Source organism: Cellulomonas sp. HD19AZ1 (assembly GCF_004535805.1).
GTDB classification, from domain to species: Bacteria; Actinomycetota; Actinomycetes; order Actinomycetales; family Cellulomonadaceae; genus Cellulomonas; species Cellulomonas iranensis.
Map to the genome: position 1 here is coordinate 172,167 of NZ_SPHX01000004.1, position 56,914 is coordinate 229,080.

55 protein-coding genes and 1 pseudogene (2 of these 56 only partly in view) are annotated in these 56,914 nt (G+C 74.5%); 19 read left to right on the forward strand and 37 right to left on the reverse strand.

The genetic code is table 11. The features are described from left to right. From E4A51_RS09470 to E4A51_RS09480, 3 genes are all read right to left on the reverse strand, one after another. On the reverse strand, window positions 1–403 hold the 5' portion of the coding sequence (locus E4A51_RS09470) for a carbohydrate ABC transporter permease (RefSeq protein ID WP_070320052.1). The gene continues 497 nt to the left of window position 1, outside the view; 403 of the gene's 900 nt are visible here — the first part of the coding sequence; its start codon is at window positions 401–403; the stop codon falls past the left edge of the window. A 13-nt stretch (window positions 404–416) separates the two neighbouring features. After that, a complete protein-coding gene (locus E4A51_RS09475; RefSeq protein WP_046529625.1) occupies window positions 417–1,361 on the reverse strand; it encodes a carbohydrate ABC transporter permease in 945 nt (314 codons plus the stop codon). Window positions 1,362–1,425: 64 nt separating this feature from the next. After that, complete coding sequence (locus E4A51_RS09480; RefSeq protein ID WP_134851589.1) at window positions 1,426–2,739, reverse strand: ABC transporter substrate-binding protein; 1,314 nt, start codon at window positions 2,737–2,739, stop codon at window positions 1,426–1,428. Between the two features lie 188 nt (window positions 2,740–2,927). On the opposite strand from E4A51_RS09480, the gene E4A51_RS09485 reads away from it, so the two are divergent. Continuing rightward, a complete protein-coding gene (locus E4A51_RS09485) occupies window positions 2,928–3,968 on the forward strand; it encodes a LacI family DNA-binding transcriptional regulator (protein ID WP_070320048.1) in 1,041 nt (346 codons plus the stop codon). An 18-nt stretch (window positions 3,969–3,986) separates the two neighbouring features. Here the strand turns inward: E4A51_RS09485 and E4A51_RS09490 are convergent, their stop codons facing one another. Then, window positions 3,987–4,784 (reverse strand): hypothetical protein, encoded by a 798-nt coding sequence (locus E4A51_RS09490; RefSeq protein WP_134851590.1) that lies wholly within the window; start codon window positions 4,782–4,784, stop codon window positions 3,987–3,989. Between the two features lie 208 nt (window positions 4,785–4,992). Here E4A51_RS09490 and E4A51_RS09495 point away from each other — a divergent pair, with 208 nt between their 5' ends. Further along, entirely contained in the window at window positions 4,993–5,592 is a 600-nt protein-coding gene (locus tag E4A51_RS09495; protein WP_167748885.1) for a VanZ family protein, read from the forward strand. 51 nt (window positions 5,593–5,643) lie between these two features. Next, a complete protein-coding gene (locus E4A51_RS09500; RefSeq protein WP_046529629.1) occupies window positions 5,644–5,829 on the forward strand; it encodes a hypothetical protein in 186 nt (61 codons plus the stop codon). Between the two features lie 63 nt (window positions 5,830–5,892). Here E4A51_RS09500 and E4A51_RS09505 read toward each other — a convergent pair whose 3' ends face one another. Beyond that, on the reverse strand, window positions 5,893–6,735 hold the full coding sequence (locus E4A51_RS09505) for an SMP-30/gluconolactonase/LRE family protein (protein WP_240696435.1): 843 nt from the start codon (window positions 6,733–6,735) through the stop codon (window positions 5,893–5,895). Between the two features lie 447 nt (window positions 6,736–7,182). On the opposite strand from E4A51_RS09505, the gene E4A51_RS09510 reads away from it, so the two are divergent. Together E4A51_RS09510 and E4A51_RS09515 are read left to right on the forward strand one after the other, a co-directional pair. Next, complete coding sequence (locus E4A51_RS09510) at window positions 7,183–8,586, forward strand: endo-1,4-beta-xylanase (protein ID WP_046529630.1); 1,404 nt, start codon at window positions 7,183–7,185, stop codon at window positions 8,584–8,586. Window positions 8,587–8,725: 139 nt separating this feature from the next. Then, complete coding sequence (locus E4A51_RS09515; RefSeq protein ID WP_134851592.1) at window positions 8,726–9,673, forward strand: pseudouridine synthase; 948 nt, start codon at window positions 8,726–8,728, stop codon at window positions 9,671–9,673. Between the two features lie 12 nt (window positions 9,674–9,685). On the opposite strand, the gene E4A51_RS09520 is transcribed toward E4A51_RS09515, so the two are convergent. Continuing rightward, window positions 9,686–10,234 carry a hypothetical protein gene (locus E4A51_RS09520; RefSeq protein WP_134851593.1) on the reverse strand — a complete coding sequence of 183 codons (549 nt, stop codon included), beginning with the start codon at window positions 10,232–10,234 and terminating at the stop codon, window positions 9,686–9,688. A 170-nt stretch (window positions 10,235–10,404) separates the two neighbouring features. On the opposite strand from E4A51_RS09520, the gene E4A51_RS09525 reads away from it, so the two are divergent. Then, window positions 10,405–10,614, forward strand: a complete 210-nt coding sequence (locus E4A51_RS09525; protein WP_134851594.1) for a hypothetical protein — start codon at window positions 10,405–10,407, stop codon at window positions 10,612–10,614. Between the two features lie 33 nt (window positions 10,615–10,647). Here the strand turns inward: E4A51_RS09525 and E4A51_RS09530 are convergent, their stop codons facing one another. The 18 genes from E4A51_RS09530 to E4A51_RS09615 all read right to left on the reverse strand — a co-directional run bounded on the left by E4A51_RS09530 (window position 10,648) and on the right by E4A51_RS09615 (window position 32,126). Beyond that, entirely contained in the window at window positions 10,648–11,622 is a 975-nt protein-coding gene (locus tag E4A51_RS09530; protein WP_167748886.1) for a DMT family transporter, read from the reverse strand. Window positions 11,623–11,703: 81 nt separating this feature from the next. Then, window positions 11,704–12,960 carry a diaminobutyrate--2-oxoglutarate transaminase gene (gene ectB / locus E4A51_RS09535; protein WP_134851596.1) on the reverse strand — a complete coding sequence of 419 codons (1,257 nt, stop codon included), beginning with the start codon at window positions 12,958–12,960 and terminating at the stop codon, window positions 11,704–11,706. Between the two features lie 58 nt (window positions 12,961–13,018). Then, window positions 13,019–14,209: a hypothetical protein gene (locus E4A51_RS18335; RefSeq protein ID WP_070319008.1), complete on the reverse strand. Its 1,191-nt coding sequence runs from the start codon at window positions 14,207–14,209 to the stop codon at window positions 13,019–13,021. Then, complete coding sequence (locus E4A51_RS09545; protein WP_046529636.1) at window positions 14,209–15,510, reverse strand: lysine N(6)-hydroxylase/L-ornithine N(5)-oxygenase family protein; 1,302 nt, start codon at window positions 15,508–15,510, stop codon at window positions 14,209–14,211. Before E4A51_RS09545 ends, E4A51_RS18335 begins: the two co-directional genes overlap by 1 nt. Next, on the reverse strand, window positions 15,489–16,664 hold the full coding sequence (locus tag E4A51_RS09550; protein ID WP_134851597.1) for an FAD-dependent oxidoreductase: 1,176 nt from the start codon (window positions 16,662–16,664) through the stop codon (window positions 15,489–15,491). The genes E4A51_RS09545 and E4A51_RS09550 overlap by 22 nt, the downstream gene beginning before the upstream one ends. Next, entirely contained in the window at window positions 16,661–18,628 is a 1,968-nt protein-coding gene (locus E4A51_RS09555; RefSeq protein WP_206120016.1) for a class I tRNA ligase family protein, read from the reverse strand. Before E4A51_RS09555 ends, E4A51_RS09550 begins: the two co-directional genes overlap by 4 nt. A gap of 69 nt (window positions 18,629–18,697) precedes the next feature. Beyond that, complete coding sequence (locus E4A51_RS09560; RefSeq protein WP_046529638.1) at window positions 18,698–19,252, reverse strand: DUF3291 domain-containing protein; 555 nt, start codon at window positions 19,250–19,252, stop codon at window positions 18,698–18,700. An 82-nt stretch (window positions 19,253–19,334) separates the two neighbouring features. Further along, entirely contained in the window at window positions 19,335–20,588 is a 1,254-nt protein-coding gene (locus E4A51_RS09565) for an NAD(P)/FAD-dependent oxidoreductase (protein WP_134851599.1), read from the reverse strand. A gap of 73 nt (window positions 20,589–20,661) precedes the next feature. Beyond that, the gene (locus tag E4A51_RS09570; protein ID WP_087507757.1) at window positions 20,662–21,375 is read right to left on the reverse strand and encodes a rhodanese-like domain-containing protein; all 714 of its coding nucleotides are present in this window, start codon (window positions 21,373–21,375) and stop codon (window positions 20,662–20,664) included. Then, entirely contained in the window at window positions 21,372–22,328 is a 957-nt protein-coding gene (locus E4A51_RS09575) for an alpha/beta hydrolase fold domain-containing protein (protein WP_206120018.1), read from the reverse strand. Before E4A51_RS09575 ends, E4A51_RS09570 begins: the two co-directional genes overlap by 4 nt. Continuing rightward, window positions 22,321–23,961 carry an amino acid adenylation domain-containing protein gene (locus E4A51_RS09580; RefSeq protein WP_134851600.1) on the reverse strand — a complete coding sequence of 547 codons (1,641 nt, stop codon included), beginning with the start codon at window positions 23,959–23,961 and terminating at the stop codon, window positions 22,321–22,323. Before E4A51_RS09580 ends, E4A51_RS09575 begins: the two co-directional genes overlap by 8 nt. Further along, window positions 23,958–24,431, reverse strand: a complete 474-nt coding sequence (locus E4A51_RS09585) for a GNAT family N-acetyltransferase (protein ID WP_046529641.1) — start codon at window positions 24,429–24,431, stop codon at window positions 23,958–23,960. Before E4A51_RS09585 ends, E4A51_RS09580 begins: the two co-directional genes overlap by 4 nt. After that, window positions 24,428–24,904 (reverse strand): hypothetical protein, encoded by a 477-nt coding sequence (locus E4A51_RS09590; RefSeq protein WP_134851602.1) that lies wholly within the window; start codon window positions 24,902–24,904, stop codon window positions 24,428–24,430. The genes E4A51_RS09585 and E4A51_RS09590 overlap by 4 nt, the downstream gene beginning before the upstream one ends. 46 nt (window positions 24,905–24,950) lie before the next feature. Then, window positions 24,951–26,312 (reverse strand): condensation domain-containing protein, encoded by a 1,362-nt coding sequence (locus E4A51_RS09595; protein ID WP_070319012.1) that lies wholly within the window; start codon window positions 26,310–26,312, stop codon window positions 24,951–24,953. 309 nt (window positions 26,313–26,621) lie between these two features. Continuing rightward, window positions 26,622–28,403 carry an ABC transporter ATP-binding protein gene (locus E4A51_RS09600; RefSeq protein ID WP_134851603.1) on the reverse strand — a complete coding sequence of 594 codons (1,782 nt, stop codon included), beginning with the start codon at window positions 28,401–28,403 and terminating at the stop codon, window positions 26,622–26,624. Next, on the reverse strand, window positions 28,400–30,274 hold the full coding sequence (locus E4A51_RS09605; RefSeq protein WP_134851604.1) for an ABC transporter ATP-binding protein: 1,875 nt from the start codon (window positions 30,272–30,274) through the stop codon (window positions 28,400–28,402). The genes E4A51_RS09600 and E4A51_RS09605 overlap by 4 nt, the downstream gene beginning before the upstream one ends. 401 nt (window positions 30,275–30,675) lie before the next feature. Further along, window positions 30,676–31,041, reverse strand: coding sequence for a hypothetical protein (locus E4A51_RS09610; protein WP_070319013.1), 366 nt, complete (start codon window positions 31,039–31,041; stop codon window positions 30,676–30,678). Further along, window positions 31,038–32,126 carry a serine hydrolase gene (locus E4A51_RS09615; protein WP_134851605.1) on the reverse strand — a complete coding sequence of 363 codons (1,089 nt, stop codon included), beginning with the start codon at window positions 32,124–32,126 and terminating at the stop codon, window positions 31,038–31,040. Before E4A51_RS09615 ends, E4A51_RS09610 begins: the two co-directional genes overlap by 4 nt. A 91-nt stretch (window positions 32,127–32,217) precedes the next feature. On the opposite strand from E4A51_RS09615, the gene E4A51_RS09620 reads away from it, so the two are divergent. From E4A51_RS09620 to E4A51_RS09630, 3 genes are all read left to right on the forward strand, one after another. Further along, window positions 32,218–33,447 (forward strand): sensor histidine kinase, encoded by a 1,230-nt coding sequence (locus E4A51_RS09620; RefSeq protein WP_167748887.1) that lies wholly within the window; start codon window positions 32,218–32,220, stop codon window positions 33,445–33,447. Beyond that, complete coding sequence (locus E4A51_RS09625; protein WP_134851607.1) at window positions 33,444–34,046, forward strand: response regulator transcription factor; 603 nt, start codon at window positions 33,444–33,446, stop codon at window positions 34,044–34,046. The genes E4A51_RS09620 and E4A51_RS09625 overlap by 4 nt, the downstream gene beginning before the upstream one ends. 67 nt (window positions 34,047–34,113) lie before the next feature. Next, window positions 34,114–34,869, forward strand: coding sequence for a phosphotransferase (locus E4A51_RS09630; protein WP_134851608.1), 756 nt, complete (start codon window positions 34,114–34,116; stop codon window positions 34,867–34,869). 72 nt (window positions 34,870–34,941) lie between these two features. Here E4A51_RS09630 and E4A51_RS09635 read toward each other — a convergent pair whose 3' ends face one another. Next, window positions 34,942–35,679 carry a hypothetical protein gene (locus E4A51_RS09635; protein ID WP_134851609.1) on the reverse strand — a complete coding sequence of 246 codons (738 nt, stop codon included), beginning with the start codon at window positions 35,677–35,679 and terminating at the stop codon, window positions 34,942–34,944. A gap of 235 nt (window positions 35,680–35,914) precedes the next feature. Further along, a complete protein-coding gene (locus tag E4A51_RS09640; RefSeq protein ID WP_070319018.1) occupies window positions 35,915–36,748 on the reverse strand; it encodes a hypothetical protein in 834 nt (277 codons plus the stop codon). 550 nt (window positions 36,749–37,298) lie between these two features. Here E4A51_RS09640 and E4A51_RS18340 point away from each other — a divergent pair. Beyond that, window positions 37,299–37,448: a hypothetical protein gene (locus E4A51_RS18340; RefSeq protein ID WP_167748888.1), complete on the forward strand. Its 150-nt coding sequence runs from the start codon at window positions 37,299–37,301 to the stop codon at window positions 37,446–37,448. Window positions 37,449–37,559: 111 nt separating this feature from the next. On the opposite strand, the gene dnaB is transcribed toward E4A51_RS18340, so the two are convergent. Then, window positions 37,560–38,933: a replicative DNA helicase gene (dnaB, locus tag E4A51_RS09645; RefSeq protein ID WP_226239506.1), complete on the reverse strand. Its 1,374-nt coding sequence runs from the start codon at window positions 38,931–38,933 to the stop codon at window positions 37,560–37,562. A gap of 353 nt (window positions 38,934–39,286) precedes the next feature. On the opposite strand from dnaB, the gene E4A51_RS09650 reads away from it, so the two are divergent. Continuing rightward, window positions 39,287–40,639 (forward strand): MATE family efflux transporter, encoded by a 1,353-nt coding sequence (locus E4A51_RS09650; RefSeq protein ID WP_070319021.1) that lies wholly within the window; start codon window positions 39,287–39,289, stop codon window positions 40,637–40,639. A gap of 20 nt (window positions 40,640–40,659) precedes the next feature. On the opposite strand, the gene E4A51_RS09655 is transcribed toward E4A51_RS09650, so the two are convergent. The 7 genes from E4A51_RS09655 to E4A51_RS09685 all read right to left on the reverse strand — a co-directional run bounded on the left by E4A51_RS09655 (window position 40,660) and on the right by E4A51_RS09685 (window position 45,882). Then, window positions 40,660–41,004, reverse strand: coding sequence for a hypothetical protein (locus E4A51_RS09655; protein ID WP_134851610.1), 345 nt, complete (start codon window positions 41,002–41,004; stop codon window positions 40,660–40,662). After that, window positions 41,001–41,276: a hypothetical protein gene (locus E4A51_RS09660; RefSeq protein WP_134851611.1), complete on the reverse strand. Its 276-nt coding sequence runs from the start codon at window positions 41,274–41,276 to the stop codon at window positions 41,001–41,003. The genes E4A51_RS09655 and E4A51_RS09660 overlap by 4 nt, the downstream gene beginning before the upstream one ends. Window positions 41,277–41,522: 246 nt before the next feature. Next, window positions 41,523–41,972, reverse strand: a complete 450-nt coding sequence (rplI, locus tag E4A51_RS09665; RefSeq protein ID WP_046529657.1) for a 50S ribosomal protein L9 — start codon at window positions 41,970–41,972, stop codon at window positions 41,523–41,525. Window positions 41,973–41,986: 14 nt separating this feature from the next. Further along, window positions 41,987–42,223, reverse strand: coding sequence for a 30S ribosomal protein S18 (gene rpsR / locus E4A51_RS09670; RefSeq protein WP_013118893.1), 237 nt, complete (start codon window positions 42,221–42,223; stop codon window positions 41,987–41,989). 74 nt (window positions 42,224–42,297) lie between these two features. After that, the gene (locus E4A51_RS09675; RefSeq protein WP_087507740.1) at window positions 42,298–42,828 is read right to left on the reverse strand and encodes a single-stranded DNA-binding protein; all 531 of its coding nucleotides are present in this window, start codon (window positions 42,826–42,828) and stop codon (window positions 42,298–42,300) included. A gap of 94 nt (window positions 42,829–42,922) precedes the next feature. Beyond that, window positions 42,923–43,216, reverse strand: a complete 294-nt coding sequence (gene rpsF / locus E4A51_RS09680; RefSeq protein WP_046529659.1) for a 30S ribosomal protein S6 — start codon at window positions 43,214–43,216, stop codon at window positions 42,923–42,925. 215 nt (window positions 43,217–43,431) lie between these two features. Then, complete coding sequence (locus tag E4A51_RS09685; RefSeq protein WP_070319023.1) at window positions 43,432–45,882, reverse strand: transglycosylase domain-containing protein; 2,451 nt, start codon at window positions 45,880–45,882, stop codon at window positions 43,432–43,434. A 328-nt stretch (window positions 45,883–46,210) separates the two neighbouring features. Here E4A51_RS09685 and E4A51_RS09690 point away from each other — a divergent pair, with 328 nt between their 5' ends. The 4 genes and pseudogenes from E4A51_RS09690 to E4A51_RS18705 all read left to right on the forward strand — a co-directional run bounded on the left by E4A51_RS09690 (window position 46,211) and on the right by E4A51_RS18705 (window position 49,197). Then, window positions 46,211–46,849, forward strand: coding sequence for a PadR family transcriptional regulator (locus E4A51_RS09690; protein ID WP_046529661.1), 639 nt, complete (start codon window positions 46,211–46,213; stop codon window positions 46,847–46,849). Further along, window positions 46,846–47,940 carry an inositol-3-phosphate synthase gene (locus E4A51_RS09695; RefSeq protein ID WP_070319024.1) on the forward strand — a complete coding sequence of 365 codons (1,095 nt, stop codon included), beginning with the start codon at window positions 46,846–46,848 and terminating at the stop codon, window positions 47,938–47,940. Before E4A51_RS09690 ends, E4A51_RS09695 begins: the two co-directional genes overlap by 4 nt. 327 nt (window positions 47,941–48,267) lie before the next feature. Beyond that, window positions 48,268–48,408 (forward strand): annotated as a pseudogene (locus E4A51_RS18975) (type IV toxin-antitoxin system AbiEi family antitoxin domain-containing protein); the annotation flags it as partial. Window positions 48,409–48,654: 246 nt separating this feature from the next. Then, entirely contained in the window at window positions 48,655–49,197 is a 543-nt protein-coding gene (locus E4A51_RS18705; protein WP_240696436.1) for a hypothetical protein, read from the forward strand. 154 nt (window positions 49,198–49,351) lie between these two features. Here E4A51_RS18705 and E4A51_RS09705 read toward each other — a convergent pair whose 3' ends face one another. Then, window positions 49,352–50,803: a hypothetical protein gene (locus tag E4A51_RS09705; protein ID WP_070319026.1), complete on the reverse strand. Its 1,452-nt coding sequence runs from the start codon at window positions 50,801–50,803 to the stop codon at window positions 49,352–49,354. Then, entirely contained in the window at window positions 50,793–51,359 is a 567-nt protein-coding gene (locus E4A51_RS09710) for a sigma-70 family RNA polymerase sigma factor (RefSeq protein WP_070319027.1), read from the reverse strand. Before E4A51_RS09710 ends, E4A51_RS09705 begins: the two co-directional genes overlap by 11 nt. 153 nt (window positions 51,360–51,512) lie before the next feature. Here E4A51_RS09710 and E4A51_RS09715 point away from each other — a divergent pair, with 153 nt between their 5' ends. Together E4A51_RS09715 and E4A51_RS09720 are read left to right on the forward strand one after the other, a co-directional pair. After that, window positions 51,513–52,823, forward strand: a complete 1,311-nt coding sequence (locus E4A51_RS09715; protein WP_070319028.1) for an MFS transporter — start codon at window positions 51,513–51,515, stop codon at window positions 52,821–52,823. Beyond that, entirely contained in the window at window positions 52,820–54,580 is a 1,761-nt protein-coding gene (locus E4A51_RS09720; protein WP_233421062.1) for a SpoIIE family protein phosphatase, read from the forward strand. The genes E4A51_RS09715 and E4A51_RS09720 overlap by 4 nt, the downstream gene beginning before the upstream one ends. A gap of 46 nt (window positions 54,581–54,626) precedes the next feature. Here E4A51_RS09720 and E4A51_RS09725 read toward each other — a convergent pair whose 3' ends face one another. Further along, entirely contained in the window at window positions 54,627–56,120 is a 1,494-nt protein-coding gene (locus tag E4A51_RS09725) for a CCA tRNA nucleotidyltransferase (RefSeq protein WP_134851613.1), read from the reverse strand. 142 nt (window positions 56,121–56,262) lie between these two features. Between E4A51_RS09725 and E4A51_RS09730 the strand changes: the two genes are divergently transcribed. Both E4A51_RS09730 and E4A51_RS09735 read left to right on the forward strand, forming a co-directional pair. Beyond that, entirely contained in the window at window positions 56,263–56,814 is a 552-nt protein-coding gene (locus E4A51_RS09730) for an NUDIX hydrolase (protein WP_082131543.1), read from the forward strand. Then, window positions 56,811–56,914, forward strand: the 5' end (the start) of a protein-coding gene (locus tag E4A51_RS09735; protein WP_134851614.1) for a DUF6049 family protein. It continues 2,035 nt past the right edge of the window; only the first 104 of its 2,139 coding nucleotides appear in the window; its start codon is at window positions 56,811–56,813; its stop codon lies off the right edge, out of view. Before E4A51_RS09730 ends, E4A51_RS09735 begins: the two co-directional genes overlap by 4 nt.

Below are 56,914 nucleotides of genomic sequence, written 5' to 3' on the forward strand. Positions count from 1 at the left end.
GCACCGAGATCGACCCGAGCACGACGAACAGGAACGCGCGCTTGCCGGTGAACCGCAGCTTGGCCAGGGAGTACCCGCCGAGCGCGGCGAGCGCGGTCGACACCGACGCCCCGACCACCACGTAGAGCAGCGTGTTCAGCAGCCAGCGGACGAAGATCCCGCCGTTGTACGTGAACACCTGCCCGATGTTGTCGAGCAGCGCGAACGAGTGGCCGGGCGCCAGGCCCGGGGTCGTGACGAAGTCCGGCTGGGTCTTGGTCGCGTTGATGACGAGCCAGACGAGCGGGAGCAGGCAGTAGAGCGCGAACAGCGCGGTGACGAGCGTGAGCGTGAGGCTCTTGCGCGGGTTCGCGATGGTGTGCAGCGGCCGGTTGCGGGGCCGCGGCGGTGCGGTCGTGGTCATGGTCATCCCCGGGTCACTGGTCGAGGGCACGCTTCATGCCCCGGATCTGGACGGCGTACGCGATGGCGATCGTGAAGGCCGCCATGACGAGCGCGAGCGCCGCGGCGTAGCCCTGCTGCGAGCCCGTGAACGCGAGGTGGTACGCGTAGAGGTTCGGCGTGTAGTGCGTCGTGATGCCGCTGTTCGCGACGAGCGACGGCAGGATCTGCGGCTCGTTGAAGATCTGGAACGTGCCGATGATCGAGAAGATCACCGTGACGACCAGGGCGCCGCGCATCGCGGGGAGCTTGATCGCCTGGATCACGCGCCACTGGCCGGCGCCGTCGATCGCGGCGGCCTCGTACAGCTCGTGCGGCACGGCGCGCAGCACGCTGTAGAAGATCAGCATGTTGTAGCCCGTGAACGCCCACGTCACCATGACGCCGATCGAGATGAGCGTCGTGCCGGGCTGGAACGGGTTGAGCGACCAGCCGAGCCAGTCGTTGAGGTCCCGCACGAGGCCGTAGCGGATGCCGAGCATGAAGCCCCACATGAGCGTCGCGACGATCGCCGGCACCGCGTACGGCAGGAAGATCGACACGCGCAGCGTGCGCTCGCCGCGCAGCCGCCGGGAGTCCAGCGCGAGGGCGAGCGCCATCGCGAGCGTGAGCATGACCGGCACCTGCACGGCCGTGAACAGCACGACGCGCCCGGCGCCGTCCCAGAACAGCTCGTCGCCCATGAGCTTGGCGTAGTTGCCGAGCCCGGCGAACGTGCGGCCGCCGACCAGGCGGTCCTGGAACAGGCTCAGGTACGCGGCGTACCCGATGGGGACGAGGAAGACGACCGCGAACAGCGCGCCGAACGGCGCGACGAACGCCCAGCCGACCTGCCGTCCGCGGCGGCGCCGGCGTCGCGGGGCGGGCAGGTCCTCCGCCGCGGCGGGCGGGACCTGCGGTGCGCGCACGGTGGCGCTCATGTGCTGCTCCTCCCGGGTGGGCCGGGCGTCGCGGGGACGGGACCCCGCGACGCCCGGCGGCGGCTCAGTCGACCTCGAAGCCCTGCTCGTTGCCGTACTCGACCATCCGCTTCTTCCACGTCTCGAGGACGTCGGCGAGCGTGCCCTGGCCCGAGCTGTACAGCGGCGAGGCGATGTCCTCGTAGATGGACCGCGCCCACTCGAAGAACGGCGGGTACTGCCACCCGGTCGCGGTGGTGGCGGCGACGTCGGCGAGCACCTCGCCGGTGCGCTGCCCGCCGAAGTACGGGTTCTCGGTCGCGCGGAACTCGTCGCTCTCGAGCACGCGCGTGCTGGGCACGAACGCGCCGGCCTCGACGCGCGGGTCGAGCCCGTCGCCGTGGGTCACGTACTCGAGGAACGCGTAGGCCGTCGCCTTGTTGCCGGCGGCGTCGGGGATGCCGAACGCGGACCCGCCGTTCTCGGCGCCGACCTGCTGGCCGGCCTCCCACTGCGGCATGGGCGCGACGCGGTAGGCGCCGGCGGCGTCGGGCGCGCGCTCGGGCAGCGTGGAGGTGAGCCAGCCGCCCATGTTCTGCGACGCGAGCGAACCGTCGTTGAGCGCGCGGTTCCAGTCGTCGGACCACGCGGCGATCTCGGTGTTGACGAGGTCCTCGTCGATCATCTTCTGCCAGAACGCGACGGCCTTGGCGGTGCCCTCGTCGGTGAAGTCGATCGAGACCTTCGTGCCGTCGACCTGGAACGGCCGGCCGCCGGCCTGCCAGATGAGCGACAGCAGGAAGAACAGGTCGTTCGAGTCCTGCGCGATGTAGTGGTCGGGGCCGAGCGCGCGGATCGCCTTGGCGGCCTCGTAGTACTCGTCCCACGTGGTGGGCGCCTGCGTGATGCCGGCCTGCGCGAAGACGTCCTGGTTCCAGAACATCACGGCGGGGCCGAAGTCGGACGGCAGCGCGTAGACGCCGTCGTCAACGCTCACGTGGTTCCACGCGGAGGCGACGAAGTCGTCCTCGAGCTCGTCGGCGCCGAACGGCGTGAGGTCGGCGAGCTTGCCGGGGATCGCGAAGTACGGGATCGCGAAGTACTCCATCATCACGAGGTCGGGCACGCCGGAGCCCGCCTGGATCGCGTTGTCGAGGGCCTGGTACTGGTCGAACGACGAGCCCGCGTTGACCACGTCGACCTCGACGCCGGGGTGCGCGTCCTCGAAGCCGTCGACCGCGCGCTCGATCGTGCCGTCCCAGCTCCAGACGGTGATCTTGCCGCCGACCTCGCCGTCGGCCGCGTCGTCGGGCGTGCCGCCGCCGGTCGAGCAGGCCGCGAGCGCCGCGGCGGCCACGAGGGCGACGGGCGCGAGCCTCGCCTTGGTGCGGAGCCGCATGGGGTCCTCCTCCACTCTCGTCGTCGAGAGACGTTCGATCGAAACAATTTCGCAAACGTTTTGGTGCGCGGCGACCGTACAGCGGCGTCACGACGCGGGTCAAGGGGAACCCTCGACACGTGATGGGCCAGGATTGCGGCGCAGCGGCCACGACCGATAGGGTCGAAACAATTTCGCAGGAGGCAGGCATGGCGGGCAGAGCACCCCGGGGACGCATCACCCTCGACGACGTCGCGGCACGCGCCGGCGTCTCCAAGGGCACGGTCTCCAAGACCCTCAACGGCCGCAGCGACGTCGCCGAGGACACCCGACGACGCGTCCAGGAGGCCGTCGCCGCGCTCGGCTACCGGCCCAGCACCGAACCGCCCGCCCCCACCCGGTCGGGCTCGCTCGCCGCCGTGCTCGACAACCTCGAGTCGCCCTACATCTCGCACGTCCTGCAGGGCGTGCTCGCCGCCGCCGACGCCGCGGGCACCGACCTGCTCGTGCGCGTCGCGCCCGAGCGCCCGGCCCGCGAGACCCCCGACGTCGCCCGGGCCTGGGTGCGCGACCAGGTCGCCGCGGGCGTCGTCGGCGTCGTCGGCCTCACGCTCGGCGGCGCGCACGCGCTGCTGGCCGCCGCCGCCGAGGCCGACCTGCCGTTCGTCATGGTCGACCCCGTCGGCGTCCGCGACGACTCGGTCGTGAGCATCGGCGCCACCAACTGGGAGGGCGGCCGCACCGCCACCGCGCACCTGCTGGGCCTCGGGCACCGCCGCATCGCGTGGGTCGGCGGCCCCGCCGCGTCGGCCGCGTCGCGCGAGCGGTTCCACGGCTACGCCGCCGCGCTCGACCAGGCGGGTGTCGAGGTGGACCGCAGCCTCGTGCACGAGGTCCCGTTCACGGTCGACGCCGGGTACCGCTGCGGGCTCGAGCTGCTCGCCGCCGCGCAGCCACCGACGGGGGTCGTGTGCGGCGACGACGAGATCGCGGTCGGCGTGCTCGCCGCCGCCCGCGAGCGCGGCGTGCCCGTGCCCGCGCGGCTCAGCGTCGTCGGGTTCGACGACACCCCGCAGGCCACCTGGACCACCCCGCAGCTCACGACCGTGCACCAGCCGCTCACCGGCATGGGCCGCATGGCCGTCGAGACCGTGCTCGCGCTGGCCGCGGGCACGCAGCCCGCGTCACGTCAGGTGCAGCTCGTCACGACGCTCGTCGAGCGCGGGTCCACCGGCCCCGCGAGCGGGTGAGCGCGGCCCGGCCCCGCGTCAGCGGTGGACGATCGGCTCGTCCGCGGCGAGGTCGACCAGCAGGTTCTCGTCGTCGCCGACCCACAGCCCGCCCAGGCGGTGCACCTCGAGGTACCAGGGCGACGCGGTGCGGTTGCCCATGCCGAACGGGTCCATGAACGTGCCGCCCAGGTGCGTGGACGCGAACCGCTCGTAGCAGTCGTCGACCTTGACGTACCCGTCGTCGCCGTCCTCCGGCCAGTCCACGGGCACGCGCCCGGCGTTGGGGTCGTCGCGCTCGACGAGGAACAGGTCGCCGAACAGCCCGAACCGCTCGCGCGCGGGCGGGTCGACGTGCTCGGTCGCGTCCACCACGGGGTTGAGGCGCGGCCGCGCCGTGCGCGGGCCCGTGAGCTCGTCGCGCGTGAGCAGCACGACCGCGTAGAAGCAGCCCGTGTCCTGGTCGCACAGCACGTGCGCGTGCTCGTGCGGCCGCGACGCCGCGACGTCCTGCCAGAACGGGTCGGTGGGCGCCGGGTCCGCGAGCGCCGCGGTGACGAACGCGGGCGGCGGGAGGAACCCCGTCTCGTCGACCCACTCGAACACCGACACGGCCACCAGGTCGGGGCTGCGGCGGCGGTACTCGGGGGGCAGCTCGAGCGTCGCGCAGTGGATCATCGGCTGGCGGGTGCGCGGCGACCGGGGCCACGTGGCGGGGTCGATCGCGGGCCCCTCGGGCCCTGCCCAGCCGGCCGGCACGGGCGCGGGCCCGTCGGGGCGGTGGGCGTGGGCGCGGTCCGCGCCCACGACGACGTCGTACGCACGGGCTCCCTGCACGTCCGCCATGCTGACACGCGCGTCACCTCCCCGCGCGCCGCCGTCACCCGTCGTCGCACGGAACCACCCGCGACTTCACTCGAACGCACGCGTCTCATCCCTGCGACGTACCCCGCGCGTGCATGTCCCGACCAGGGGCGGATCCGGCGGCGTCACGGCCGCACCTAGCCTCGACGAGGCGGCGCGGTGCCGTCGTCGACGAGAGGGGGTGGGCGCGGCCGTGTGGTTCGACACGCTGTTCCAGCAGACGCCGAACGCGCCCGCCGGCCTCGCCGTCACGGTGCTGGTCGTCGCGGCGGCGACCCTGCCCCTCGCGCGCCGGCTGCGCGTGCCGCCGCTCGACGTGGCGGCCTGGCTCACGGCGCTCGGCGTCGTGCTGTCGCTCACGCTCAGCCCGCGCCCGGCCACGGCCGGCACGTCACCCGTGTGCGCGCTCGACTCGTGGTCGCCGCTCGGCGTGGGCGACCTGCTGGCGTTCGACCAGCGCGCCGCGAACGTGGTCCTGCTCGTGCCGCTCGCGCTGCTGTCGGGCCTCGTGCGGGACCGCCGGCTCGCGCGTACAGCCCTCCTGACGACCGCGGCGCTGCCGCTCCTGATCGAGGCCGTGCAGTACGCCGCCCCCGCGCTCGGCCGCGTGTGCGACTCCGCCGACCTGGTCGACAACCTCACGGGCGTCGCCGTCGGTGCCGCCGTCGGCCTGCTGGTGCGGGCGGGGCGCGCGTCGGGCCGGTGGGCGACCGCCGCCGCACCCGGGGTCGACGCGTGGCCGGTGGAGCCCGCCGCGCAGCCGTCGCCCGCCGGGCGCTGAGCACCCGCCGCCCGACGTGCCGCACCGCCGCAGCCGTGCGACGGTGGGCGCGTGAAGCGCATCCTCACCGTCGTCGTCCTGCTCGCCCTCGTCTGGCTCCTGCTGTCGGTCCTCGGGGCCGTCGTCAAGGGCCTGCTCTGGCTCTCGGGCGTCGGGCTCGTGCTGCTCGCGCTCACGGTCGCGTACGGGTGGTGGAAGCTGCGCGGACCGTCGTCACGCGGCGGGTCGACCGTCTGAGCCCGTCGACCGACCGGCCCCGTCGACCGTCTGGGGTCGTCCCGGTCGGCGGCAGTGAGACGGTCAGCCCGCGTACGGCAGCACGGGACGCCCCGGCACGTCGACGCGCACGCGGAACAGCGCGCCGGCCGCGGGCTCGGGGTCGTCCAGGTTCTCGCGCGACGTCGTCACGTAGAGGTCGCGCAGGTCGGGGCCGCCGAGCGTGCACGCGGTCGTGAGGCGCACGGGCACCTCGACCTCGGCGAGCACGTCGCCGCGCGGCGAGAAGCACCGGACCAGGCCGTCGCCGTTGAGCGCGACCCAGACGTTGCCGGCGGCGTCGACCGTGAGGCCGTCGGGGCTCGCGTCGCCGTGGTCGACGAACGTGCGCCGGCGCGTCAGGCGCCCGTCGACGACGTCGAACACGTCGGTGCGGCCCGTGGGGGTGTCGTCGTAGTAGGCGAGCGTGCCGTCGGGCGAGACGTCGACGCCGTTGGAGATCGTCACGTCGTCGAGCACGACCTCGACGTCGCCGTCGGGTGCGATCCGGTAGAGGGTCGCACCGCCGGGGGCCGCGTCGTAGGGCATCGAGCCCGCGTACAGCACACCCGCGGCGTCGCAGCCGCCCTCGTTCATGCGCACGCCCGGGTCGGACCACAGCTCCGGCAGCGGCGTCGGCAGCGCGTCGGAGGCGTCGGCCAGGCCGATCCCGCGCGCGAGCCCCACGACGTACCCGCCGCGCGTGCGCGGCCGCACGAACGCGGCGATCTCGCCGACGTGCAGCCGGTCCACCGTGCCGTCGTCGCGCAGCGTCAGCAGGTCGCCCGCGAGCAGGTCGACGAACCGCAGGCCGCCCCAGGTCGGCGACCAGCACGGGCCCTCGCCGTGGTAGGCGACGGCGTCGGTGACCTGCTCGGCTCGCAGCACGGTGCTCCTGGGGTGGGTCGGGCGGGGTGCGGGGTCGGGCGGTCGTGCGTCCCGAGCCTGGTGCCGGCGCGGGCGGCACGCACGCCGGGCCACGCTACCGGGGGCCGTGCGGCCCGCGCCGTGCGCACCGGCCCGGCGGTCGCGTGCGGCGTTGCGGCCGTCAGGAGGCCGCGACGCCGCACGCGTCCCGGACCGGGCCCGCGTCGACAACTATCGACGACTCCCGGGGCGGCGTCACCGGTGCGCCACCGGCTGCGCGCCGCGCGCGGGCGCCACGTCACGCCGTCCGGGCGCCCGGTGGACGCCCCTCCCCCTCGCACGATCGGGCGAAAGTTGCGGATCTGTAGCGTTTATGTTCGTTGACGCCCTTCCTCCCGGGTCGGACAGTGAGTCCCCCTGCCGGCCGGTTCAGTGCTGATCCCGCGGCCGGCCGACCAAGGAGGAACGATGACCAAGCTCCGACGTGGGAGCGGGCGCGGCGCACGTGCTGCCGCCGCCGTCGCCGTCCTGACGCTCGTGGTGACCGGCGTCGCCGCCGGCAGCGCGCAGGCGGCGGGCTCGACGCTCCAGGCGGCCGCCGCCGAGAGCGGGCGCTACTTCGGCACCGCGATCGCGGCGCAACGCCTCAACGACTCGACGTACTCGACCATCGCGAACCGCGAGTTCAACATGATCACCGCCGAGAACGAGATGAAGATGGACGCGACGGAGCCGTCGCAGAACCAGTTCAACTACACGAACGGCGACCGGATCCTCAACTGGGCGCTGCAGAACGGCAAGCAGGTGCGCGGGCACGCGCTCGCGTGGCACTCGCAGCAGCCCGGCTGGATGCAGAACATGTCCGGCACGGCGCTGCGCAACGCGATGCTCAACCACGTCACGCAGGTCGCGACGCACTACAAGGGCAAGATCTACGCGTGGGACGTCGTCAACGAGGCGTTCGCCGACGGCTCGTCGGGCGCGCGCCGCGACTCGAACCTGCAGCGCACCGGCAACGACTGGATCGAGGCCGCGTTCCGCGCCGCACGCGCGGCCGACCCGGGCGCCAAGCTCTGCTACAACGACTACAACACCGACGACTGGACGCACGCCAAGACGCAGGCCGTCTACACCATGGTCCGCGACTTCAAGGCCCGCGGCGTCCCGATCGACTGCGTGGGCTTCCAGTCGCACTTCAACCCGCAGAGCCCCGTGCCGAACAACTACCAGACGACGCTCTCGAGCTTCGCGGCGCTCGGCGTGGACGTGCAGATCACCGAGCTCGACATCGAGGGCTCGGGCTCGGCGCAGGCCGAGAACTACCGCAAGGTCGTGCAGGCGTGCCTCAACGTGTCGCGCTGCACGGGCATCACGGTGTGGGGCGTGCGTGACACCGACTCGTGGCGCGCGAGCGGCACGCCGCTGCTGTTCGACGGCTCGGGCAACAAGAAGGCCGCCTACACGACCACGCTCAACACGCTGAACGCGGGCGGCACGGGCACGCCCACGCCGACCCCCACGCCCACCACGACCCCGACGCCCACCCCGACGCCCACGGTCACCCCCACGCCCACGCCGACCCCGACGCAGAACCCGGGCGGGGCGTGCTCCGCGGCGCTGACCATCGCGAACTCGTGGGGCGGCGGCTACCAGGCCACCGTCACCGTGACGGCCGGGTCCGCGGGCCTCACCGGGTGGCGCGTGACGCTGCCGTCCGGCGTGAGCTCGAACAACGTGTGGAACGGCGTGCTGTCCGGCGGCGTCGTGAGCAACGCGCCGTACAACGGCACGGTCGCCGCGGGCCAGTCGACGACCTTCGGGTTCATCGGCAACGGCAACGCCCCCGCGGCGGGCGCGCTGAGCTGCGCCTGACCGCACCCTCCTGACCGGGCGGGGCACGACCCGACCGGTGACCACGACGGCGTCGCACCCCCGCGGGTGCGGCGCCGTCGTCGTGCCCCGCGGGGGCGCGCCTCCACCGTCGTCCGCCCCCGCACCTACGATCGACCGCGTGCCGCTCCGTCCCCCGCTCCCGGCGCGCCACGGCCTGGCCCCCGCGCACCTGTGCACGCCGCCGCCGCGGCGCGGGAGGCCCGACGCGTGGCCGACCATGGGCGCGTGGCTGCGCGACCGGCTGCCGGAGCACGTCGACGTCGCGGGCATGCTCGCGGCCGGCGAGTTCGTCGACGCCGACGGGCGCGCGGTCCGCGACGACGAGCCGTTCGTGGCGGCGCGGCACGTGTGGTTCCACCGCGTGCTGCGCGACGAGCCCGTGGTGCCCGGCACGGTCCACGTGGTGCACCGCGACGAGCGGCTCGTGGTCGTCGACAAGCCGCCGTTCCTCGCGTCGATCCCCCGGGGCCGGCACATCGTGCAGAGCGTCGTCGTGCGCCTGCGCGCCGAGCTGGGCCTGCCCGAGCTGTCGCCGCTGCACCGGCTCGACCGCGGCACGTCGGGGCTCCTGCTGCTCGCGACCGAGCAGCGCTGGCGCGCGCCGTACCAGACGGCGTTCGAGCGGCGCGCGGTCGACAAGACGTACCGCGCGCTCGCACCGCTGCGGCCCGACCTCGCGCTGCCCGTCGTCGTGCGGAACCACATCCGCAAGGTGCGGGGCACCGTGCAGGCCGAGGTGGTGCCGGGCGCGCCCGTCAACGCCGAGACGACGGTCGAGCTCGAGCGCGGGCACGACGGCCTCGGGGTCTACCGCCTGCACCCCCGCACGGGCCGCACGCACCAGCTGCGCCTGCACCTGGCCGGGCTCGGGATCCCGATCGTCGGGGACCCCCTGTACCCCGTCGAGCGCGACGTGGACCTCGACGACTTCCGCCACCCGCTGCAGCTGCTGGCCGCCGAGCTCGCGTTCGACGACCCGGTCGACGGGCGGCGGCGCGAGTTCCGCAGCGTGCGCGACGTCCCGCTGACGGGTGACGTGCCGGACACGGACACCCGAGCGACGTGACGGCCCGGGCGGCTACTTGACGGGCAGCTCGATCGTCTCGTCGCCCACGTGGATGACGAGCGGCTCGACGGTGCTCGTCTTCGTCCCGAACACCGTGGTGTGCGGCACGAGGTCCATCGTGCAGGGGCGGTCCGGCGGGATCTCGCGCAGGTCGATGCGCACCGCGTTCGGCTCGTCGGGCAGCACGTGCAGGCGCTCCCCCACGGGCGGGCACGTCGAGCTGCCCCACAGCACCACGGCGAAGTTCACGCCGTTCTCCAGGTACGTGGCCGCCGCCTGCCCGGGCTCGACCTCGAGCTCCTGCTCGACGAAGCGCACGTCCTGCACGTCGCCCTGCTCGTTCTCGAGCGCACCCTCGACCTCGCCGGGCTCCTGGTCGCCGTCGTCCTCGAGGCCGCCGGCCGTCGCCTCGCGCGTCTCGAGCACGCGCACCACGGGCACGCCCGCGTAGTCGGTGATCGCGGCGTTCGACGCGCACCCCGTGAGGGCCGCCGCCGCGCCCACCAGCAGCGCCGCCGCACCCACCCCGCGCGCCGTCGCGCGTCCCGTCCGTCGTCGCACCGCGACCACCCCCTGCCGCTCCGCGGCGGTCGCCCCGTGCCGGGCGCCACCCGCCGTCCTGCCCCCGCCAGGCTAGGGCGAGGCGCGTGCCCGGGCGACCCGGCCACGGCGCCCGCCCGGCCCGCGCGACGCGGTTGCCCGCCCAGGAGGCCCGGGAGAGGGTGAGATGCATGGATCCCGTGCTCTGGTTCGTCTGGGTCGCCCTGCTCGCCGTCGTCGTCGGGGGCACCGCGACGGTCGTCGACACCGTCCTGAAGCACCGCCGCCGGCTCGCCGAGATCCGGGCGGACGCCGCTCGCCGGGACGTGCACGACCGGCTCGACGCGGTCGACGCGCGGATCGAGCGGCTCGAGAGGGCGTCGGACGCCGCACCCCGCTGATCGTGCGTCGGGGCCCCGTCGGCGTCTCGCGCGTCAGGGCCGGACGGCCACCCGCGCGGGCGGCGCCGGGACGGTGCGTGCCCTGCGGATGACCGTCACGACCCCGGCCACGACCAGCACGAAGCCCCCGAGCTCGAGCGGGGGCGGCAGCCGCCCCTCCCACGCGAACACGTACGCCAGGCCGGCGCAGACCTGCACCACCGCGAGCTGCCCCGCCAGCGAGATCGGCGTCAGGGCCGACGACCGGCTCCACAGCACGGTGCCGAACCACGACACCACCACGCCCAGCAGCAGGCTCGCGAGCACGAGCGGACCCACCTGGTCCGCGGCGTCCACGCGGACCGCACCGCTCGCGAGCACGAGCGGCGTCGCGACGAGCGACAGCCCGAACGTGCAGACGCCCATCATGGTCGACCACGTGGTCGAGGAGACGTGCGGGTGCTCGCGCAGGAACTGGGCGTTGCGCACCGCGTACGACGTCCACAGCACGAGCGCGCCGACGGCGGCCGCGATCCCCAGCGCCCAGTCGGCGCCCGACCTCCCCTGCACGACGCTCTGCCAGTCGAGCTCGACGACGTACACGAGCGTCAGGCCGCACACGATGAGCGCCAGCGGCAGCACCAGGCGCGCGAACGGCAGCTCACGGCGCACCCAGTTCCCGGTGAGCGCGATCGAGACGGGCAGCAGGCCGATGATGACCGTCGCGATCGGGGCGCCCGCCCACCGGATCGCCTGCACCAGCAGCGCGTAGTACCCCAGGTGCCCGGTCACCGAGAACACCGCCGCGGTGCGCCACGCGTGCGCCCCGACGCCCGCGAGGGCCGTGCGCCACGTCACCGCGAGCAGCACCACCGACACCGCCCCGAAGCACAGGTAGCGCCCCAGGGCGAGCGCCAGCGACGGCACGCCGGGCAGCACGACGGGCACCAGGAACGCGAGCCCCCACACGAGGTTCGCGCCCACGCCGCACAGCACCCCGACCCACGGCCCCGCGGACCTCGTCGTCACGCGTCCCCCTCCGTCGCGCCCGCCGCGCCGTCCGCGCGGCGGGGCCGCACCGCCGTCGCCGCCATGGTCCCGCACCCCCGGTCACGCACGCACGGCCGCCAGCATCGCGGCGCGCAGCACGTCGAGCCCTTCCGCGAGCTCGTCGTCGGTCGTGGTGAGCGCCGGCAGGAGCTTGACGACCTCGTCCCGGGAGCCGGCCGTCTCCACCAGCAGGCCCCGCGCGAACGCCTCGTCCGCGACCGCACGCGCGAGCCGCGGGTCCGCGAAGCCCACGCCCCACACCAGGCCGCGGCCCCGGACGTCCACGACGTGCGGCGCGTGCTCGCGCGCGAGCGCGCCCAGGTGCTCACGCATCAGCAGCTCGCGCACCCTCGTCTGCTTCTCGAGCATGTCGTCCGCCCAGAACTCCTCGAGCGCGGCCCGGCCCGTGACGAAGGCCGGGTTGTGGCCGCGGAACGTCCCGTTGTGCTCGCCGGGCTGCCAGACGTCGAGCTCCGACCGGAAGAGCGTCAGCGCCATGGGCAGGCCGTAGCCGCTGATGGACTTCGACAGGCACACGATGTCGGGGACGACGCCCGCACCCTCGAAGCTGAAGAACGGACCGGTGCGGCCGCAGCCCATCTGGATGTCGTCCACGATCAGCAGGATCCCGCGGCTGCGGCACAGGTCGGCGAGGTCGGCGAGCCACGTGAAGCGCGCGGGGTTGACGCCGCCCTCGCCCTGCACGGTCTCGACGATCACCGCCGCGGGCAGGTCCATCCCGCTGCTGCTGTCGTCGAGCATCGTCCGCAGGAGCGTCAGGCCGCACACGTCGCCGCCCGCGAACCCGTCGTACGGCAGCCGCCACGTCGCGCCCAGCGGCACGCCCGCGCCTGCGCGCTTGCCCGCGTTGCCGGTGACCGCGAGCGCGCCCAGGGACATGCCGTGGAACGCGCCCGTGAACGCGACCACGGTCTGCCGCCCGGTGACCTTGCGCGCGAGCTTGAGCGCCGCCTCGACGCTGTTGGTGCCGGTCGGGCCGGGGAACTGCACGCGGTAGTCGAGGTGCCGGGGCCGCAGCACGCGGGCGTCGAGCTCGGCGAGGAACGCGCTGCGCGCGCTCGTGAACATGTCGAGGCTGTGCGTCACGCCGTCGCCCTCGAGGTAGTCGAGCAGCGCGCGCTTGAGGACCGGGTGGTTGTGCCCGTAGTTCAGGGCGCTCGCACCGGTGAAGAAGTCGAGGTAGGCGCGGCCCCGGTCGTCGTGCAGGCTGCTGCCGCGCCCGCTGACGAAGACGACGGGCCAGCTGCGGCTGTAGGTGCGGACCTCGGACTCGATCGTGCTGGCTGCTGCGCTCACGGTGCTCCCCCTGGATGCTCGGTGCGGGACGGATGCGGTGCGGTGCGGTGCGGGACGGTCAGACGGCGCGCAGGGCGGGTGCCGCGCACGCGGTGGCGGTGACGAGCAGGACGACGACCGCACCGCCGGCCCAGCGGGCGGCGCGACCGCCGTCGCGGGTCGCCGCGGCGGCGGCGAGCGCGTAGGCCAGGGTCGCGGCCGCGGCGGGACCCAGCAGGAGCAGGGGCACGGCCCCGTCACGGTCCCCGAGGACGACGAGCACGCCCGAGAGCGCCGCGACCGCCAGCACCAGGCCGCGCGCGGGCCCGCGGCCCGCCGTCGGGACCGCGCGCACGCGCGCCGCGATCGACGCCGCGGTCCGCAGGTTCGTGACGACGTAGGACGCGAGGACGAGCGCCGACGCCGCGGCCACCGCCGCGTGCACCGCCGGCAGGTCGGCGCCGGTGCCGACCAGCGGCCGGGTGCGCCCGACGGCGGCGAGCGCGAGGTACACGGCTCCGACGGCGACCGCGGCCACGACGACGCCCCGCGCCGTGTCGCGGGCCGGGGGTCCGGCCGGTCCTCCCGCGCGCGTCACGCCCTCCCACCCGATCCCGGCGAACAGCAGCGCCGCGCCCGCGAGCCACAGCGCACCCGCCCCGGTGACGCCGTCGGGCGCGAACGCGCCGCCCGCACCGGGGTCGGGCCACCCGATCGCACCCCACGCGGCGGCGAGGGCGCCGGCGACCCACGGGCGGACCCGCAGCAGCGCGAGCGGGACCCGCACGGGGCTCGCCGCGACGGCGGCCGCAGCGGCGAGCAGCGCGAGCGGCGCCACCGCCGGGAACGGACCCGAGCTCACCGGGACGGCGGCACGGACCCCGACGACCGCGAACCACACGATCGCGGCCTGGCCCGCCGCGAAGGCGACCGCGTAGGTGACGTCGACGCACCGGCGGGCGCCCTCCCCCCACGTCGCGCCGACCACCGCGGAGACCGGCAGCGGACGCCGGCCGGTGCGCGCCGCGTGCACGCCGAGCAGCACGCCCACGGTGCCGCCCAGCAGCACGTGGCCCGCCCAGAGCAGCAGGTCGGCACCGCCGGCGAGGGTCGCGACCACCGGCGGCACCACGAGCACGCCCGCCCCGAGGACCCCGCCGACGACGTGCCGGGCGACCGTCCGCACGTCGTCGCCGGACGCACGCGTGCGCGCGGGCGCGCTCTCGTGCGGCGGTGCACCGGGGGCGCCGACGGCGCGACGGGCTCCCACTAGGCCAGCCGCTTCCACAGGTTCTCGGAGATCGCCCTGGCCCGCAGCGACAGCAGGCTGAACGACCCGGCGTCGCCGATGCCGTGCGTGGACTCGCACAGCCCGTTGAGGAACACGGGCGGCGTCGCGGGGTCGGTCGTCCGCACCTCGTAGTGCGGCTCCACCTCGAGGTAGCCGTCCGCGTCGAACCGGAAGGCGTCCGCGACGTCGCGCACCAGGGCGGGCACCCGCTCCTGGTGCGGACCGGGCCCCAGGTCGCGGAACCCGGTCGCCAGGACCACGACGTCGGTCCGCAGCTCCTCGACCTCACCCGTGTTGAGCTCCTCGACGCGGAGCACGACGCCGTCGTCGTGCGCCTCGACCGCACGCACCTGGCGGCTGCCGCGCACGAACACCCGCTGCTCGCCGTCCAGGCGCTGCTCGTGGACGAGCCGGTACAGCTCGCGCAGCACGTCGCCGTCGGCCGACGAGTAGTTCGTCAGGCGCATGAACGCGTCGATCTCACGCTTGCGGGCGCGCGGCGCGCGGTAGTAGTACTCCGTGAACTCCGGGAAGTACCCCTCCTCGCTGAAGGGGCTCGTGTCCTTCTGGCGCAGGGTCAGCGACCGGACGAGCGTGGTGACCTGCGCGTGCGGGTAGCGGCGCGCGACGTCGAGCGTCAGCTCGACCGCGCTCTGGCTGCCCCCCACGACGGTCACCGACCGCGGCGCGGCGGCCGTGCCGCCGTCGGCGACGAGCTCCTCGACCCGGCGCAGCGCCGGCAGGTAGTCGGTCAGGTGGAACACGCGTGGCGACCGCACGCCGTCGAACGGCTCGGGGACGTAGGGCGTGCGACCCGTGCCCACGACGAGGGAGCGCGCGAGCAGCTCGTCGCCGCGCGACGTGGTCACGCGGTAGCACGGCTCACCACCGGGGTCCTGCGCGCGCGCCACCGCGACGACCCGCACGCCGTAGTCGACGGTCGCGGGGACCTGCTCGGCCACCCAGCTCACGTACCGGGCGTACTCCTTGCGCAGCGGGAACTCCTGCGGGACGTTGAGGTGCTCCAGCAGGCGCCCGTTCTCGAACAGGTAGTTGACGAACGTGTACCGGCTGCGCGGGTTGCGCAGCGACACGAGGTCCCGCACGGGGTGGTTCTGGATGTCCGAGCCGTCGAGCATCATGGCCGCCTGCCACGACGGCGAGGGCCGCGCCTCGAGGTAGCGGACGTCGAGGTCGTACGCCTCCTCCTCGAGGGCGACGGCGAGGGCGATGTTGGCAGGGCCGTAGCCGATGCCGATCACGTCGTGAAGGTGAGCCACGGTTCTCCCTGGGTCGAGGTGGTGACGGGTGCCGCGGCCGCCGGGGCGGCCCCTCGGCGGAGCGGTCCGGCGCCGTGCCCGGCGAGCACGGCGTCGGCGATGCGGCGCCCCGCCTCGGGCGCGACCTTGACGCCGCCGCCGTCCCAGCCGCGGACGGCGTGCACGCGTGGCACGCCCGTGGCCGACAGGAGCGCGACCGGTGCGTCGGCGTCGGCGGCCACGACGTAGGCGTCGGCCGACCGCACGGTCGTCGTGACGTGGGCGGTGGGGAGCCAGGGCAGGTGCGCGGTGAGCGCCGCGAACGTGGCGCGCGCGTGGTCGGGGTCGGGCGGCGCGTCCACCGCGGAGTCCCACACGACGTGCGGCATCCCGATGAGCGTGCGCCCCGGGCCGTACGGCCGGGCGTAGACGCCGGTCCGCAGGTCGAGCAGCGTCGCGTGGTCGGGCCCCGGCGGCCGGCCGTCGACGACGCTCACCTGGATCGACCGGGCGCGGACGGGCGCGGACGTGCGGACGCCCTCGACCGACCGCGGCCCCCACGGCCCGACGGCGAGCACGACGTCCCGCGCGAGGACGTGGCCGCCGTCGGTGCGCACGCGCGCACGGTCGCCGACGTCCTCGACGCCGACGACGCGCACGCCCCGACGGACCCGCGCGCCCGCCGCCACCGCGCGGCGCAGCCACAGCGTCGTGACCTCGACGGGGTCCACCCACCCCGCGTCGGGCTCGACGAGCGCGACCCCGCCCGCCAGCCGCAGGCCCGCGACCTCGTCGCGGCCCGACACGACGTGCGCCGCCGCGCCGGACCGCTCCCGCAGCTGCGGCACGGCCGCGCGCAGCGCGTCCTCGTGGGCCGGGTCGACGACGGTCACGGCGCCGACCGACCGCAGGGGCGACGTGCCGCCCGGCCAGCGCGCGGGGTCGCGGTACGCCGCGAGGCTCGCGGCCGCCAGCTCGGCGGTCGCGGGGTCGGGGTCGTACGCGCGCACCATGCCCCCGGACCTGCCCGTGGCACCGGCCGCGACGACCGTCGAGCGGTCGAGCACCACGACGTCCGCGCCCCGCTCGGCCGCGTGCGCCGCCACCGCCGCGCCGACGATCCCCGCCCCGACGACCACGAGGTCGACGGCGGCGTCCGCCGCGTGCCCGCTCATGCGGGCGAGCCCACGGGCACGGCGTCGGGGACGGGCACGGCGGCGTCGACCACCGGCGCGTCGTCGAGCACGGGGGCGGGCGCGCTGCACCGGGTGCCGGACGGCAGGAAGGTCCAGCCGGTCTCGCGCGTCGGCTCGCCCGCGAGGCCCAGCCAGTCCCACACGCGCTGCGCCGTCACGGGCGCGACGGGCCACGCGAGCGCCGCCACCACCTTCGCCGCGAGGTACTCCAGCGCCAGGCTCGTGCGCGACTCCTCGGCCAGGGCCGCGACGTCGCGCGCGACGACCTCGGTGGCGCGGAACTCGACGCAGCGCGCGACGACCGACTCCAGCAGCCGGACGTAGCCGCGCGCGCTGAACGACGCGGGCAGCAGCAGACCGTCGAGCTGCTGCGTCGCGAGGTCGAGGAACCGGTACAGCTCGCGGTGCGCGTCCGTCCACGCCCCCGTGCCGGGGACGACGCCCGACGGGCCGACGTCGGCGAAGCCGCGCAGCCAGTCGCGCAGCGCGCGGTGCAGCGGGTCGTCGGCGAGCCGCGCCGCGCGGTCCTCGTCGATCCGCGTGACGCGCCCCTCGGGCGCGTCCCGCAGGAGAGCGACGCGCACCGCGTCGGCCCCGGCGTCGCGCAGCGCGTCGTCCGCCCACACGGCGTGCCCGCGGCTCGTCGAGAACTTCTCGTCGCCGAGGTGCAGGAACTGGTTGGTGACGAACGCGGTCGGCAGGTGGTCGCCCAGGCCCGCCGCGAACGCGAGCGCCGGCAGCAGGACCGCGTAGTAGTAGCTGTTGTCGTAGCCGAGCAGCAGCACGCGCTCGGCCTCGCCGCCCGCCTCGACCTCCGAGCGCGCGGCCTCGAGGTACGTCAGGGCGAGGTCGACCCACGGGTCGACGGCCTGACCGTCGCCGAGCGGCACGCCCCAGTCGCTCGTGCGCGTCAGCCGGTACGGCTCCAGCCCCTCGTCGAGGAGCCGCTCGACGAGGCGTGCGAGGTCGGGCGACGCGTGCACGGTGCGCAGGTAGCGCCGCAGCTCGTCGCCGTGCGCCGCGAGGTCGATCCACAGCCCGCGCTCGACGCGCGACGTCGCGGGGGCCCCGCACCCGACGCAGCGCACGTCCCGCAGGTCGCGCGCCTCGCCCGGGCGCCCGCACGCCTCGCAGATCTCCCCGTCGCTCGACGCGTCGCAGTGCGCGCAGCGGCCGCGGGCGAACGCCTGGTGCAGCGACGTGCCGCACGCGTCGCAGGCGGCGGTGGGCCGCTCCTGGACGGTGACCGACGGCGACGCCGCGACCCGGTCCAGCAGCGCGCGCGTGCGGTCGTGGTGCCCGGGGTCGGTCAGCGGCCGCGTGAGACGGTCGACGCCGACCTCCGCCCGCGCGAGCGTCGCGACGACGGCGTCGCCGGCCTCGCGCGCGACGTCCGCCGGCGCGGCGCCCCGCCGGCGCGCGGCGGTCGCGACGTACGACTGGTGGTCGTCGGTGCCGGTGACGAGACGCGCGTCGCGGCCCTGGCTCCGCAGGGCGCGCACGAGCACGTCGGCACGGACGTACGGTCCCGCGAGGTGCCCCAGGTGGAGCCCGCCGTTGGGCGTGGGCGGCGGGCAGAACACGAGCGTCCGGTCAGCGGCGCGCGTCGCCGGGGGGCGCTGGGCGAGCGCGTCGACCGCGCTCGGGATGTGCTCCCAGTAGACGGAGACGAGGTCGAACGGCTCGTCGCCGTCGTTGCGGATCTCGTGGGCGTGGAACGGCGGGATGAGCACCGTGCCGCCGGGCGCCAGCTCGGTGACCTCGTCCCCCACCAGGACGGTCGCACGCCCCGCGAGCACGAGGAACATCTCCCCGTCCTGGTGCGCGTGCCGCTTGGACACCGTGCGGGGCGGCACGCTGCCGAAGACGGAGCCGAAGGGGACGCCGGGCACGTCCTCGGCCGACAGCAGGGGCTGCAGGTGCATCTCGTAGGACCAGCTCATGGCCGATCGGTCGAACGCGCGGGTGAACACTCGGCTCGCTCCTTGGGAGGTGGGTCGGGAGGTGCGGCGTCAGGCGCCGGTGCTGCGGCTCTCGGCGAGGCCGCGGACCCGCACGGGCGTGCCGTCGGCGGCGAACGCGGTGCGCAGCGTGAACGCGGACGGCGTGGGCCCGTGCTCGTGGAGGTGCTCGAGGCGGGCGCACGCGTCGGCCCACGTCGGGATCTCGTCGTCGCCGACCCACCACACGGCGTAGGTCGGCCACTCGGGCTTGAGGAACCACGCGTGCCGCTGCGCGAGGGCGGTGCGGTGCGTGCCGGAGTACACGAACGCGAAGACGGACTCGAGGTCGGTCCACAGCGACAGCGTCGACGCACGGCTGTCGGTGTCGTCGGTGCGCCCCCCGGTGTAGAAGCGCGGCACCTCGAACCGACCCCACTCCCCCCAGTCGCGCGAGAAGTTGGTCAGGTGGCTCTGGTCGGGGCTCTCCTTGGCGCGGGCGACGAAGCCCGGGCTGCCCTCGGCCTGCGCGAACGTCGGCGGCGTCAGGTCGTCGAACCCCTGCACCACGGGGTCGCCGTAGGGCCTCTTCAGGATCGCGAACGTCGTGAAGGCGACACGGGGCATCGGCCTCTCTCCTTCGGCGTCGGGGACGGTGGCAGATGGTCGGTCCGGGGGTCGGACCTGCGTCGGACCCCCCGCGGGCTCGTCACGCGGGCGTCGCCGCGGGGCGGCGCCGCGCGGACAGCACGGCGCGCATGAACGCGGCCTGGAACTCGGCGGGGACCGTCATGCGACCCGTGAGCCGCAGGTAGTCGGCGCTCAGGCCCGGGTCGGCGCACACGGTCCCGAAGGTCCGTCGCTCCGACTCCTCGCCCCGGCCGACCAGCGAGTCCGCGCAGATCCCGTCGACGTGCGGCACGATCTGCGCGTCGTGGCGCGACGCGTACAGCGCGAGCCCCGCCGCGACGTCGTCCGGGTCCCACGACCGGCCCGCGAGCGCACTCGCCAGCAGGTCGGCGGACAGCAGGGAGAACCCGCAGCCCGTCCCGCTCATCGCGTCGAGCGACACGACCGCGTCGCCCACGAACGGCACGCCGTCCACGACGGGACGGCGCACCTGGTTGGGGTAGTCGGTGTAGCCCAGCACCGGCGAGTCGAGCGTCGCGTGCGTCATGTCGGGGGCGGCGTCGAGCGCGGCGAAGTACCGCACGAGCTCACCGCCGTGACCGTCCCCGCGCCATCCCTGCACGCGCGACGGGTGCGAGAACAGCACGAGCTCGGTGCGACCGCCGACCAGCGGGTACACGCAGGCGAGGTCGCCGTCCTTCCGGACGAAGACCGACCGGTCCTGGTCGGGCGCCGGGATCCCCCGGAAGTACCCGAACACCGCCGCCCGCTCGTTGGGCCGGACCACCGCGTCGTTGCCGAGCAGGCCGGCGACGCGCGACCGGCGGCCGTCCGCCGCCACGACGAGGCGAGCGCGCGCCCGCCGCGGGCCCGCGGCGTCCCGGAGCTCGACCGACCACCCCTCGTCGTCACGCACCAGGCCCTCGAGCGCGGTGCCGTCGAGGAACCGGGCACCGACCTCGTGCGCGCGGCGCCGCAGCGCCGGGTCGAGCACGCGCCGCTCGACGTTCAGCGCGTACGAGTCCGGCCGGGCCGGGTCGTAGCCCGGCCCCGGAGAGTCGACGACGCCGCCGACCGTGACGAAGACCGCCTTCGTCGGCACGGCGTGCGGCCGCCCCCGCAGCTCCGACAGGCCCAGCGTGTCGAGCAGCGGCACGGCGTGCGGCTGCAGGAAGTGCGTGCAGAGCTGCTTGTAGTGGCCGTCGTCGAGCGACCGCTTGTCGACCACGACGACGTCGTGGCCCGCCGCGGCGAGCCGGATCGCGGTCGCGCAGCCGGCGAGGCTCCCGCCCACGACGAGGACGTCGCACACGACGTCCCGCGGGCCGGTCACCGCCCCCACCTCCGGCCGCGGCGACGGTGCCCGCACGCGCGCGGACCGGTCCGGCGCGGGCGGTCGGCGGGGCTCATCCCTCGCACCCGCACGTCGAGGAGTGGCTCGCGTCGACGCGGCACGCGACGGACGAGCCCTCGGTCGGGTGGCCGTCGCGCTTCCACCAGTCGAGACCGCCGATGAGCTCACGGACGCGGAACCCGGCGGTCGAGAGCTTGAGGGCCGCCTTGGTGGACGCGTTGCAGCCGATGCCGTCGCAGTACGCGACGTACAGCGGCTCGCGCGAGAGGTCGGCCAGCGAGTCGGCGGACATCGAGCGGTGCGGGATGCTGACGGCGCCGCGGATGTGCTCGGCCTCGTACGCGGCGGCGCTCCGCCCGTCGACGACGACCACGTCCTGGCCGTCCTCGAGGGCCTGCGCGAGGTCGAAGGAGTCCATCTCGTAGGCGAGCTTGGCGCTGTAGTGCGCCTGCTGGTCGCGCAGCTCGTCGGTCGTCGTGGCGGTGCTGGTGGTCACGGTGTCGTCTCCCTGGTGGAATCGTGCGGCGAGGGCGTAGAGGTCGGCGAGGGTGCTGGGCGTGACGAGCGAGTCGGAGTGCTCGAACATGTCGACCCCGGCGTCGTCGAGCAGGCTGACGATGACGCTGATGGTCAGGAGCGAGTCGAGCCCGAGCTCGCTCAAGGCGGTGCTCTCGGGGACGGCCGCGACGTCGACGGGGCGGCCGAGGGCCGCCTCGAGGTAGCCGGCGACCTTGTCCCTCACGGTGTCGTGCAGTGCGGTGGTCATGTCGTCCTCCCAGGTGTCGTGCCCCCGTCCCCCGCGGGGGTCCGGAGCGTGCGGGTGAGTCCGGTCGCGATCGACCGGACCGCGTCGCGAGCGGCCGGCAGCCGCGGCGCGTAGAGGCAGAAGTCGTGCGGCAGCGCGGGGAACACCTGGTGCTCGACGGCGACGCCGCGCGCGCGCAGCCCGTCGACCCACGCGTGCCCCTCGTCGCGCAGCACGTCGCAGCCGGCGGTCACGACCAGCGGCGAGCCCAGCCGCGCGAGGTCGACGTCGGTGAGGTGCATCGGGTCCAGGTCGCGCTCGGCGAGCGCCGGGCGCAGCAGTCCGCGGAACAGGCGCATCCGGTCGCGGTCGAGGAAGTACCCCTCGCCGAACTCGTCGTACGAGCCGCGCTCGCCGTGCAGGTCGAGCACGGGGTAGAGCAGCCCGACGCGCTCGAAGGCGCCCGGGCACACGCGCAGGGCCAGGTGGAGCCCCAGCAGCCCGCCGACGCTGTCGCCCAGCAGGAGCAGACGACGCGGCGCGAGCGTGTGGCAGCGCTCCCGCACGCGCCGCGCGAGGTCGTCCACCGACTCCCCGACCGCGTGCTCGGGGGCCTTCGCGTAGTCGAAGCACTCGACCGGCGCCCCGACCTCGTCCGCGAGGACCTGCAGGAACGGCGCGAAGACCGCGGTCGAGTAGTAGACCATCCCCCCGCCGTGCAGGTAGACCACCCGCACGTCGTCCCGGGCCCCGGCGGCGCCCGACGGCCGCACGACGAGCGAGCCGGCCGACGTGCGCTCGCCCCGCACCTCGGCGCCCGCCGGTCCCGCGCCGAACCGTGCGACCCACCGCTCGGCCACCCGCCGGTCCTCGACCAGCGGCCGGTCGGGGCGGACGGGGCCGACCATGAGCGCCCGCGCGACCGCGAGGCGGGCGAAGTCGGCGTCGAGCGCCGCCACGGCCCCCTCACGCACGGACCGCTCCGTCCGGCACGGGCGCCGCGTCCGCCGCGCCCAGCAGGAACCGGGTCCGGGCGGTCCCCGCGGCGGCGTCCGCGAGGCGTCGCACGAGGTCCTTCTCGTCGGTCTTGCCGGTCGACGCGACCGCGAGCGACGGCGACCAGCCCAGCAGCGTGGGGCGCATGTACGTGGGCAGCAGCTCGTCGAGGCGCGCCTCGACGACGTCGAGCACGTCCGGGTCGGGCGCCACGACGAGCAGCGCGATGACGTCGTGCCCGTCGCGCGGCACCACGGCGACGGCCGCGCGCTCGACCGCGGGGCAGCTGAGCGCGGTCTCGCGGATCTCGCCGAGGTGGATCCGGCGGCCGGCGAGCTTCACCTCGTCGTCGTCGCGGCCGCGGAACACGAGCTGGCCGTCGTCGTCGTAGCTGCACAGGTCGCCGGTCCGGTAGTAGCGGACGCCGTCGACCACGACCACGCGGCGCGCGGTCTCGTCGGGCTGGTCGACGTACCCGCGCATCACCTGGGGGCCGCCCACCCAGAGCTCCCCGACCTCGCCCGGGCCGACCGGTGCGCCCGCGTCGTCGACGAGCCGGACCTCGACGCCCCTGAGCGGCGTGCCGATCGGGTAGGAGCCCACCCGGTCGGGGTCGACGTCGCGGACCTCGTAGGCGAGGCACACGATGGTCGCCTCGGTGGGCCCGTAGACGTTCAGCACGCGCGTGCCGGGCAGGCGCGTCTTCCACAGGTTGATGACCTTCGGGTCGCACACCTCCGCCCCCGTCATGACCATCTCGAGGTCCGGGAACGTCTCGCGCGTCACCTGGCGCCCGTCCTGCGTGATGATCGTGAGCAGGGTCGACACCGCGATGAGGTGCGTGATGCGCTGCCGGCGGATCGCGCCGCGCAGCATCGGACCGGCGGGCACGCCCCGGAACTGGTGGACGTACGCGCCGAGCGAGAGCGGCAGCAGCGTGTCCTCGACGGACACGTCGAAGTGGAACGGCGACAGGCTGAGCACGCGCGACGCCGGCGTGAACCGCAGCACCTCGTTGTGCGCCGCGAAGTACGCCATGAGGTTCGCGACCGTGACGTCCACGCCCTTGGGCTCGCCGGTCGAGCCCGACGTGAAGATCACGTAGGCGCTGTCGTCGGGCCGGTGGGGCACCGTGCGCCAGGTGCGCACGGGGCCGTCGAGCAGCGCGTCGAGCGCACGACGACCCGTCCACGGGACGTCGTCGACGAGGGCCGGACGGTCGTCGAGCGCGACGACGGCGCGGGCGGCGAGGCGCGCGAGCATCCGACGCAGCCGCTCGGGCGGTGCCGTGCCGTCCAGCGGCACGTAGACGGCGCCGCACTTCCACGCGGCGACGGCGACCACCGGCACGAGCGCGCTCTTCTCCGTCAGCACCACGACCCGGTCACCCGCGCGCACACCTCCCGCCGCCAGGTGCCGCGCGAGCGTCTGGGCCCGCTCCTCGAACGCACCGAAGGTGAGGCTCACGGTGCCGTCGTCCACGGCCGTGCGGGTGGGCCAACGCGTCGCCGCCACCCGCACCAGGTCGCCGAGCGGCGGGGCCGTGCACGCGCGGTCGTCCGCGTCCACCGACCACGGGGCCAGCGGCTCCTGCAGCTCGCTCGTCGTCACCGTGCCTCACGCCCCTCGACCTCGTAGGTGAACCGCTGCTTGGCGCGCGACCGGGCGCCGAGGTGCTCGTAGAAGCCGATGCCGGTGGCGTTGTCCACCGGCGTCTGCCACTCCAGCCACCCGCACCCCTGCTCGTGCGCGAACGCGACGAGCCGGTCGAAGAACATGCGCCCGAACCCGCGCCCGCGGTGCTCGGCCCGCAGGTACAGGCAGTCCAGGTACGCGAACCGCCGGGCGCTCCACGTGGCGAAGTCGGTCGTCGCCGTCATGAACCCGCACATGCGGTCCCCGTCGAGCGCGGCCCACGCGTGCAGCGCCGGCACGTCCGCGTCCAGCGCGGCCCGCCAGCGGTCCACCTGACCGTCCTCGCGGAACTCGGCCCGCTCGTACGCGGCGTGCTCGCGGCACAGCTCCAGCAGCTCGTCGAGCCGGTCCGTCGGCAGCGGCACGACCGCGAGCGCGCCGCTCACACCCACCCCTCGAACGTCGTCGCGAGGTAGTCGTCGAGCGTCTCGCGGTCCAGCCGGCCCCGCAGCATCACGGTCGTGACCCAGGCGTCCCGCTCGAACGCGACGACCTCGAGCTCCCACACGCACGCGACCAGCTGGCGCTGCTCGAGCGGCACGAGCGTCGTGCGGCCCTCGGCGTCCACCTCGACGCCCCGCACCCAGTGCTTGAGCATGTCGGCGTCGTACCACTGGCTGACCAGCAGGTAGTCCCGCTCCATGCCCGCGTGCAGGATGAGGAAGCCGGCCTCGTGGTCGCCCGGCCCCGCGGGGCCCTCGAGCACCGTGGCCGCCTGCTCCTCGAGCCACGCGGGGCTCGGCAGGCGGTCGCGCTCGGCGGGACGGGCGAGCATCGCGTACGCCTTGAGCACGCGCCCGTGGACGCGCACCGGTGGGAGCGTCCGCACGAGGCGCGGCGCGTAGGCGAGCGGGTTCACCGCCGCCTCCGGGCGACGCGGTCGACGCCGTCGTGCGCGGCGGCCCTCACGGTGCCACCGCCTCGACCACGACGGACTCCATCTCGCGCAGCAGCGCCTCGACGCGCGGCTCGGGCACGAGCGCCGTGTCCGCCATGAGGTACAGCACGCACGCGCCGTCCGCGTCGTCGACGCCGACGAAGCACGTGGCGTCCTGCCGGTCCCACGAGCCGACGTGCCGCACGCGCGTGCCGTCGCGCAGCGCCCGGACCGCGTCCACGTCGGGGTACGCGTCGACGTCCACGCCCCAGTCCCGCCCGATCCGCATGTCGTTGAAGAAGCAGCCGAGGTCGAGGTCCGCGTCTCGCGCACGCTCCTGCGCGACGAGCTCGTCCCGCGCGCGCGGGTCGTACTGCGCGTGGCGGTACGCGTTGAGACCCGACGCGAACGCGCGGCGCGCCGTCGTGGCGAACCCGCCCGGCGCGTCGGCCCCCGAGACGTCGATCGCGAACAGCGCGTTCTCGGCGAGCGGCGCCACGAGGCTGCGGCTGCGCTCGTCGAGGCGGTTGCTGGCGATCAGCTGGAGGACCACGCGGTCCTGCCCGACGAGCCGCCCGAGGACGACCGAGGCCGCCGCGAGCAGGACCGTGCCGGTGCTCACGGCGCAGCGGGTCGAGACGAGGGTCGCCGCGACGGCGAGCGCACGCGACTCGAGCGCGAGGCGGACGAAGCGTCCCGGCGCGGGTGCGGGGTCGGCCGGCGGGAACAACGGACGGGGCGCGGCCGCGAGGGTCCGGCGCCAGTACGCGAGCGCGGCCTCGCCGCGCGCGGCACCGGCCTCGCCGGCCTCGTGCGCGGCCTGGTCGAGGGGCTGCCAGGTCGGTGCGTCGGCGACCTCGCCGGCCAGGAGCCGCCGCAGGTCCTGCGCCACCAGGTCGGCGGCCCACCCGTCGACCGCGAGGTGGGAGGCCGCGACCACGACGTGCGTGGCGCGCCCGTGGTCGCGCAGCACCCCCACGCTCAGGGGCAGCTCGACGTCGTGACGGAACGTGTGGCCGGCGAGCTCGGACGCGAACGCGCGGGCGGCGGCCGTGTCGGCCGCACCGTCCGCGTCGGCGACGTGCACCGTGAGCTCGCCCTGCGGGCGGACGTGCTGCGTCCAGCCCTCCGGCGTCTCGTGGAACAGGCTGCGGAGCCCTTCGTGCCGCACGAGCAGGTGCTGGACGGCGCCGAGGACCGTACCCTCGTCGACCCCGGCGGGGACGTCGACCACCCGCACGAGGTTGAAGTACGAGGCGTCGTCGCCGAGCCAGCGGATCGACGAGTAGATGGAGGCCTGGCCCCAGGTCATCGCACCCGTGCGCTCGCCGGCGCCCGTGAACGTGACGCTGCGGGTCGAGCGGCGCTCGGCCGTCGAGGTCAGCTCCATCGTCCACCGCCCGCGGCCTCGTGCGGCCGGGCGCCGGCGTCCGACGCGCCACCTCGGCGCGGGGCACGCGACGCGAACCCCGGGCACGACGAGCATTTCTCTTCTTCACGCACCATCACGCAATTCCCCCTGACACGGCGACCCCCTGTGTCGCAAAAATGACGCTAGCAGGAGCACGATCGCCGTTGTCAACAGTGCTGGCACTCTTCTTTGACACGATTGTTCGGGCGATAAAAATGGCGCGCCGAAGCCCGCCCTCACCGAAGGAAAAGGGCGGGCCCGAGCGTCGCGGGCGGCCGCGAGGCGCCGTCAGCGCGCGTACGCGCGCGCCTGGAGCCCCCACAGGTCCGCGTAGCGCCCGCCCGCGACCAGGAGCTGGCCGTGGGTGCCCTGCTCGACCACCCGGCCGCCCTCGAGGACGACGATGTGGTCGGCGAGCTGCACGGTCGACAGCCGGTGCGTGACGAACACGGTGACGCCGCCGACGGTGGCCGCGACCTCGCGGGCGGTCTCCTGGTACGCGTCGACGAGCCGCTGCTCCGCGAGCGCGTCGAGCGCCGACCCGGGCTCGTCCAGGACCAGCAGGAGCGGGTCCGGGCGCATGAGCGTCCGCGCGAACCCGACCGCCTGCCACTGCCCGCCGGACAGGTCACGCCCGTCCGCGTAGCCCGTGCCGAGCACGCCGTCGAGCCCGACCTGCTCCCCCAGGCCGTCGGCGCGCGCACGGTCGAGCGCGGCCCCGACCGCCTCGTGCGCGAACCCGGCCGGCAGGTGGCCGATGCCGACGCTCTCGCGCAGCCCGAGCTCGACGCGAGCGAAGTCCTGGTGCAACGCGGCGGTGCGCTCGCGCCAGGCGTCGGGCGCGACCTCCGCGAGGTCGGTGCCGCCCACGAGGATCCGCCCACCGGTGGGCGGGTAGAGGCCCGTCAGCAGCTTGAGCAGCGTGCTCTTGCCCGCACCGTTCTCGCCGACGACGGCGACGGAGGTACCTCCCGGCAGGTCGAGGTCGATGCCGCGCAGGGTGTCCTCGTCGGCACCCGGGTAGCGGAAGCGCAGCCCCTCGAGCCGCAGGCCGCGGGCGCTCGCGGCGGCGGGCGGCAGGCCCGCCGTGGGCAGGGCCTCCTCCGTCTGCTCGGCCTCCAGCGCCGCGAAGCGCCGCAGGCCCGCAGCGGCGCGGTGCACGGTGCCGAGCAGCTCGATGCCCGTCGCCATCTGGGTCGCGAGCTGCGTCGCGAGCACCACCGTCAGCACGACGTCACCGGCGCTGGCACGCCCCTGCCGCACGAGCTCGAACGCCCACACGACGGCCCCCACGTAGGCGACGCCGAACGCGAGCTGTCCGAGCCCTCGTCGCAGCGCGTACCGCCGGTCCGCACGGGCCATGGCGGACCGGTAGCCGCCGAGCAGGTCCCGCTGCCGCCGCAGCAGGTAGTCGCCACCGCCCGAGAGTCGGATCTCCTTCTGCGACCCGGGGCTCGTGGCCAGGCGGCGCAGGTGCCGCACGCCGCGGGTGGTCGTCGACTGCGCCTCGCGGGTCTCCTGGAACTGCGTCTCCGCGCGCCGCCCCGCGACGACGGGCACCACGGCGGCGGCGATGAGCAGCAGGAACCACGGCGAGAGCGTCACGAGCACCGCGGCGGTCAGCAGCACCTGCACGGCCGTCGCACCGAGCTGCAGGCCCGACTGGACGGTCTCCCGCATCTGCAGCACGTCCTGCCGGAGCAGGTCGACGCGGTCGGCGTGCGCGGGGTCGTCGCTGCGGTCGAGGTGGGCGGATCCGTTGACGAGGCGCACGAGGTCGCGGTTGAGACGCTCCTCGGTGAGCTCCGCGAGCTCGAAGTAGTAGAGGTGCGCGAAGTGCGCGAGCATCAGCTCGCCCGCGAGCGCGACGGCGAGCGTGACACCCCACGCGGTGGCGCTGCGCGGGGCGCCCGCGTCGACGCCGTCGACCACGCCGCCGGCCGCGAGGCCGACGACGGGCGTCGCGACCGCGCCCAGCAGCAGCAGCGTCGCGCCCGTGGCGAAGCGGCGCCGGTCGAGCGCCCACGCGATCGCGAAGAGCCGACGCAGGCAGAACAGCACGTCCCTCACAGCGTGGCCCCCTTGAGGTCGGGGACGTGCGGGGCGCCGTCGTCGGCGAACCGCCGCGCCTGCACGTCGAACATCTGCGCGTACACGCCGCCCGCGGCGACCAGCTCGTCGTGCGTGCCGGCCTCGGTGATGCCGCCGCCGTCGAGGACGACGATGCGGTCCGCGTTGCGGACGGTCGAGAACCGGTGCGAGATGACCAGGCTGGTCACGCCGCGCGTGAGCTCGAGGAACGTGTCGTAGAACTCCGCCTCGCCCCGCGCGTCGAGCTGCGACGTGGGCTCGTCGAGGACGAGCACCGACGCCCCGTGGCGGACGGCGAACAGCGCCCGCGCGAGCGCGATGCGCTGCCACTGCCCGCCGGACAGCTCACGACCGCCCTCGACGGCGCGCGTCAGGGGCGAGTCGAGCCCCAGCGGCAGCTCGTCGAGCAGGCCCCCGAGCCCGACCTGCGCGAGCGCGGCGACGACGCCCTCGTCGTCGTCCCGGTGTGAGATCGCTCCCATCGCGACGTTGTCGCGGAGGTCGAGCTCGTAGCGCAGGAAGTCCTGGAACGTCACGGCGAAGTGCCGCTGCCAGCTGCGCGGCTCGAACGTCGCCAGGTCGACGCCGTCGACCGTGACCGACCCGCCGTCGGGCGCGTAGATCCCGGCGAGGACCTTGACGAGCGTGGACTTCCCGGCGCCGTTGACGCCGATGAGGGCCGTCGAGGTCCCGACGGGGAGGGTGAGGTCGACGCCGTCGAGCACGGGCCGGCCCGGCTGGTAGGAGAACGTGACGCCGGAGAACGTGACGTCGCGCGCGGGGGCGGGCGCCTCGACCCGGTCGGCGGTCGCGCCCGCCTGCTCGCGGATGGTCGCCTCGAGCTCCTGCAGAGCCGTGTACGCGGCCCTCCCGTAGACCAGCTTGATGTCCGACTCGGGGAACATGACGCCGAAGCGGGCGCACAGCACCACGGCCTGGACCGCGACGCTGACCGCCACGAGCCGCGACGCGCCGTCGGTGCCGCCGTCGACGACGAGGAGCAGCGCGACCGCCGAGCCCAGCAGGGCCGCGATCGCGTGCCCGACGAACGGCGCGCCGTACACGCGTCGGCGCCACGTCCACAGCGGCTCCAGCCAGCTCCGGGTCTCCGTCGCGAACCGGTCCTGCAACCAGCCGACGAGCCCCAGGGTGCGGATCTCCTTGGCCGCGCGCGTGCTGGTCGCGAGCTCGCGCACGTACGCGACGCGGCGACGGGCCGGCTGGAACGACTCCCACAGCGCGCCCCAGCGGTGGAACGCCTCGGCCTGCCCCTGACGGGCGACGAGCGCCGCGACGGCGCCCGCGAGCGCCGCCCAGGGGCCCGCCGCCCAGCCGAGCAGGACGACGGCACCACCGAGCTGCACGTAGCGCGCCGTGAGCGCGAGCCCGCCCTCGAGCGCGGTCCCGGGCGTCCAGGTCCACTGCTCGAAGGCCTCGTCGACCTGCGTGAGACGGTCGGCCACGTCGGGCCGCTCGAGGCCGGCCAGCGTCGCCTCGTCGAGGGTGAAGCGCGTGAGGCGCTCGATGCACGCGGCGTCGACACGGCGCGCGATCTCGCGCGACAGCACGAGCTGGAGCGGGGCCAGCACCTGCTGCAGCAGGAAGGCGGCGATGGCGACCCAGAGCGCGGGTGGCAGCGCTCCCGAGACGACCTGGGGCAGCGCGAGCGCGGTGCCGACGAGGAAGACCACGGGCGCGACGCCGGCCACGACGTGCACGGCGAGCGTGCCGGCCACGAGCCCGGCGCCGGCGTACGGCACGAGCTCGAGCATCTGACGTGCGGCCGCGCGGCGGCGGTGCACCCGCTCGCGCACCAGATCCGGCAGGCGCCCCGCTCCCCCATGCGTCACGATCGGTGATCCTGGCAGCGTCCACAGGGGCGGCGTCAACCATCTTTCGTCCTCGTCTCGAATGTCGAGCACCGGCGGAAAGACGACCACGGGCCGCGAGTCAAGGCCTGACTCACCCTCGGGCGGTCGTCGTTGACAACCGCGCGCCCCGACCCGTCGGCGTGCGCCGCGCACGACATTCCTGCTCAGGAGCCGATACGACCCGCCCGGCGCACGACGAGCAGCGGCCGCATTTCCTCGCCGCCGCGTCGGGAATCGCCGCCCTGCGGAGAAATCGGACGCACGTCCAGCGCGCCGCCCGCGTTCCCGGACGACGCCACGCGTGCCGCGTCGTCCCGGTAGGCCCGGCGGCCGGCGCCCGTGCCCCGGCGCCCGTGCCCCGGCGCCCGGTCGCACCGGCGTCAGAACGCCGCGGCCCCGAGGACGAGCACCGTGCCGCACACGAGCGCGGCCCCGCCGAGCCGCAGCACGCGGAACCACGCCCGGCGGCGCGGCCGCCACCCGGGCACGCTCCCCCACCGCAGCACGGCACCGGCGGCGCCGACGGCCGCGAGCGCGACGGCCGCGACCCACAGCAGCACCGGCACCCCCGCCCAGCCGACGAACGTCCGCGACAGCACGAACAGCGTGAGCAGCCCGACGCTCTCGGCGACCGCACCCGTGCGGTCCTTCAGACGCAGGCGCTCGGGCCCCCAGGCCCGGGCGACGTACAGCGCGGCGAACGCGACGAGCGCGAGGGCGACGGTCAGGGAGGTCGTGGCGGTCATCGGTCGTATCCGTTCTCGACGAGGCCCACGGCGACGTCGGGCAGCTGGGAGGCGGTGTTCGACAGGACGACGGCACCGCGGCCGCCCGCGCGGTCGAGGGCCAGGTAGGACGCGAAGCCGCCGGTCTGGCCGTTGTGGAGCGTGAGCGTCGGGGCGTCGTCCTGCTCGAGCACGAGCCACGCGTACGCGACGGCACCGAGCTCGCCCTCCAGGTGCGGGTCCATCGCCGCGGCGCCGGGGGCGGTGCCGTCGAGCAGCGCGCGCACGTACCGGGCCATGTCGCCGACCGTCGAGCGGACGCCGCCCGCGGGTGCGAACGCCGCGAGCGACCACGGCTGCTGCGCGATCCCGGACGCGGACCACCCGGTGGTCGGGTCGTCGAGGTCGGCGTCCTCCAGCACGACCCGGGTGCGCGTCATGCCCAACGGGTCGAGCATCCGGTCCTGCAGCAGGTCGACGTACGTGGTGCCGGCGACGCGCGCGAGGGCGTGCCCCAGCAGCGACATGCCGAGGTTCGAGTACACGTAGCGCCCGGGCGAGACGAGCTCCTGCCGGCCGGCCATCGCGAGCAGCTCGTCGAGCGACGCCTCGTAGGGGTCGCGGTTGGTCGTGACGGCGACGTACAGCGACGGCAGCATCTCGACGGGCGCACCGGGCAGGCCCGACGTGTGGTTCGACAGCGTCTCGAGGGTCACGCCCCCGGCGGGCGTGCCGGCCAGCTCGGTCAGGACGCTGCCGAGGGTCTGGTCGGGCGTCACCTCGCCGCGCTCGACCGCGACCTGCAGGAGGTTGCCCGTGAACGTCTTGGTGAGCGAGCCGATCTCGAACTCGGTGGTGTCGTCCGCGCCGAAGCCGGTCGTGACGGTGCCGTCGGGGCCGTCCGCGAGGTCGACGTAGGCGAGGGCGACGCGGTCGAGGGCGCCCTGGTCGCGGGCCGTCCGCTCGACCGCGCGGGCCAGCGCGGCGTCGCCGCTCGTGTGCGGCTGCAGGTGCGGGGACGGCGGGAGGGTCGTGAGGCCGACGGTCAGCACGGCGGCCGCCGTCACCGCCGCGACCACCCGCGGGAGCGTCGTGTTCCTGGTCATGCACCCATCCCAGCGGCGGGCGCGCGGCGCCAGAAGTGCCGTGATGTCACCGGCGACCGTGACATCTGTCCCGGTTGCTACGCTCCGCGACGTGAGCCGACCTCGGCCGCCGGGGGCACCGGTGACGCCCGACCTGCGGGCCGTGCGCGGTCTGACGGCCGCGTCGTTGGGCGTCGCCGTCGTGGTCGCGGGGCTCATGCCGCTGCTGCTCGCGGTCGACGCCCCGGTGGACGCCCGCTCGATCACCCTGGTGGTCACGACGGTGCTGTGCCTCGTGCTGGCGTTCGCGGCGATCGGCGGGACGGTCGAGGTCGCGGCGGGCGACGCGCCGTCGCGCACGCTCGTGACGACCGTGGTGCTCACGGTCGTGCTGGCCTGCGCGACGTGGGGCGTCGCGCTCGTCCCACCGTTCGCGGGGTGGGGGTGGGCGTTCCTCGTCGCGTACGCGGGCGGTGCGGCGGCGTGCGTCGTGCACGGGCGACGTCGGCTCGCCGTGCTGCTCGGCACGTGCGTGGTGATCGGTCTCGGCGGGGTGCTGTCGGAGGCCGCGTCGCGGGACGCCCCGGCGGCGGGGCAGGTCGACGGCGCGCTGGGGACCGCGATCGTCGTCAGCGTCGTCGCGCTGTTCGTCGTGATGCCGCTGAGCATCGTGTGGGTCCTGCAGGTCGTCGTCCGGCTCGACGACGCGCGGCGCCTCGCCGACGAGCTCGCGGTGGCCCGCGAGCGCCTGCGGTTCGCGACCGACCTGCACGACCTGCAGGGGCACCACCTGCACGTCATCGCGCTCAAGAGCGAGCTGGCCGAGCGGCTGCTCCCCGACCGCCCGGCCGACGCCGCGCGCGAGCTCGCCGACATCCGGGAGGCGGCGCGCACCGCCATCGAGGACACCCGCGCGGTCGTGCACGGGTACCGCACGGTCACCGTCGACGCCGAGGTGCGCAACGCGGCGGCGGTGCTCGGCTCGGCGGGCATCCGCTGCGCGACGCACGTCGACGCACCCGGCCTGCCCGCGGACGTCGGCGGCGTGCTGGCCGTGGCCGTCCGCGAGGCCGCGACCAACGTGCTGCGGCACAGCGCGGCGCAGGAGGCCACGATCGTGCTCGTGCAGGACCAGGGCGGCGGGTACCGCCTGACCGTGACCAACGACCGCCCGGACCCCGCGGGCGAGCCCGGCACGGGGCTCGTGGGGCTGCGCGAACGGCTAGCGACGCAGCGCGGCACGGTCGAGACGCACCGCGACGACGACGCGTTCACGCTCGTGGTGACGGTGCCGCCGCGGCCCGTCGGCCGGCCGGCGCGACGCACGGCGGGTGCGTCGTGATCCGCGTCCTGCTCGCCGACGACGAGGAGCTGCTGCGCGGCGCCCTCACGGCGCTGCTGGGGCTCGAGCCGGACATCGAGGTCGTCGCCGACGTCGCCGACGGCGAGGCCGCGCTCGCCGAGGTCGTGGCCCTGGTGCCGGACGTCGCGCTGCTCGACCTCGAGATGCCCGGGCTCGACGGCATCGAGGTCGCGGACCGGCTGCGGCGGCGCGTCGTGACGCCCGTCGTGATCGTGACGCGGCACGCGCGCCCCGGTGCGCTCAGGCGCGCGCTGGCCGCCGGCGTGCGCGGGTTCGTGCCCAAGTCCACGCCGGCCGCGGAGCTCGCGCGCATCATCCGGCTCGTGGCCGCCGGCCAGCGGTACGTCGACGCGCAGCTCGCGGCCGCGGCGCTCACCGAGGCGGAGAGCCCGCTGACGCCTCGCGAGGTCGACGTGCTGCGGCTGATCCGCTCGGGCCTGCCGTCCAAGAAGATCGCGCGCGAGCTGGGACTCGCGCCCGGCACCGTGCGCAACCACACGTCGTCCGCGATCGCGAAGCTGCACGCGGACTCGGGGCACACCGCGGCGGCCGTCGCGTGGGACCGCGGCTGGATCTGACCCGAGGCCCGAGGCCCGAGGCCCGACGCCGCGGCGGCCCGCGGGGCCGGGGTGGGACGATCGCGTCATGGAACGCGCCGGTCCGCAGGACGTCGCCGAGCAGACGCTCGACGGCGGCAACGTCAACGCCGTCGTGCGGGTCGGCGACACCGTCCGACGGTCGGCCGGCCCGTGGACCCCGACCGTGCACGCGCTGCTCGCGTGGGTGCGGGCGCGCGGCGTCACGTGCCTGCCCGCGCCGCTCGGCCGGGACGACGAGGGCCGCGAGGTCCTGGGCTGGGTGCCGGGCGACGTCGTCGGGTGGCCCGCACCGGCGTGGCTGTGGGACGCCCGCACCCGCGCGCAGGCGGGCGCGACGCTGCGCGCCGTGCACGACGCGACGGTCGGGTTCGACCTCGCGGGCGCCGTCTGGCGCTCCCCCGCGCACGCCCCCGCCGAGGTGGTGTGCCTCAACGACGTCGCGCCGTACAACATGGTGTTCGACGGCACCGAGTTGATCGGCCTGATCGACGTCGACATGGCCTCCCCCGGCCCGCGCGCGTGGGACCTCGCGTACCTCGCGTACCGGCTGTGCGGCTGGTGCGAGGACACGCCCGCGCCCGACGACGCCGCGCCCGCCGAGCGCCTCACGGACCTGCTCGCCGCCTACGGCGCGGACGCCGCCCCGACGGTCGACGACGTGCTGGCGACGATGGTGGTGCGGCTGCACGACCTCGCGGACTGGACGGACGCGCACGCGCGCACCACCGGCCGCCCGCAGCTGCTGGAGCACGCCGCGATGTACCGGCGCGACGCGGAGCGGGTCGGTGGACGGCGACCGTGACGTGCATCCACGTGCGACTCACGGGCCACCTGTGCAACAGCCGGGCGACGGCTGAGACCGTCGCGACGGCGCTCAGGCCGCCGGGGGGAGCTTCGCGAGCGCGGTGGTGACGATCTGGTCGAGCGTCGCGGGGTCGGCCGCCTCGATGCCTCCCACGCCGAGGGCCACCTGCACCTGACCGATCGTGACCAGGACCAGGTCCTGGATCAGCTCGAAGCCGTCGGCGGCGATGACGGCGCGCACAGCCGTGGACCTGTCTCCGTACGCCGGGATCTCGAGCGCACTCAGCGTCGCCGTCGCCTGCGAGCCGTCAGGGAAGCCCACGGCGAAGGTCTGGCAGGAGGCGATCCGGGCCGCGACGTCCTCGACCCAGCTCTCGGCGAACGGCGCCGCGTACGAGCTGACGTCCTGACCGAGGATGGCACCGTCGCTCGAGAGGCCGATGTGCGCCACCGCGCTGGGCGTCTGGTCGGCAGCGACGACCTCGAGGCCGTCGAGGACGTCACCGCACGCGGCCGGGTCGTAGGTGGTCCCGTCGTCCGGCGTGTCCAGCAGCGCGTCGGGGTCGTCGACGAAGGCGGGGAAGTCGGCCGTCGTGAGCACCGAGGCGTCGACCTGGGCCTGCGTCAGCGTGTACGCGGGCGCCACCGACGGCGTGGGGCTCGGCGTCGGGCTGGGCGTGGGCGTCGGTGTCCGCGTCGCCGCGCTCGTGGCCGGTGCCGCAGCGTCGCTGGATCCCCCGCATCCCGAGACGGCCAGGGCCAGTGCGACGACGGCGGCGGCGGGGACTCGGACCAGGAGCGAGCGCATGGTGGACCTGTCTGCAGAAGGCGGGAGGGGCGGCGCCAGTCTCCGCCGACCGGGAGCTGCGCACAGCCAGTTCATCGGTCATTCCCAGACTGTGACCGAACCGAGATCACCGGCACTCCCGCAGCAGCACCCGGTCTGACCTGCGGAAGAGCGCGTGGCGACGGCGAGTCGGCGCCACCGGACGGCGCGGCGGTGGCCCCCGGGGACCACCGCCGCGTGCCGGACGTGGGTCGGACTACTGCACCGCCACGAAGGTGTCGTTCGACGCGATGTCGGGCGAGACGGCGAGGACACCGGACTGCCACTCGGCGGGCACCTCGAGCAGCTGGTCCCCCGTCACGGTCCCGCCCCCGTACACCGTCGAGAGCGAGTCGAACGGGTTCTCGGAGATGAACACCGTGGATCCGTCGAGGCCGTCGATCGTCGTGCCGTCCGCCGTGACGAGCTTGACGGTCGCCCAGGACGTGGCGCCCTGGGGGTCGTCACCGTTGTACGTGGCCGTCAGGTTGACCGCGATCAGCGCCGAGCCCGGGGCGGCCGTCTGCCCCAGGGAGTCGGCCTCGACCGGGGTCACCGAGTTGATCGTCACCGTCCAGTCACCACCCGTGACGGCCGAGCCGAGCGGGGCGGGGTTGTCGCGGGACGTCCCGAGCTCGGCGGGCGCCGCCTCGTCCGCGTCGTCGTCGGCGGCGGGGGCGGTGTCGTCCGTCGTCGCCGCAGGCGTCTCGACGGTGGTGCCGGTCGCCTCGTTCAGCGCGTCGTCGACCGCGCTGACGAACGCGACGTTGACGATGATCCCGACGACCACGGCGAGCGCCCCGAGCACGAGGCCGGCGATGGCGAGACCCTTCCCCGAGCCGGTCGTCCTGCTCTTCACCAGCCCCACGACCGCCAGGACCGCTCCCACGACGCCCAGGACGATGCCGCCGATGTTGATCACCGGGATGAAGGACCCGAGGAAGCCGAGCAGCGCGACCACGAAGCCGGCGGTCGCGAGGCCGTTCCCCGCCTTGGGGGCGACCGGCTGCGGGCTCGGCGGCGGCGGAGGCGGTGCGTAGGTGTCGGACATGAGGGCTCCCCTGTGCATGCTGGTGTCTGGTGGCCGGAGAGCTCGCTCCCCGAGTGAAGCGGTCGTCGCCCGAGCCGGCGCGACGCCGTCCACCCCGCTGGATCGGACACGCCCGCGCCGGGCTTGAGGGGTCCGAGGTCCCGGTATCGCCCGGGAGGACGGCACACGCCCGGCCGGACCGCCGTCAGCGGGAGCGACGCACGACGAGGGCGACGAGCTCCGGGCTGCAGCCCAGCGCGTCCGCGATCGCGGAGTAGCTCCACCGCGCGGGGTACTCACGAAGCCCGCGGCGTCGCTGATCTACTCCACACCACCGATCGACCCGCGGATCGCGGCGCAGCGTGGGCTCTTCGTGCTGCACAGCCAACCACTTAGCGCGGCCGAGTCACCGCGGTCCGAGTTGGGCGTCGTCAAGCCACCGAGCAAGACATGGGTTCGGTGACACGAGGATCGGCTCGAGAAACTCTGCGGGACCAGAAACCAGGCAAACAAGCGGGGCAGGCTGGGGCCGAGGTTTCCGAGCATCATCGGCATCGTCGTCCCGGCCAGCGTGAAGAAGCGCCTCTCGACGATGCTCGAGGTCAACTTTGGCTTCAACCTCTCCACTGTGTACCCGGACTTCGCCAGCATCGCACAGGCGTACGAGACCAGCAGCAGCTGGCACCTGTCCCTGCCGCTGCTGCGCCGGCGTCGTGCTTGAAGCATCCAGGATTGATCCCGTAACCATCTTGCTTCTCGACACGCATAGCACGGCATCTGTGCAGTGTCGCGAGACGCCTGTGCCGCTTATCGGCGCGGTCGACAACCGCAGTTACATCTGCATGTCCACGAACCGCGAGTAGTGCCCCTGGAACGCGACGGTGATGGTGTCGGTGGGACCGTTACGGTGCTTGGCGACGATGAGGTCAGCTTCCCCCGCTCGCGGCGATTCCTTTTCGTACGCATCCTCGCGGTGCAAAAGAATAACCATGTCAGCATCTTGCTCGATGCTGCCACTTTCGCGAAGGTCGCTCATCGCCGGCCGCTTGTCCGTGCGCTGCTCGGGCCCACGGTTCAGCTGCGAGATCGCGATGACGGGGACCTCGAGCTCCTTGGCGAGCAGCTTGAGCGCACGCGAGAACTCCGAGACCTCCTGCTGGCGGGACTCGACGCGCTTGCCCGACGTCATGAGCTGCAGGTAGTCGATGACGACGAGCTTGAGGTCGTGACGCTGCTTGAGGCGCCGGCACTTGGCGCGGATCTCCATGAGCGACATGTTCGGCGAGTCGTCGATGAACAGCGGCGCCTCGCTGATACGGCCCATGGTCGCGGCGATCTTCGCCCAGTCCTCCTCGCCCATCTGCCCGGTACGCAGCTTCTGCAGGTGCACGCGCGCCTCGGCGGACAGCAGACGCATCGTGATCTCGTTGCGGCTCATCTCGAGCGAGAACACGACGGCGGCCATGTCGTGCTTGATCGCCGCCGACCGGACGATGTCAATTCCCACCGTTGACTTACCGATGGCAGGCCTCGCCGCGATGACGATCATCTGCCCGGGGTGCAGGCCGTTGGTCAACCGGTCCAGGTCCGAGAACCCGGTGGGCACGCCGATCATGCCCTCGCCGCGGTGCCCCGCGGCCTCGATCTCGTCGACCGTGCCGCCGATGATCTCCGACAGCGGCAGGTAGTCCTCGGACGCCCGACGCTCGGTGACGGCGTAGACCTCGGCCTGCGCGTTGTTGACGAGCTCGTCGACGTCGCCGCCGTCGGTCGCGTACCCGAGCTGCACGATGCGCGTGCCCGCCTCGACGAGCTTGCGCAGGATCGACCGCTCGCGCACGATCCGCGCGTAGAAGCCCGCGTTCGCCGCCGTGGGGACCGACGCGATGAGCGTGTGCAGGTACGCCGCGCCGCCGATGCGCGCGATGTCGCCGCGCTTCGTCAGCTCGTCCGACACCGTGATGGCGTCGGCGGGCTCGCCGCGGCCGTACAGGTCGATGATCGCGTCGTAGATCGCCTCGTGCGCGGGACGGTAGAAGTCCGTGCCACGCACCTGCTCGATGACGTCGGCGATCGCGTCCTTGCTGATCATCATGCCGCCGAGCACCGACCGCTCGGCATCGAGGTCCTGCGGCGGCGTGCGGTCGAACCCGCCGCCGCCCCGGTTCCCGCTGTCCGGCGGCGCGCCGTACTCGAGGTCCTCGATGGTCAACCCGTCACCCACTCCAGCTCGCCCGCACCCGACGGACACCTGTCCTACCGGGACCCACCGACAGTCCCCGCGGACGCGCCCCGCACGGCGGGCGACGCAGCCGGTACCGGACCTGTCCTCGCGAGGCTAGGCCCCGGCCGTCGCGGACCCAAACGGGTGTGTGCACAGACCGGTGGACAGCCTGTGGACAGTCCCTTCACGCCTGTGTGCACAGGCTGGGGACACACCTGTGGACAGAGCGGGTGAGGGCTCCGTCCACCCGCCGCGACCGGCGCATACGCTGTGCACGTGCTGTGGAGCGACAACTCTTCGACCCACGTTCACCAGGTGGACGCCTGAGCCGCCCCGTGGACGCCCACGACGACCCCTCGACCCCCGCGCCGCGCCCGCCCGGCGTCGACCGGCAGATCCTCGCGCTCGCCGTCCCCGCCCTCGGCGCACTGGTCGCCGAGCCGCTGTTCGTGCTCGTCGACTCCGCGATGGTCGGCCACCTCGGCACCGACGCGCTCGCCGGGCTCGCGCTCGCGTCGACCGTCCTCGTGACCGTCATCGGCCTGTGCGTCTTCCTCGCGTACGCCACGACCGCCGCGGTCGCCCGGCGCCTCGGAGCGGGCGACCGGCAGGGCGCGCTGCAGACCGGCGTCGACGGCATGTGGCTCGCGCTCGGCCTCGGGGTCCTGCTCGCCGGGCTCGCGTGGGTCACCGCGCCGTGGGTGCTCGCGGCGCTCGGCGCGCGCGGCGAGGTCGCCGTGCAGGCCGTCACGTACCTGCGGTGGTCCGTCCCCGGCCTGCCCGGCATGCTGCTCGTCCTCGCGGCCACGGGCGCGCTGCGCGGCCTGCAGGACACCCGCACACCCCTCGTCGTCGCCGCCTCCGGCGCCGTCGCCAACGCCGCGCTCAACGCGACGCTCATCTACGGCGCCGGGCTCGGGATCGCCGGGTCCGGCCTCGGCACCGCGATCGCGCAGCTCGGCATGGGCGTGTGGCTCGTCGTCGTCGTGGTGCGCGGCGCGCGCGGCTCCGGGGCACGGCTCACGCCCGCCGCCGGCGGCATCTGGGCCAACGCACGCGCCGGCGTCCCGCTGCTGGTACGCACCGCGACGCTGCGTCTCGCCATCCTGCTGACCGTGTGGACCGCCACCGGGCTCGGCGCCGCCGCGCTGGCCGGGCACCAGGTGGTCAACGCGGTGTGGGGCCTGACGGCGTTCGCGCTCGACGCGCTCGCCATCGCCGCGCAGGCGCTCGTGGGGCACGCGCTCGGTGCGCGCGACGTCGCCCGCACGCGCGCCCTGCTGCGGCGCACGCTGCAGTGGGGCGTCGGCGCCGGGGCTGTGCTCGGCGTGCTCGTCGGCGCGCTCGCTCCGCTGTACGTGCGGGTCTTCTCCCCCGACCCCGACGTGCAGCGCGCCGCCGTCGTCGGGCTCGTGGTCGCGGCCGTCGCGCTGCCCATGGCCGGCTGGGTGTTCGTGCTCGACGGCGTGCTCATCGGCGCCGGTGACGGCCCGTTCCTCGCGTGGGCGGGTGTCGCGACGCTCGTCGCCTACGTGCCCGCCGCCCTCGCGGTGCACGCGTGGGCGCCGCCCGGAGCGGCCGGCCTCGCGTGGCTGTGGGTCGCGTTCGCGGTGGTCTTCATGGCCGCCCGCGCGATCAGCACGGGGCTGCGCGCACGCGGTACCCGGTGGATGGTCGTCGGCGCCTGAGCGTCCGCCCCGGGGCGACCTCAGTCGCCTCCGCCACCGCCGTCGCCACCGCCGGACCCCGCGCCCGCGTCGCCCGGTCCCGCGTCGTGCGCCGCATCGTCGCCGCTCTCCCGGGTGCCGTCGGCACCTGCCGCGGCGCCGCCGGCGTCCTCACGCTTCTCGTCCCCGCCCGGGGACGAGAACCAGCCCGTCGACATGGCCATGAAGACGATGCCGATCGTGAGGAACGCGATGCCGCCGCCGTCGGAGTCGCCCGCCATCTGCGTGATCCCGAGGACGAAGAACGTCACCCCGATCGCGAGGAACGCCCCGTTCTGCGCGCGCTTCGACGACGTCCCGCCGCCCTTCCGCGGCGCGTCGCTCACCGGTCGTCCTGACCCGTGACGCGCCCCGTGACCTGCACCGCGCGCGAGCGGCGCACGTACGTGCCCAGGTAGCCCGCGGCCACCGCGGTCAGCACGACGCCCACCGCCAGGAACGTGAGCCCGAGCACCGTGCGACCCAGCGCCGTGAACACCGCGCCGAGGGCGAGCAGCGGCGCACCCACCGCGAACATCGTCCCGCCGACGGCGGCCTGCTGCGTCGGGGCCGCCGTGGTCGTGGCCTGCGCGTCCGTGGTGCGCTTCTGCGTGCTCATGTCGTGCCTCCTGGTTCGTCCTGACCTCTGCGACGAGCCTAGGCAGCACGGTGGTCGCGTCCCACCGCCCCGCGACCGATCCTCCCGCTCCGTCCGGAGGCGGAGAAGACGGCGCACGCACCGCGGGTCCTGCGCCTGGCGGACGAGGTGCGGGACGAACGGACGCCCCCGGCGCCGACGCCGGACACGACGAGGCCCCGCACCGCCGGAGCGGTACGGGGCCTCACGAGCTCGCGTGGGAGCAGGTCAGGCGGCGACGACCTTGACGGTCACCTTGGCCGAGACCTCGGGGTGCAGACGAACCTGCACCGCGTACTCGCCGAGCGTCTTGATCGCCTGGGCGACCTCGATCTTGCGCTTGTCGACCGACGGGCCGCCGACGGCCTTGATCGCCTCGGCGATCTCGGCCGTGGTGACGGCACCGAACAGACGGCCCGACTCGCCGGCCTTGGCCGACACCGTGACGGCGTTCGCCTGGAGCGAGTCGCGCACAGCCTTCGCGTCGTCGAGCGTCGCGATCTCGCGCGCCTTGCGGGCACGACGAATCGCCGAGACGTCCTTCTCGGCACCCTTGGTCCACGGCGTGGCCAGGTTGCGCGGGACGAGGTAGTTACGGGCGTACCCGTCCTTCACCTCGACGACGTCGCCGGGGGCACCGAGACCGGTGACCTCGTGGGTCAGGATGATCTTCGCCATGGGTCAGTCCTTTCTCAGCGGGCCGACGACGAGTACGGCAGGAGGGCCATCTCGCGGGCGTTCTTCACCGCACGGGCGATCTGGCGCTGCTCCTGGACGGAGACGCCGGTCACGCGACGCGCGCGGATCTTGCCGCGGTCGGAGATGAACTTGCGGAGCAGAGCCGTGTCCTTGTAGTCGACCGTCTCGATCTTGGCGGCCTTGAGGGGGTTCTGCTTCTTCTTGGGCTTGCGGACGACGGGCTTGGCCATCGTGGTGCTCCTTGTCTGTGGAGCCCCGAGCGTTGCCGTGCTCGGGGATGAGAATCAGGTGTGCGAGGCGCCGATCAGAACGGGGGCTCGTCGGAGTAGCCGCCGCCGGACCCGCCCGCGGGCGTCGCCCACGGGTCGTCGGTCTGGCCGCCGCCACCGGAGGACTGACCCCCGCCGCTGAAGCCGCCGCCACCGCCGTAGCTGCCACCGCCGCCGCCACCGAAGCCGCCACCGCCGGACCGCTGGGTCTTGGTGACCTTCGCGGTCGCGTACCGCAGCGACGGGCCGACCTCGTCGACCTGCAGCTCGTACACGGTGCGCTTCTCGCCCTCGCGGGTCTCGTACGAGCGCTGCACGAGGCGGCCCTGCACGATGACGCGGGTGCCCTTGGTGAGGGACTCGGCGACGGACTCGGCCGCCTCCCGCCAGATCGAGCACCGGAGGAACAGCGTCTCGCCGTCCTTCCACTCGTTGGACTGGCGGTCGAACGTGCGGGGCGTGGACGCGACGGTGAAGTTCGCGACCGCGGCGCCCGACGGGGTGAAGCGCAGCTCCGGGTCCCCGGTCAGGTTCCCGATCACCGTGATGGTGGTCTCGCCGGCCATGACGGCCTCCTCGCTCGTTCGTACGGTTCGGCTGCGGCGTGGTGCCGCGGGTGCTGGCGCCCGACGCTAGCGACGGGCACCCACACGGGCAGGATCACGCCTCGCGGCGCAGGACCTTCGTGCGCAGGACGACCTCGTTGAGGCCGAGCTGACGGTCCAGCTCCTTGGCGGTCGCGGGCTCCGCGGTGAAGTCGACGACGGCGTAGATGCCCTCGGCCTTCTTCTTGATGTCGTACGCGAGGCGACGACGGCCCCAGACGTCCACCTTGTCGACCGTGCCACCGTCGGTCTTGACGACCGACAGGTACTTGTCGAGCGACGGGGCGACGGTGCGCTCCTCGATCTCGGGGTCGAGGATGATCATGATCTCGTACTGACGCAGGCTCATACCCACCTCCTCTGGTCTTCGCGGTCACGGTCGGTCCGTGACAGGAGGGTTCTCGTGCGTCTCGCCGTGACGCACCACCGACGAGGCGTCAGGGGTGCAGGCACGACGAACCGTCCGCGAGGGACGGCGATCGCCCAGACTACCCGCTCACGACCCCGCGACCGAATCCCCCGACCGAGCGGTCGGGCGGTCGGGTCGGCCGCGGCGCGGCGGCGTCAGGGACGTTGCGTGGGCAGCGGCACCGCACCGGCCTGGCCACCACCGCCCCCGGCACCGCCGCCGTCACCCGGCGGCGGCTCCTCGGTCGGCGCGGGTGTCGGCTGCGTCGGTGCGGGGGTCGGCGACGGGGACGGGGCTCCCGACGACACGACGAGCGTGACGGTGGCGCCCGAGTCGACCGTCGACCCCTCACCGGGTTCGGCGCGGATGACGCGCCCCGCAGGGACGGACGCCGACTGCTCGGAGCGCACGCTCGCCACGAGCCCCGCACCCTGCAGCACGCCCGTGGCGTCGGCCTCGGTGCGACCCACGAGGCCGCCGGGCACCTGCACCTGGGCAGGCTCCTCGGGCTCCTCGGGCGGCGCCTCGGTCGGCTCCTCGGTCGCGGTGGCGGTCGGCGTCGGCCTGCCGCCCACGTTCGCGCGCGGCGGGAAGTTCTCGACCTGGGCGAACCTGGGGTTCGCGAAGACCTTGCCCATGTAGTCGGCCCACAGCACGGCGGGGTACGACGACCCGGTGATCTGGCTGTAGTCGCCCCAGGCCTCGATCGAGTCGAGTCCGCGGCCGTCCTGCGCCTGCTGGGACAGCGCGACCGCCGTCGCGAGCTGCGGGACGTAGCCGATGAACCACGCCGACTTGTTGTCGGTCGAGGTACCCGTCTTGCCTGCGATCGGGCGGCCGAGGCGCGCGATCTGCGCCTTGCCCGAGCCCTGCTCGACGACCTGGGTCATCGCGTAGGTGGCGTCCGCCATGACGTCCGCCGCGAAGACCGGCCGGCCGGCCGTGTCGGGCTGCCAGGCGACGGTCCCGTCGTTGTTCTCGACGACCTGGAGGATGTGCGGCGTCCGCTGCACGCCCTGCGCCGCGAACGTCGCGTACGCGCCCGTCATGTCGAGCGGGTGGACGAGGTCGGAGCCCAGGACGTTCGAGGGCACGCTCGTCAGCGGCGTCGTGATGCCCGCCTCGGTGGCGACGCGCGCGGTGTTCTCGGGGCCGACCTTGATGTTGAGCGCCGCGTACACGGTGTTCACCGAGTCCGCGGTCGCCTTGACCAGGTCGATCTGGCCGAAGCTCTGACCGTTGCCGCGGCCGAAGTTGCGGACGTCCTTGGTACCGCCCTCCCACTCGGGGAAGCGCTGCGGCGAGTTGCCGTCGAACCTCGTCGACAGGCCGATGCCCTCCTGCAGCCCGGCGACCAGGGCGAACGGCTTGAACGTCGACCCGGCCTGGACCTTGTCGAACGTCGCGGTGTTCTTCTGGTCCGCGAGGTAGTCGGGGCCGCCGTAGAGCGCGACGATGCCACCCGTGGCGGGGTCGACCGAGACGACCGAGACACGCAGCCGCTCGTTGGGCACGGCGCCGTCCGAGAGCGCGCCGGAGCGCAGCCCCTCGGCCGACTCGACCGCGGCCTGCTGCACCGACTGGTCGATCGTCGTGACGATCTTCAGGCCCTTGGTGCGCAGCTCGCCCGAGGTCCACAGGTTGGTCGCGAGCAGCTCGTTCTCGACCATCTCGAGCAGGTACCCGTTCGGGCCGCGGTACGTCTCGGACTTGACGTACTCGATCGTCGTCGGGAAGACCTGCGCGGCGCGGTCGCTCGCGCTGAGCCATCCGGAGTCGACCATCGAGTCGAGGACGATGCCCCAGCGCTGCTGCGACTTCTCCGGGCTCACGGCCGGGTCCCAGTTGTTCGGCGACGGGATCAGCGCCGCGAGCAGGGCCGCCTCGGAGACCGACATCTCGGCCGCGGGCTTGCCGAAGTACGACTTGGACGCCGCCTCGATCCCGTAGGAGTCACGACCGAAGTAGATCGTGTTGAGGTAGCGGCCCATGATCTGTTCCTTGGACTCGCTCTGGGACAGCTTGACGGCGAGGATCGCCTCCTTTGCCTTGCCCCAGTAGTCCTTGGTGGTGTTCTGGTAGTACCGCTCGACGTACTGCTGGGTCAGCGTCGACCCGCCCTGCGTCGGCTTGCCCTGGACGTTGTTGATGAAGGCGCGGGCCATGCCGGTGATCGACACGCCCCGGTTGGTGAAGAACGTCTTGTCCTCGCCGGCCGCGACCGCCTGGCCGACGTACTCGGGCAGCGTCGAGTACTCGACGATCTCGCGCTTCTGCTTCGCGAACGTCCCCATGACCTCGCCCGGCTGACCGGGTTCGGCCCCCGCGAAGTACACGGTGGTGGTCTGGAACTGGACCTCGGCGAGCGCGTCGGGCGGGTTGATGAACGCGAACGCCGCCGCACCGGCACCGAGCAGCAGGAAGATCCCGCCGATGAACGTGCCGAGCACGACCCGCCACGACGGGAGCCACCGACGCACGCCACGGTGCTCGCGGCGGGGGTAGTTCCAGAACTTCCGCTTCTCCGGCGGGGTCGCCCGGGTCGACGCGCGACGCGTGCCGCGGCGTGCGCGCGTGGGCGCCGCACGGCGTGTGCTGCCTGCCAACGGGGGACCTCTCGTGCCGACGACGGTGCTGGCGGACGCTCCGCCGCGGCCCGCGTGGGGGCGCGTCGGTGGGGGCGCTGCCGACGTCAGTATGGACGACCGACTTGGGCGGTGGCTCGCGCAGGGCGCCCGGGACGTCCCGTTCTGGGCGGGACTTCACACGATCGGCACCCTGTCGCGACGCGATCCGGCGCGCCCGCGCACACGACGTGGTGGGCGACCTGTTGTCGTCGGGCACGCGCGCGACATATTCTCCGGATGTATCGAGTTGATACATCGAGATCGGGCGACCGCCCGGTCCCGGTCCCCGACGGCACGAGGAGGCCAGGTGCGCGGACGTTCCGACGTGCTCGAGCCGGCGATCCTCGGGCTGCTCGCCGGGTCGCCCATGCACGGGTACGAGCTGCGCAAGCGCCTCAACCTCGTGCTCGGCTCGTTCCGTGCGCTGTCGTACGGCTCGCTGTACCCGTGCCTCAAGGGGCTCGTGGACCGCGGGCTGATCGCCGGCACGGACTCGCCCGGCGACCGCACGGTCGCCAGCAAGCGCGCACGGATCGTGTACGAGCTGACCGCCGACGGCAAGGAGCACCTGCAGCAGGTGCTCTCGACGTCCGGGCCGGCGGCCTGGGAGGACGAGAACTTCGACGTGCGCTTCGCGTTCTTCGGCCAGACGGACGCCGAGACGCGGCTGCGCATCCTCGAAGGTCGCCGTTCCCGGCTGACCGAGCGGCTCGAGACGTTCCGTCAGTCGTTCGCCCGGACCCGCGAGCGCATGGACGAGTACACGCTCGAGCTCCAGCGCCACGGCCTCGAGCAGGTCGAGCGCGAGGTCCGCTGGCTGGACGACCTCATCGACAACGAGCGCGGCGTCCGTCGCGCTCGCCCCGAGGGCGGTGGCCGACCGGCCGCCGCTGCAGACGACGCCGAGGGCTCATCCGAGGCGCGAATCGAGAAGGAGCGAGGATGACCTCCATCCGCGTCGCCATCGTCGGCGTCGGCAACTGCGCCGCGTCGCTTGTCCAGGGCGTGCACTACTACCGGGACGCCGACCCGGCGGGCAAGGTCCCCGGCCTCATGCACGTCCAGTTCGGCGACTACCACGTGCGCGACCTCGAGTTCGTCGCCGCGTTCGACGTGGACGCCAAGAAGGTCGGCTTCGACCTGTCGGAGGCGATCTTCAACTCCGAGAACAACACCATCAAGATCTCCGACGTCCCGCCGCTGGGCGTCACGGTGCAGCGCGGCCACACGCTCGACGGCCTGGGCAAGTACTACTCCCAGACCATCGAGGAGTCGGACGCCGAGCCGGTCGACGTCGTGCAGACCCTCAAGGACCAGCAGGTCGACGTGCTCGTCTGCTACCTGCCCGTCGGGTCGGAGGCCGCCGCGAAGTTCTACGCGCAGTGCGCCATCGACGCGGGCGTCGCGTTCGTCAACGCGCTGCCCGTCTTCATCGCGTCGGACCCCGAGTGGGCCGCGAAGTTCGAGGCCGCCGGTGTCCCGATCGTCGGCGACGACATCAAGTCGCAGGTCGGTGCGACCATCACGCACCGCGTGCTCGCGCGCCTCTTCGAGGACCGCGGCGTCATCCTGGACCGCACGTACCAGCTGAACGTCGGCGGCAACATGGACTTCAAGAACATGCTCGAGCGCGAGCGCCTGGAGTCGAAGAAGATCTCGAAGACGCAGGCCGTCACGTCGAACCTCGAGGACGGCCCGCTGTCCGGCAAGAAGGACGACCGCAACGTCCACATCGGCCCGTCGGACTACGTCGCGTGGCTCGACGACCGCAAGTGGGCGTACGTGCGCCTCGAGGGCCGCGCGTTCGGCGAGGTGCCCCTGAACCTCGAGTACAAGCTCGAGGTGTGGGACTCCCCCAACTCGGCGGGCATCATCATCGACGCCGTCCGCGCCGCGAAGATCGCGAAGGACCGCGGCGTCGGCGGCCCGATCCTGTCGGCGTCGACGTACTTCATGAAGTCCCCGCCGGTGCAGATGGAGGACACGAAGGGCCGGGCGCAGCTCGAGGCCTTCATCCGCGGCGAGGTCGAGCGCTGAGCCGGAGCCCGCTGGAGGTCGGGGTCCGGCGCGCAGCGTCAGACCCCGACCGGAGGCGGGCGCAGGCTCAGCGCGACCAGCAGGTCGAAGCGCTGAGCCGGAGCTGACCGGAGGCCGAGGCCTGGCGCGCAGCGTCAGGCCTCGGCCCGAGTCACGAGGTGTGCGGGGTTGCCGTCGTCCAGCGGCGGCAACCCCGCACACCTCTGTCGCGTCGTCCACAGGTTCGCGGGAGTCGCCGCGCAGCGGCCCCCGATCGGCGACGCTCGTCGGATGGGCGGACCTGCGGCGGCGCGACCGGTCGACGTGAGCGGGCTCCCCGCTCTCGAGATGCTGCCCTCGTCCGCACGCCGGGTGGTGCGGCGTCACGACGGCGTGGCAACCACCGCATTGCTCGTGAGCGCCGGCGTCAGCGACACCGTGGTGTCCCGCCGGGTCCGTCAGGGTCACTGGCGACGACTGCACCGGGGCGTGGTCCTGCTGCAGTCCGGCCCGCCGTCGTGGCGCCAGCTCGCGCAGGGCGCGGTCCTGGCCGCCGGACCCGGTGCGGCGCTCTCGCACCGGTCGGCCGGGTTCGCTCACGGACTGGTGGCGACGCCCGCGCCCGAGATGGTCGTCAGCGTGCCGCTAGAGCGCACGCCGGGCACGCGACCGGGACTCGTGGTCCGCCGCCGACGGTCCATGCCGCCCGCAGCCGGCGCCCTCCGGTGCGTCGACGTGGCCGACACCGTGCTCGACCTGGTCGCGGACGCCCGGCGCGAGGACGAGGTCGTCGGCCTGCTGTGCGACGCGGCTCGATCGGGGGTGCCGCGACCGCTGCTGCTGTCGACGCTCGCCCGACGGCCGGTCCTGCGCCATCGCAGGATGGTCGCCGACCTCCTCGGCGACGCTGACGCCCGGGTGGAGTCGCCGCTCGAGCTGAGATTCGACCGCGACGTCGAGTACGCGCACGGCCTGCCGCGCTCGTCGGCCCAGGTCCGCGAGCGGGTGGGCGCCGGATGGATACGAGCGGACCGGCGTTACCGGGAGCTCGGGGTGCGCGTGGAGCTCGACGGCCGGCTCGCGCACGACGGTCGGGCCGACGCGGACGCGTGGCGTGACAACGTCGTCCGCGTCGAGAGCGGTGACATCACCCTGCGTTACCGGTGGCGGCACGTGGTCACGTCGCCCTGCGCGATCGCATCCCAGCTCGCCGCGGCGCTGAGCCGCCGCGGATGGCGTGGCGCGCCGCGCAGGTGCGGCGTGACATGTGGACTGTGAGGGGTTGCCGTCACGTGGCGACGGCAACCCCTCACGCTCGCGTCAGGCTCAGGGCGCGGCTCGGGCGACGAGCCGCGGCGCCCCGGTGGCCGGGGCGGGTCGTGAGGGTGCTGCCGGTCCGCGGCCGCAACCCTTCACGACCCGGTGGCGCGCGTCAGGGGGCGACGAGCGCCGCCGTGACCGCGAGCGCGCGCGGTCCGTCTCCCGCGGGACCCACGAGCACGGTCCCACCGGTGGTGGCGTCGAGCAGCCACAGCTCGACGGGCGCCGGGTCCTCGGGCGCGATGCCGAGCTGCACGGCGACCCGACCCGCGCCGGCGGCGTGCACCGCGAGGGCGACCCGCGGACCGTCCAGGCTCACGGCGACGGGGCCGGGCCCCGTTCCTGGCTGCCACGGCTTGACGACGACGCCACCGCCCTCGCCCGCAGGCAGCACGACCACCGTCCGCCCCCCACTCGTCGCCGCGGTGCCCGCTCCCCCGGGTGCGTCGAGGACCCGCACGTCACCGTCGAGGGTGACCTCTGCCCACCAGGTGGCGAGCACGTCGGCGGCGTCGGAGTCAGGGTCGGCGACGTCGGCGTGCCTGGAGCAGCTCGCCAGCACGGTGCGCGCGTCCGTCCAGGTCACGACGGCGCACTCGCCGGCGTCCTGGTCGAGCAGAAGGTCGCTCGTGGCCCCCGTGTGCAGGTCGACGAGCAGCGTCGAGTCGCCCAGGTAGCCGCCGAGCGCGTCGTACCTCTCCGAGAAGGTGGGCAGCGCCAGGCGACGGCCGTCCGGCGACATGGTGGCCCCCCGGTGCTCGCCCGACCTCACCCGGACGCCGAGGCTCCCGACCGGACGACCGACCGTCACGGCGACCAGCTCGAGTCGGTAGTCGGCGACAGTCGTCCACCAGAGCTCGGCACCGTCGTCCCTCAGCCCGACGTACGCGTCGGCATCGCCGAGCGTCCCGAGGCCCGCGGGCTCGCGGGTGACCGCGCCGGTGAGCAGGTCGATGCGACCTCGCTCGTAGCCCAGCCGGTCCGACGTGGGGATGACGACCGTCGCGACGGTCGAGCCCGGCTCCCAGCCGACGACCCACAGGCCGGGGACGTCGAGGTCCGCGACGAGGTACGCGGTCCCCGTCGGCGACAGGAGCGCGAGCAGACCGGCGACGTCACGGAGGCCGACCTGGTCGACGGGACCGTACTGGGCGAGGGTCCACCCGGTGGTCGCCGCCTCGAGGACACCAGGGGGCAGCGCGTGGAGCACGGGCGCCCCGGTGCGCTCGACCTCGACGAGGGGCACCTCGGGCGCCGCTGGCGCCGTCGGTGCGGCGTCCCCGCTCGGCGAGGGCGTCGGCGACGGCGTCGCCGTGGACGTCGGCGTCGGGGTGTGGGCGGGCTGCGGGGCGGGCGCCCGGTGCAGGCCGAACCACCCGGCCACCCCCAGGAGCCCGGCCGCCGCCGCGGCGACCGCGGCGTACGACACGGCGCGTCCGCGCCGGGCGCGCGCCACGCGGGCGTGCAGGTCCGCGAGGGTCGCGGCGTCCGGCCGGGTGCCCTCCTCGTGCTGCTCCTGACGACGCAGCGCGGCGTCGAGCCGCGCGCTCAGGTCACCGCTCACGGCGCACCTCCGGGGTGTCGCGGGTCGAGTCGACGAGCGTGACGGGCAGCCGCTCGCCGCCCGTGGTGGTCGTGCCCAGCGCCGCGTCGAGCGTCGCGACCGCGTCGGACACGTAACGCTTGACCGCGCCCTCGCTGATGCCGAGCAGGCGGGCGGTGTCCCGCACGGACAGGTCGTCCAGGTGCCGCAGCACGACGCAGGCGCGCTGCTGCGGCGGCAGCGCCGCGAGCGCGGCGGCCACGTCGGCGTCCAGCAGGTCCGACCGCAGCTCGGTGCTGACCGCCTCGCGGCCCGCGAGCCGCACGACCGCGGCCCGCTCGCGGCCCCGCCGGCGCGCACGGTCCACGAACCGTGACGCGACGGCGCGGCGCACGTACGCCTCGGCCTGCGGCACCGACCCGAACGACGCGCGCGCCGAGAACGTCGAGACCAGCGCGTCGTGCAGGACGTCCTGCGCCTCGTGCCGGTCCCCCGTCAGCACCGTCGCGTACGCGACGAGCCCGCCGTACCGCTCCGCCACGAGCCGGTCGAGCATCGCTGCCCCGTCCCGGCTCACGTCGTCCTCACCATCGTCGCCGCCCTCGCATCGGTCCCGGACCATCCTGTCGCCACCACAACGACGCAGGTCCGCGCCAGGTTGTGCGGCACGTCGGGGGTGACGTGCGTCGGCCCGGCGGGCGCGGTCGGTGGCGGCACGTAGCCTGAGGCGGTGCAGGTGATCTCCGACCTTCGGGCGCTGTGGCCGCTGACCGGCTTCCGGCGCCTGTTCGCCGTGCGGCTGGTGAGCCAGTCGTCCGACGGCATGTTCCAGGTCGGGCTGGCCACGCTGTTCTTCTTCTCGCCCGAGAACGCGTCGACCGCCACGGGTGTCGCCGCCGCGTTCGCGGTGCTCCTCCTGCCGTTCACGATCGTGGGGCCGTGGGCCGGCGTGCTGCTGGACCGGTGGCGCCGCCGCCAGGTGCTGCTGTACGGCAACCTCGTGCGGGTCGCGCTGACCGCGACGATCGCGGTGGTCATGCTCACGCAGGGCGTGGGGCCGCTGGTGTACGTGCTCGCGCTCGTGACGCTGTCGGTGAACCGGTTCCTGCTCGCGGCGCTGTCGGCGTCGCTGCCGAAGGTCGTCGACGGGCCCCTGCTGCTCACCGCCAACTCGCTGACGCCGACGCTGGGGGCGGCGTCGGCGGGCGTGGGGGCGCTCGTGGGCTTCGTGCTGGGTCTGCTGCTGCCGGACGGCCGCCTGCGGGACGCGGTCTCGCTGCTCGTGGCGGCGGCGGTGATGGCGTGCGCGTCGGCGCTGGCGGCGCGCCTCGGCCCCGACCAGCTCGGGCCGGACGAGCGCGTTGACACCTCCGAGATGAAGGCGGCGCTCGCGAGCCTCGCGCACGGCCTGGTGGCGGGCGCGCGGTACCTGGTCGCTCGCCGGACCCCGGGGTACGCGCTCGGCGTCATGGCGCTGCACCGGTTCTGCTACGGCGCGGTCTTCATCGCGAGCATCCTCATCTCGCGCAACCTGCTGTCCGACCCGGCCGACGCCGGCGCGGGCCTGCGCACGTTCGGCACGGTCCTGGCCGCGAGCGCCGTCGGGTTCGCCCTCGCGGTCGTGCTGACGCCGCTGCTGGTGCCCCGCGTGGGCGCGCACGTGTGGATCGTCGCGTGCATGCTGCTCGCCGTCGTCAGCCAGCTCGTGCTCGTCGTGACCGTCGCGCGTGCCGCGGTGCTCGCGACGGCCGTGGCGCTGGGGCTGGCCGCGCAGGGCGCGAAGATCGCCGTCGACACGATCGTGCAGCGCGACACCGCCGACGCGTACCGGGGGCGGGCGTTCTCGCTGTACGACGTCCTCTACAACGCGGCGTTCGTCGGGGCGGCGGCGCTCGCCGCGGTCGCGCTGCCCGACACCGGCTGGTCGCGCGCCGTGTTCGCGGTGATCGCGGGCGTGTACCTGGTGGGGGCGCTCGTGTTCGCGGCGGGCCCGCGCGAGCCCGTGGACGTGCCGGCGGCGCCTGCGACGGTCCGTACGTGAGCGTGCAGACGCCCGGCGCCGACGCGACCGACGACCGCACCGACGGCAGCACGCTCGACGGCGCCGCACGCCCCGCGGCGGGCGGCTGGCCGTTGGACGGCGCGCTCGCGCGGCTCGTGCTGGAGGCGGGCCCGCACGCCATGACCGTGTCCGACCCGAACCTGCCCGACGACCCGGTCGTGTGGTGCAACACGGCGTTCACAGAGCTCACGGGGTACGCCGCGGACGAGGTCGTGGGTCGCAACTGCCGGTTCCTGCAGTCGGCGGACACGGACCCCGCGGCCGTCGACCGGGTCCGCGCCGCGCTGGCCGCGGGCGAGGACCTGCGCGAGACGCTGCTCAACGCGCGCAAGGACGGGTCGCAGTTCTGGAACCAGCTCGCGGTCGCGCACGTGCGCGACGCGGGCGGGCACGTGATGTACCGCGTGGGCGTGCAGGTGGACGTCACCGCCGAGACGGTCGGCGACGCGGCGCGCACGCTCGAGCTGACGCTCATGCACCGCACCGCCGACCGGCTCGAGCTGCTCGCGACGGTGGGCGACGAGCTGTCGCGGCACCTCGACTACGACGCGGCCGTGGCCGCGCTCGCCGACACCGTCGTGCCGCGCATGGCGACGTGGGGCTTCGTCGCGATGGTGTCGGAGGGCGGCCGGTTCGAGCGCGTGCACGTCGTCGCGACGGACCCCGCCCGGCGGGCCGCGGCGCACGCGCTGGGCTCGCAGGGCACGTCGTGGCTGCTGCGCTCGCCGCGCGTCGCGGAGACGCTCGCGGCGGACGCGACGCACGTGCCCGTGACGCTGCCGGTCGACGTCGCCTCGCTGCCCGGCCGCACGACGCCCGACGAGCTGCGCCTGCTGCACGAGCTGGGCCTGGGCAGCGCGATGCTCGTGCCGGTCACGGGGCGCGGGCGCGTGCTGGGCGTGCTGTGCCTCGTGCACGAGGACGTCGACGGGTTCGACCGCGAGGCGGTCGTGACCGCCGCGCACCTGGGCCGCCGCGCAGGCGTGCTGCTGGAGAACGTGCGGCTCTACCTGGCCGAGCGCGACGCGGCCCTCACGCTGCAGCACTCGCTGCTGCCCGTGCTGGGCGACGTGGGCGGGCTCGACGTCGCGGCGTCGTACCTGCCGTCGGGGCGGCGGGCCGAGGTCGGCGGCGACTGGTTCGACGCGTACGTGCTCCCCGACGGCAGCACGAGCCTCACGGTCGGCGACGTCGTGGGCCACGACCTGCGGGCCGCGGCGTCGATGGGGCAGCTGCGCACGCTGCTGCGCACCGCGGTGTGGCGCGGCGACAGCCCCGGTGCGGCGCTGCGCCGGCTCGACGGCCTCGTGGGCGCGCTCGACCTCGGGGACGTCGCGACCTGCGTGCTGCTGCGGTGGCGCCGCACGCGCGACGGCGCCCACGTCACGTGGTCCTCGGCCGGGCACCCGCCGGGTCTCGTGCGGCTGCCGGACGGCACGGTCGAGCGGCTCGACGGTGGCCGACGCACCCCGGTCGGCCTGCCCTCGCCGCAGTCGCGCACCGCGCCCGAGGCGTCGCGCGAGCTGCCGCGCGGGTCCGTCGTGGTGCTCTACTCCGACGGGCTCGTCGAGCGCCGCGACCGTGGGCTGCGCGAGGGCATCGAGGCGCTCGAGGCGCACCTCGCGACCCTGCCGCCGGACGCCGACGCGACCACGGTCCGCGACGCGCTCGTCGCCGACGTGGTCGACGGCGGGCAGGAGGACGACGTGTGCGTGCTGGTGGTGCGGGTCGACTGACCCCCGCGGTGACCCGCGGGCCGCGTCCGGCGCGCGGCCGCCGAGCTCAGGACGAGCGCTGCTCCCACCACGCGAGCAGCACCTCGCGCGCGCGCTCCTCCCCCAGCGGGCCGTGCTCGAGGCGCTGGTCCAGCAGGTAGCGGTACGCCTCGCCGACGTCGCGGCCGGGGCGGATGCCGAGCACGTCCATGATCTGGGTGCCGTCGAGGTCGGGGCGGATCGCCGCGAGCTCCTCGGCCTCCCGCAGCGTCGCGATCCGGTCCTCCAGCGAGTCGTACGCGGCCTTGAGGCGCGCGGCCTTGCGCTGGTTGCGGGTCGTCGAGTCCGAGCGCGTCAGCCGGTGCAGCCGCTCGAGCAGCGGGCCCGCGTCGGTCACGTAGCGGCGCACCGCGGAGTCGGTCCACTCGCCGTCGCCGTAGCCGTGGAACCGCAGGTGCAGCTCGGTGAGCCGCGCGACGTCCTGCACGGTCTGCTTGTCGAAGCGCAGGGCCTTGAGCCGCTTGGCGGCCATCTTGGCGCCGACGACCTCGTGGTGGTGGAAGCTCACACCCCCGCCGTCCTCGAACCGTCGCGTGCGCGGCTTGCCGATGTCGTGCAGCAGCGCGGCGAGGCGCAGCACGAGGTCGGGGCCGGGCACGGCGCCGTCCGGCCCGGTCTCGAGCGCGATCGCCTTCTCCAGCACCATGAGCGAGTGCTGGTACACGTCCTTGTGGCGGTGGTGCTCGTCGATCTCGAGGCGCAGCGCCGGGAGCTCGGGCAGCACGTGGTCCGCCAGGCCCGTGTCGACGAGCACCTCGAGGCCCGCGCGCGGGTGCGGCGCGAGCAGCAGCTTCGTCAGCTCGTCGCGCACGCGCTCGGCGGACACGATCGAGATGCGGGACGCCATGTCGACGATCGCCGCGCGCGCGTCGTCGTCGAGCCGGAACCCGAGCTGCGCGACGAACCGCGCCGCGCGCATCATGCGCAACGGGTCGTCGTCGAACGACCGGCGCGGGTCGATGGGCGTGCGGAGCACGCGCCGCGCGAGGTCACCCAGGCCGTCGAACGGGTCGACGAACTGCAGGTCGGGCACGCGCACGGCCATCGCGTTGACCGTGAAGTCGCGCCGCGACAGGTCGCCCTCGAGGGTGTCGCCGAACGCGACGAGCGGCTTGCGCGACGTCGGGTCGTACGCGTCGGTCCGGTACGTCGTGACCTCGACGACGACGTCCTGCGACCCCGCGCCGTGCCGGCCGGCGAACCGGCGCGCGCCGATCGTGCCGAACTCGCGCCCGATGTCCCAGTGCGCGTCGCCCCACGCCGCGAGCAGCGGCTCCGCCTCGTCCGGCGTCGCGGACGTGGTCAGGTCGAGGTCGTGGCTGGGCCGGCCGAGGAACGCGTCGCGCACGGGGCCGCCCACGAGCGCGAGCTCGTACCCGGCCGCGCGGAACCGCGTCCCCAGGTCGAGCGCGTCGGGCGCCATCGTGGCGAGGGACTCCAGGGCACGGCGGCGCAGCTGCTGCACGGCGGCGGCGTCGGGCTGGTCGGGGGCGTCGGGCACCGGACAAGCCTGCCAGAGGTCACGCGTGGCACGTCCGCGGGTGTGCTGCGCATGACGTGCCGATGACTCTCACGTGATCTCCACGTGACCGCACGTCGTGACCGTGCGTGGTGCGGTGATGCCGAGTCGTTACAGTGTCGGCATGTCCACCGCCGCCCACCCGCCCCGCCCCGGGCGTGTGCCGGCCCCGCCCGGCGGGCACGCGCTGCGCATCGACCCCGCGCGCACCACGCCCCGTCAGGCGCCCGCGACGCTGCCCGTGGTCGACGAGACGTCCGCCGGCGGGCTCGTCGTCACCCGGCAGGGCGAGCACTACGCCGCGGCGGTGATCGCACGGCGCAACCGCGCCGGGCGCCTCGAGTGGTGCCTGCCCAAGGGGCACCTCGAGGGCGACGAGACGCCCGAGGAGGCCGCCGTCCGCGAGATCGCCGAGGAGACGGGCATCACCGGGCGCGTGCTGCGCCGCCTCGGCGTCATCGACTACTGGTTCTCGGGCGACGAGCACCGCGTGCACAAGGTCGTGCACCACTTCCTGCTCGGCGCGCTGCACGGCGACCTCACGGTCGAGAACGACCCCGACGGGGAGGCCGAGGACGTCGAGTGGGTGCGCGTGGTCGACCTGTCCGGCCGGCTCGCCTACCCGAACGAGCGACGCCTGGCAGGCATGGCCCTCAGCGTCCTCACCGACGGATGAGCGCTGCCCGCCGAGCCGTGCCCACGCTGCTCGCCACGCTCCTGGTGCTGCTCGCGCTCGTGACCCCGGCCGCGGCGTCGGCGACCCCGGCTCCCTCGCC

Bases quoted from the DNA above. Each gene is read 5' to 3' on its own strand.
- E4A51_RS09475 (WP_046529625.1), bottom strand. From the start codon at position 1,361: ATGAGCGCCACCGTGCGCGCACCGCAGGTCCCGCCCGCCGCGGCGGAG.
- E4A51_RS09480 (WP_134851589.1), bottom strand. From the start codon at position 2,739: ATGCGGCTCCGCACCAAGGCGAGGCTCGCGCCCGTCGCCCTCGTGGCC.
- E4A51_RS09485 (WP_070320048.1), top strand. From the start codon at position 2,928: ATGGCGGGCAGAGCACCCCGGGGACGCATCACCCTCGACGACGTCGCG.
- E4A51_RS09510 (WP_046529630.1), top strand. From the start codon at position 7,183: ATGACCAAGCTCCGACGTGGGAGCGGGCGCGGCGCACGTGCTGCCGCC.
- E4A51_RS09525 (WP_134851594.1), top strand. From the start codon at position 10,405: ATGGATCCCGTGCTCTGGTTCGTCTGGGTCGCCCTGCTCGCCGTCGTC.
- E4A51_RS09550 (WP_134851597.1), bottom strand. From the start codon at position 16,664: ATGAGCGGGCACGCGGCGGACGCCGCCGTCGACCTCGTGGTCGTCGGG.
- E4A51_RS09555 (WP_206120016.1), bottom strand. From the start codon at position 18,628: ATGAGCTGGTCCTACGAGATGCACCTGCAGCCCCTGCTGTCGGCCGAG.
- E4A51_RS09560 (WP_046529638.1), bottom strand. From the start codon at position 19,252: ATGCCCCGTGTCGCCTTCACGACGTTCGCGATCCTGAAGAGGCCCTAC.
- E4A51_RS09570 (WP_087507757.1), bottom strand. From the start codon at position 21,375: ATGACCACCGCACTGCACGACACCGTGAGGGACAAGGTCGCCGGCTAC.
- E4A51_RS09595 (WP_070319012.1), bottom strand. From the start codon at position 26,312: ATGGAGCTGACCTCGACGGCCGAGCGCCGCTCGACCCGCAGCGTCACG.
- E4A51_RS09610 (WP_070319013.1), bottom strand. From the start codon at position 31,041: ATGACCGCCACGACCTCCCTGACCGTCGCCCTCGCGCTCGTCGCGTTC.
- E4A51_RS09615 (WP_134851605.1), bottom strand. From the start codon at position 32,126: ATGACCAGGAACACGACGCTCCCGCGGGTGGTCGCGGCGGTGACGGCG.
- E4A51_RS09630 (WP_134851608.1), top strand. From the start codon at position 34,114: ATGGAACGCGCCGGTCCGCAGGACGTCGCCGAGCAGACGCTCGACGGC.
- E4A51_RS09635 (WP_134851609.1), bottom strand. From the start codon at position 35,679: ATGCGCTCGCTCCTGGTCCGAGTCCCCGCCGCCGCCGTCGTCGCACTG.
- E4A51_RS09640 (WP_070319018.1), bottom strand. From the start codon at position 36,748: ATGTCCGACACCTACGCACCGCCTCCGCCGCCGCCGAGCCCGCAGCCG.
- E4A51_RS09660 (WP_134851611.1), bottom strand. From the start codon at position 41,276: ATGAGCACGCAGAAGCGCACCACGGACGCGCAGGCCACGACCACGGCG.
- rplI (WP_046529657.1), bottom strand. From the start codon at position 41,972: ATGGCGAAGATCATCCTGACCCACGAGGTCACCGGTCTCGGTGCCCCC.
- rpsR (WP_013118893.1), bottom strand. From the start codon at position 42,223: ATGGCCAAGCCCGTCGTCCGCAAGCCCAAGAAGAAGCAGAACCCCCTC.
- E4A51_RS09675 (WP_087507740.1), bottom strand. From the start codon at position 42,828: ATGGCCGGCGAGACCACCATCACGGTGATCGGGAACCTGACCGGGGAC.
- rpsF (WP_046529659.1), bottom strand. From the start codon at position 43,216: ATGAGCCTGCGTCAGTACGAGATCATGATCATCCTCGACCCCGAGATC.
- E4A51_RS09695 (WP_070319024.1), top strand. From the start codon at position 46,846: ATGACCTCCATCCGCGTCGCCATCGTCGGCGTCGGCAACTGCGCCGCG.
- E4A51_RS09730 (WP_082131543.1), top strand. From the start codon at position 56,263: ATGTCCACCGCCGCCCACCCGCCCCGCCCCGGGCGTGTGCCGGCCCCG.